Origin of the sequence: Lutimonas halocynthiae, from assembly GCF_030409835.1 — a bacterium.
In the GTDB taxonomy this organism is placed as follows: Bacteria; Bacteroidota; Bacteroidia; order Flavobacteriales; family Flavobacteriaceae; genus Lutimonas; species Lutimonas halocynthiae.
On sequence record NZ_JAUFQO010000016.1, the window covers coordinates 775,934 to 833,604 of the forward strand.

General features: G+C 35.6%; 52 protein-coding genes and 1 other RNA gene (2 of these 53 running past the window's edge). 20 read left to right on the forward strand and 33 right to left on the reverse strand.

From position 1 onward, the window contains the following. The 3 genes in view from QWY87_RS16550 to dnaB are tightly spaced (at most 60 nt apart) and all read right to left on the reverse strand, a layout consistent with a single transcriptional unit that may run on beyond the window. On the reverse strand, positions 1 to 329 hold the start of the coding sequence (locus tag QWY87_RS16550) for a glycosyltransferase family 39 protein (protein WP_290293305.1). Its footprint begins 1,153 nt before the window's first position; only the first 329 of its 1,482 coding nucleotides appear in the window; its start codon is at positions 327 to 329; its stop codon lies beyond the left edge, outside the window. A 60-nt stretch (positions 330 to 389) separates the two neighbouring features. Further along, positions 390 to 1,649 carry an asparagine synthetase B gene (locus tag QWY87_RS16555; protein WP_290293307.1) on the reverse strand — a complete coding sequence of 420 codons (1,260 nt, stop codon included), beginning with the start codon at positions 1,647 to 1,649 and terminating at the stop codon, positions 390 to 392. Between the two features lie 44 nt (positions 1,650 to 1,693). Next, a complete protein-coding gene (dnaB, locus tag QWY87_RS16560; RefSeq protein ID WP_290293310.1) occupies positions 1,694 to 3,214 on the reverse strand; it encodes a replicative DNA helicase in 1,521 nt (506 codons plus the stop codon). Between the two features lie 287 nt (positions 3,215 to 3,501). Between dnaB and QWY87_RS16565 the strand changes: the two genes are divergently transcribed. From QWY87_RS16565 to QWY87_RS16620, 12 genes are all read left to right on the forward strand, one after another. Next, positions 3,502 to 4,584, forward strand: a complete 1,083-nt coding sequence (locus QWY87_RS16565; RefSeq protein ID WP_290293313.1) for a DUF3810 domain-containing protein — start codon at positions 3,502 to 3,504, stop codon at positions 4,582 to 4,584. Positions 4,585 to 4,618: 34 nt separating this feature from the next. Then, positions 4,619 to 7,570, forward strand: coding sequence for an amidohydrolase family protein (locus QWY87_RS16570; RefSeq protein WP_290293315.1), 2,952 nt, complete (start codon positions 4,619 to 4,621; stop codon positions 7,568 to 7,570). Between the two features lie 9 nt (positions 7,571 to 7,579). Next, positions 7,580 to 8,884, forward strand: a complete 1,305-nt coding sequence (locus QWY87_RS16575) for an amidohydrolase family protein (protein WP_290293318.1) — start codon at positions 7,580 to 7,582, stop codon at positions 8,882 to 8,884. Between the two features lie 40 nt (positions 8,885 to 8,924). After that, on the forward strand, positions 8,925 to 9,746 hold the full coding sequence (locus QWY87_RS16580) for a TrmH family RNA methyltransferase (RefSeq protein WP_290293320.1): 822 nt from the start codon (positions 8,925 to 8,927) through the stop codon (positions 9,744 to 9,746). A gap of 29 nt (positions 9,747 to 9,775) precedes the next feature. After that, on the forward strand, positions 9,776 to 11,008 hold the full coding sequence (locus QWY87_RS16585) for a M48 family metallopeptidase (protein ID WP_290293323.1): 1,233 nt from the start codon (positions 9,776 to 9,778) through the stop codon (positions 11,006 to 11,008). A 79-nt stretch (positions 11,009 to 11,087) separates the two neighbouring features. Then, entirely contained in the window at positions 11,088 to 13,304 is a 2,217-nt protein-coding gene (locus QWY87_RS16590) for a RelA/SpoT family protein (protein WP_290293325.1), read from the forward strand. An 83-nt stretch (positions 13,305 to 13,387) separates the two neighbouring features. Beyond that, complete coding sequence (locus QWY87_RS16595) at positions 13,388 to 13,834, forward strand: Fur family transcriptional regulator (protein ID WP_290293741.1); 447 nt, start codon at positions 13,388 to 13,390, stop codon at positions 13,832 to 13,834. A gap of 17 nt (positions 13,835 to 13,851) precedes the next feature. Further along, positions 13,852 to 15,120 (forward strand): adenylosuccinate synthase, encoded by a 1,269-nt coding sequence (locus QWY87_RS16600; protein WP_290293327.1) that lies wholly within the window; start codon positions 13,852 to 13,854, stop codon positions 15,118 to 15,120. Between the two features lie 102 nt (positions 15,121 to 15,222). After that, positions 15,223 to 16,725 (forward strand): OstA-like protein, encoded by a 1,503-nt coding sequence (locus tag QWY87_RS16605; RefSeq protein WP_290293328.1) that lies wholly within the window; start codon positions 15,223 to 15,225, stop codon positions 16,723 to 16,725. After that, positions 16,715 to 17,890 carry an aspartate aminotransferase family protein gene (locus tag QWY87_RS16610; RefSeq protein ID WP_290293329.1) on the forward strand — a complete coding sequence of 392 codons (1,176 nt, stop codon included), beginning with the start codon at positions 16,715 to 16,717 and terminating at the stop codon, positions 17,888 to 17,890. Before QWY87_RS16605 ends, QWY87_RS16610 begins: the two co-directional genes overlap by 11 nt. Positions 17,891 to 18,179: 289 nt before the next feature. After that, positions 18,180 to 18,521 (forward strand): hypothetical protein, encoded by a 342-nt coding sequence (locus tag QWY87_RS16615; RefSeq protein ID WP_290293331.1) that lies wholly within the window; start codon positions 18,180 to 18,182, stop codon positions 18,519 to 18,521. Positions 18,522 to 18,868: 347 nt separating this feature from the next. Next, positions 18,869 to 19,210, forward strand: a complete 342-nt coding sequence (locus QWY87_RS16620) for a hypothetical protein (RefSeq protein ID WP_290293333.1) — start codon at positions 18,869 to 18,871, stop codon at positions 19,208 to 19,210. A gap of 54 nt (positions 19,211 to 19,264) precedes the next feature. Here the strand turns inward: QWY87_RS16620 and QWY87_RS16625 are convergent, their stop codons facing one another. The 11 genes from QWY87_RS16625 to QWY87_RS16675 form a co-directional block, all read right to left on the reverse strand. Beyond that, positions 19,265 to 19,834, reverse strand: a complete 570-nt coding sequence (locus QWY87_RS16625) for a TlpA family protein disulfide reductase (protein WP_290293335.1) — start codon at positions 19,832 to 19,834, stop codon at positions 19,265 to 19,267. 14 nt (positions 19,835 to 19,848) lie between these two features. Further along, a complete protein-coding gene (locus QWY87_RS16630; RefSeq protein ID WP_290293336.1) occupies positions 19,849 to 20,232 on the reverse strand; it encodes a DoxX family protein in 384 nt (127 codons plus the stop codon). Between the two features lie 177 nt (positions 20,233 to 20,409). Then, positions 20,410 to 21,093 (reverse strand): Crp/Fnr family transcriptional regulator, encoded by a 684-nt coding sequence (locus QWY87_RS16635; RefSeq protein ID WP_290293337.1) that lies wholly within the window; start codon positions 21,091 to 21,093, stop codon positions 20,410 to 20,412. Between the two features lie 161 nt (positions 21,094 to 21,254). Next, positions 21,255 to 23,519 (reverse strand): aconitate hydratase, encoded by a 2,265-nt coding sequence (locus QWY87_RS16640; protein ID WP_290293339.1) that lies wholly within the window; start codon positions 23,517 to 23,519, stop codon positions 21,255 to 21,257. Between the two features lie 186 nt (positions 23,520 to 23,705). Next, positions 23,706 to 24,033: RNase P RNA component class A (gene rnpB / locus QWY87_RS16645), an RNA gene on the reverse strand. Positions 24,034 to 24,379: 346 nt separating this feature from the next. Beyond that, a complete protein-coding gene (gene dnaJ / locus QWY87_RS16650) occupies positions 24,380 to 25,507 on the reverse strand; it encodes a molecular chaperone DnaJ (protein ID WP_290293340.1) in 1,128 nt (375 codons plus the stop codon). Positions 25,508 to 25,536: 29 nt separating this feature from the next. Then, positions 25,537 to 26,115 (reverse strand): nucleotide exchange factor GrpE, encoded by a 579-nt coding sequence (locus QWY87_RS16655; protein ID WP_290293343.1) that lies wholly within the window; start codon positions 26,113 to 26,115, stop codon positions 25,537 to 25,539. A 100-nt stretch (positions 26,116 to 26,215) separates the two neighbouring features. After that, entirely contained in the window at positions 26,216 to 27,532 is a 1,317-nt protein-coding gene (gene murA / locus QWY87_RS16660; protein ID WP_290293344.1) for a UDP-N-acetylglucosamine 1-carboxyvinyltransferase, read from the reverse strand. 21 nt (positions 27,533 to 27,553) lie between these two features. Beyond that, positions 27,554 to 28,180 (reverse strand): DUF4290 domain-containing protein, encoded by a 627-nt coding sequence (locus tag QWY87_RS16665; protein WP_290293346.1) that lies wholly within the window; start codon positions 28,178 to 28,180, stop codon positions 27,554 to 27,556. Positions 28,181 to 28,262: 82 nt separating this feature from the next. After that, positions 28,263 to 30,593, reverse strand: coding sequence for an ATP-dependent helicase (locus QWY87_RS16670; protein ID WP_290293742.1), 2,331 nt, complete (start codon positions 30,591 to 30,593; stop codon positions 28,263 to 28,265). 118 nt (positions 30,594 to 30,711) lie between these two features. Next, on the reverse strand, positions 30,712 to 32,928 hold the full coding sequence (locus QWY87_RS16675) for an OmpA family protein (protein ID WP_290293347.1): 2,217 nt from the start codon (positions 32,926 to 32,928) through the stop codon (positions 30,712 to 30,714). Between the two features lie 201 nt (positions 32,929 to 33,129). On the opposite strand from QWY87_RS16675, the gene QWY87_RS16680 reads away from it, so the two are divergent. Both QWY87_RS16680 and QWY87_RS16685 read left to right on the forward strand, forming a co-directional pair. Next, a complete protein-coding gene (locus tag QWY87_RS16680) occupies positions 33,130 to 33,651 on the forward strand; it encodes a DUF7935 family protein (protein ID WP_290293349.1) in 522 nt (173 codons plus the stop codon). Positions 33,652 to 33,673: 22 nt separating this feature from the next. Further along, on the forward strand, positions 33,674 to 34,438 hold the full coding sequence (locus tag QWY87_RS16685; RefSeq protein ID WP_290293351.1) for an MBL fold metallo-hydrolase: 765 nt from the start codon (positions 33,674 to 33,676) through the stop codon (positions 34,436 to 34,438). Positions 34,439 to 34,465: 27 nt separating this feature from the next. Here QWY87_RS16685 and QWY87_RS16690 read toward each other — a convergent pair whose 3' ends face one another. The 11 genes from QWY87_RS16690 to QWY87_RS16740 form a co-directional block, all read right to left on the reverse strand. Then, positions 34,466 to 35,827, reverse strand: coding sequence for a pyridoxal-phosphate dependent enzyme (locus QWY87_RS16690; protein WP_290293353.1), 1,362 nt, complete (start codon positions 35,825 to 35,827; stop codon positions 34,466 to 34,468). Between the two features lie 75 nt (positions 35,828 to 35,902). Continuing rightward, positions 35,903 to 36,895: a glycosyltransferase family 2 protein gene (locus QWY87_RS16695; protein ID WP_290293356.1), complete on the reverse strand. Its 993-nt coding sequence runs from the start codon at positions 36,893 to 36,895 to the stop codon at positions 35,903 to 35,905. A gap of 102 nt (positions 36,896 to 36,997) precedes the next feature. Further along, entirely contained in the window at positions 36,998 to 37,816 is an 819-nt protein-coding gene (locus QWY87_RS16700) for an enoyl-ACP reductase FabI (RefSeq protein WP_290293358.1), read from the reverse strand. 96 nt (positions 37,817 to 37,912) lie between these two features. Then, entirely contained in the window at positions 37,913 to 39,565 is a 1,653-nt protein-coding gene (recN, locus tag QWY87_RS16705; RefSeq protein ID WP_290293359.1) for a DNA repair protein RecN, read from the reverse strand. Between the two features lie 66 nt (positions 39,566 to 39,631). Beyond that, the gene (gene porD / locus QWY87_RS16710; RefSeq protein WP_290293360.1) at positions 39,632 to 40,522 is read right to left on the reverse strand and encodes a type IX secretion system protein PorD; all 891 of its coding nucleotides are present in this window, start codon (positions 40,520 to 40,522) and stop codon (positions 39,632 to 39,634) included. Beyond that, positions 40,515 to 41,726 carry a bifunctional phosphopantothenoylcysteine decarboxylase/phosphopantothenate--cysteine ligase CoaBC gene (gene coaBC, locus QWY87_RS16715; RefSeq protein ID WP_290293362.1) on the reverse strand — a complete coding sequence of 404 codons (1,212 nt, stop codon included), beginning with the start codon at positions 41,724 to 41,726 and terminating at the stop codon, positions 40,515 to 40,517. Before coaBC ends, porD begins: the two co-directional genes overlap by 8 nt. A gap of 2 nt (positions 41,727 to 41,728) precedes the next feature. Further along, complete coding sequence (locus tag QWY87_RS16720) at positions 41,729 to 42,067, reverse strand: DNA-directed RNA polymerase subunit omega (RefSeq protein ID WP_290293364.1); 339 nt, start codon at positions 42,065 to 42,067, stop codon at positions 41,729 to 41,731. Between the two features lie 7 nt (positions 42,068 to 42,074). Next, entirely contained in the window at positions 42,075 to 42,893 is an 819-nt protein-coding gene (locus tag QWY87_RS16725; RefSeq protein WP_290293366.1) for an outer membrane protein assembly factor BamD, read from the reverse strand. 133 nt (positions 42,894 to 43,026) lie between these two features. Beyond that, positions 43,027 to 43,539 carry a ferritin gene (locus tag QWY87_RS16730; RefSeq protein WP_290293368.1) on the reverse strand — a complete coding sequence of 171 codons (513 nt, stop codon included), beginning with the start codon at positions 43,537 to 43,539 and terminating at the stop codon, positions 43,027 to 43,029. A 3-nt stretch (positions 43,540 to 43,542) separates the two neighbouring features. Next, complete coding sequence (gene dapA / locus QWY87_RS16735) at positions 43,543 to 44,424, reverse strand: 4-hydroxy-tetrahydrodipicolinate synthase (RefSeq protein WP_290293370.1); 882 nt, start codon at positions 44,422 to 44,424, stop codon at positions 43,543 to 43,545. A gap of 21 nt (positions 44,425 to 44,445) precedes the next feature. Then, a complete protein-coding gene (locus QWY87_RS16740) occupies positions 44,446 to 44,973 on the reverse strand; it encodes a DUF6913 domain-containing protein (RefSeq protein ID WP_290293373.1) in 528 nt (175 codons plus the stop codon). Positions 44,974 to 45,047: 74 nt separating this feature from the next. Between QWY87_RS16740 and QWY87_RS16745 the strand changes: the two genes are divergently transcribed. Together QWY87_RS16745 and QWY87_RS16750 are read left to right on the forward strand one after the other, a co-directional pair. Next, positions 45,048 to 45,761: a 5'-nucleotidase C-terminal domain-containing protein gene (locus tag QWY87_RS16745; protein WP_290293375.1), complete on the forward strand. Its 714-nt coding sequence runs from the start codon at positions 45,048 to 45,050 to the stop codon at positions 45,759 to 45,761. After that, on the forward strand, positions 45,762 to 46,676 hold the full coding sequence (locus QWY87_RS16750; protein ID WP_290293377.1) for a bifunctional metallophosphatase/5'-nucleotidase: 915 nt from the start codon (positions 45,762 to 45,764) through the stop codon (positions 46,674 to 46,676). A gap of 4 nt (positions 46,677 to 46,680) precedes the next feature. Here QWY87_RS16750 and QWY87_RS16755 read toward each other — a convergent pair whose 3' ends face one another. Together QWY87_RS16755 and QWY87_RS16760 are read right to left on the reverse strand one after the other, a co-directional pair. After that, entirely contained in the window at positions 46,681 to 47,865 is a 1,185-nt protein-coding gene (locus QWY87_RS16755) for a PNGase F N-terminal domain-containing protein (protein ID WP_290293379.1), read from the reverse strand. A gap of 89 nt (positions 47,866 to 47,954) precedes the next feature. Further along, positions 47,955 to 48,662 (reverse strand): copper homeostasis protein CutC, encoded by a 708-nt coding sequence (locus QWY87_RS16760; RefSeq protein ID WP_290293381.1) that lies wholly within the window; start codon positions 48,660 to 48,662, stop codon positions 47,955 to 47,957. Positions 48,663 to 48,783: 121 nt separating this feature from the next. Here QWY87_RS16760 and QWY87_RS16765 point away from each other — a divergent pair, with 121 nt between their 5' ends. Next, positions 48,784 to 50,619, forward strand: coding sequence for a cation:proton antiporter (locus QWY87_RS16765; protein ID WP_290293384.1), 1,836 nt, complete (start codon positions 48,784 to 48,786; stop codon positions 50,617 to 50,619). Here the strand turns inward: QWY87_RS16765 and QWY87_RS16770 are convergent. The 3 genes from QWY87_RS16770 to QWY87_RS16780 all read right to left on the reverse strand — a co-directional run bounded on the left by QWY87_RS16770 (position 50,599) and on the right by QWY87_RS16780 (position 52,824). Continuing rightward, positions 50,599 to 51,453: an endonuclease/exonuclease/phosphatase family protein gene (locus QWY87_RS16770; protein WP_290293387.1), complete on the reverse strand. Its 855-nt coding sequence runs from the start codon at positions 51,451 to 51,453 to the stop codon at positions 50,599 to 50,601. The genes QWY87_RS16765 and QWY87_RS16770 overlap by 21 nt on opposite strands. A gap of 60 nt (positions 51,454 to 51,513) precedes the next feature. Then, positions 51,514 to 52,029 carry a DUF2892 domain-containing protein gene (locus QWY87_RS16775; RefSeq protein ID WP_290293390.1) on the reverse strand — a complete coding sequence of 172 codons (516 nt, stop codon included), beginning with the start codon at positions 52,027 to 52,029 and terminating at the stop codon, positions 51,514 to 51,516. 132 nt (positions 52,030 to 52,161) lie between these two features. Beyond that, positions 52,162 to 52,824, reverse strand: coding sequence for a metal-dependent transcriptional regulator (locus tag QWY87_RS16780; protein ID WP_290293391.1), 663 nt, complete (start codon positions 52,822 to 52,824; stop codon positions 52,162 to 52,164). Positions 52,825 to 52,902: 78 nt separating this feature from the next. Between QWY87_RS16780 and QWY87_RS16785 the strand changes: the two genes are divergently transcribed. Continuing rightward, a complete protein-coding gene (locus tag QWY87_RS16785) occupies positions 52,903 to 55,224 on the forward strand; it encodes a TonB-dependent receptor (RefSeq protein WP_290293394.1) in 2,322 nt (773 codons plus the stop codon). 78 nt (positions 55,225 to 55,302) lie between these two features. Continuing rightward, positions 55,303 to 55,686 (forward strand): hypothetical protein, encoded by a 384-nt coding sequence (locus QWY87_RS16790; RefSeq protein ID WP_290293397.1) that lies wholly within the window; start codon positions 55,303 to 55,305, stop codon positions 55,684 to 55,686. Positions 55,687 to 55,715: 29 nt separating this feature from the next. Here the strand turns inward: QWY87_RS16790 and QWY87_RS16795 are convergent, their stop codons facing one another. From QWY87_RS16795 to udk, 3 genes are read right to left on the reverse strand one after another with little or no spacing between them, the layout of a single operon-like run. Next, positions 55,716 to 56,189 (reverse strand): hypothetical protein, encoded by a 474-nt coding sequence (locus QWY87_RS16795; RefSeq protein WP_290293399.1) that lies wholly within the window; start codon positions 56,187 to 56,189, stop codon positions 55,716 to 55,718. Positions 56,190 to 56,232: 43 nt separating this feature from the next. Further along, positions 56,233 to 56,553 (reverse strand): FtsB family cell division protein, encoded by a 321-nt coding sequence (locus tag QWY87_RS16800; protein WP_290293400.1) that lies wholly within the window; start codon positions 56,551 to 56,553, stop codon positions 56,233 to 56,235. Further along, positions 56,550 to 57,161, reverse strand: a complete 612-nt coding sequence (udk, locus tag QWY87_RS16805) for a uridine kinase (RefSeq protein WP_290293402.1) — start codon at positions 57,159 to 57,161, stop codon at positions 56,550 to 56,552. Before udk ends, QWY87_RS16800 begins: the two co-directional genes overlap by 4 nt. A gap of 120 nt (positions 57,162 to 57,281) precedes the next feature. On the opposite strand from udk, the gene QWY87_RS16810 reads away from it, so the two are divergent. Then, on the forward strand, positions 57,282 to 57,671 hold the 5' portion of the coding sequence (locus QWY87_RS16810) for a SulP family inorganic anion transporter (RefSeq protein ID WP_290293405.1). The gene runs 1,443 nt beyond the window's last position; 390 of the gene's 1,833 nt are visible here — the first part of the coding sequence; the start codon lies at positions 57,282 to 57,284; its stop codon lies beyond the right edge, outside the window.

Sequence of the window (57,671 nt, forward strand, 5' to 3'; positions counted from 1 at the left end):
GACCGAATGGTTCTGTTTTTAGATAAGAAAAAGCTGCTTAAATAATAAAAACCTATAAATGAAAATAAGGTGACAATAAAATCAGTCAGTTTTACTGCAGCAACACTTTTGCCAAAAATAAAACTAAAAGCTTTGAGCATATAAGCCACCATTGGCGGATGATCAAAATAAGATAATGCCAGGTGCTCGCTATAAAAATAATAATAGGCGTCTTGCGGCATCAAACCCATCATTTGATTCACTATAAGCCTAATAACATAGATTGCAATCAAACCCAATAATAAAAACTTACCACCAGATGCATTTACAAACTTATTTATAGAGGTCATATATTCGGAATTTTAGCTTAAAATAAATTTAAAAAAAGATATTTATTAATCAGGACTATTTTATGTTTTTTGCTTTTTCTTTCGTGCTGCCGGAAAAAGAACATTATTTAAAATCAGTCTGTAACCAGGTGAGTTGGGATGCAAATCCAATTCTGTTTTTGGGTCCCCTACTCTGTGTTGGTAATCTTCAGGATCATGTCCTCCAAAAAAAGTAAACATACCCTTTCCTTTCACACCATGGATATATCTTGCTTCCCCATTGGCATTATTCTGACCCAACACCATCACTGTTGGTTTTACCAAAGCTGATTCAAAAGCAGTGGTTTGCCCCATAAAGCCTTTGACTAGTAAAGTGTGATTCTGGCAGAGCATACTCGGAACCATATCCCATTTTGCAGAATACTCCTTCAATTCAAAATAATCTTCTGATTTAAGCACTTTTCTTTTCCTTGTTGTATCAATATTAGAAAACTCATACACAACAGGGTTCCTTTCAAGAATAAAATCTTTAAAAGCAAAAGTTGGTTCATAAACTATCTTATCCTGATAGGCTCTTTCAGACGGATCTCCATCAAACATCACTTCGCAAATATCCACACCTTCTGCCGCCAAAGCGATATCAAAACTATCGGTAGCCGAGCACATGGCAAACATAAAACCTCCCCCAAAAACATAATCTCTGATTTTTAGCGCCACATTTAATTTTTGTTGGGAAACTTTTGCATAACCCATATCAACGGCTCGCTTTTCTGCATTCACCTTTGATTCAATATACCAGGGAGCTGTTCTAAACGCTCCATAAAACTTTCCGTATTGACCTGTAAAATCTTCATGATGTAAATGCAACCATTCATATAATAATAACTTATCAGATAGTACCTCCTCATCGTATACTACTTCATAAGGAATCTCTGCATATTGTAACACCATTGTTACGGCATCATCCCAGGGTTGCTTATCTTTTGGAGAATAAACCGCAATTTTTGGCGCTTTTTCCAAAACAACAGCCTCCATGTTTTGAGATGGGCTGGCGATAAATTCCAATATTTTAACCGCCTCAGTCTCTGAAACTATTTCAAATGAAACACCTCTTATCGTGCATTCTCGCCTAAAATCTTCTTGATTCTCTAATAGAAAAGATCCGCCTCTATAATTTAGAAGCCATTGTACCTTTTTCCCTTGAAGTAATGATTGATACGTAATTCCATAAGCCTTTAAATGATTCTTTTGTGAGGAATCATCCATTGGAATTAACAAATAAGATGCAAAGGAAGGCGTAACAAACAGGAAAAGCAATAAACAGTAAAAAAATTGACGCATTTGAAGTCTATTCCTACTAAACATGGAGATTTTAATTTCTATTATTAAAATGGAACGTCATCATCCTTGTCCATATTACCAAATGCATCATTGGCGCTTGTAAAATTACTTGGTGAAACCTGCCCGGCATTCATTGAAGATTGGAACTCTGTCTCAAAACCTTCATCAAGATTTGCAAACTTGGCAAGTCTGCCAATAAATTTCATCCTGATATTTTCTAAACCACCATTACGGTGTTTTGCAACAATAAATTCTGCCTGGCCGTCGCATGGGGTTCTCTCATCATCATCCCACTCAGTGAGGCCATAATATTCAGGTCTATAAATGAATGATACAATATCAGCATCCTGTTCGATCGCTCCAGATTCCCTAAGGTCAGAAAGCAAAGGTCGTTTACTACCTCCCCTTGTTTCCACAGCCCTCGAAAGTTGAGATAGTGCAATTACAGGAACACTTAATTCCTTTGCTAAAGCTTTTAAATTCCTGGAAATTGTAGAAATCTCTTGTTCACGATTTCCTGAACTCTTTGTTGATGAACCTGCTGTCATGAGCTGAAGGTAGTCAATAATAACACACCTAACGTTGTGTTGAGAAACCAATCTTCTGGCTTTAGCTCTAAGGTCAAATACAGAAAGAGACGGTGTATCATCAATAAAAATTGGAGCGTCAGATAATTTTTTAACCTTCACATTTAATGCCTCCCATTCATAGGTTTCAAGATTTCCTTTTCTTAGCTTTTCAGAAGAAATTCCTGTTTCACTTGAAATCATTCTTGTTATAAGCTGCACCGACGACATCTCCAACGAAAATATGGCAACAGGAATATCAAAATCTATAGCCATATTTTTAGCCATTGACATCACAAAAGCAGTTTTACCCATACCAGGTCTTGCAGCTAAAATCACAAGATCTGAAGGCTGCCAACCTGAAGTGAGCTGATCAAGCTTGCTGAAACCTGTTGCGACGCCACTCATTCCTTCCTGATTAGAAATTTCTTCTATCTTCTTCAATGCCTGCGTTACAAGATTGTGGGCTGCTTCAGAACTTTTTTTCAAATTACCTTGAGTAATATCAAAAAGTTTAGTTTCAGCTTCATCTAATAAATCAAAGACATCAACTGTCTCATCATATGAATTGGTAATGATTTCACTTGAAATCGTTATCAGCCTGCGCTGTATATATTTTTGAAGGATAATTCTTGCATGGAATTCTATATGGGCTGCTGAAGAAACTTTCTGACTTAGGTTAATCAAATAAAAGTCACCACCAACAGCTTCTAGTTTTTCATCTTTTTTTAATTGATTCGAAACTGTGAGTAAATCAATTGGTTCAGAATTTTCAAAAAGACTAAAAATAGCATTATAAATAAACTGGTGTGCAGGTTTATAAAATGCATCTGCGTGTATAATATCAATAACATCATCAACACCTTTCTTATCGATCATCATAGCACCAAGAACAGCCTCTTCAAGATCTAACGCCTGTGGCGGGATCTTGCCTTGTTCAAGGTTTATTATGGTCCCTTTTCCTTTGTTATTATATGATACTGACTTTGCTGATTCCATGTGGCAAATGTAAATGTTTAGCAGTGCAAACCGCTTCTTAAAGCCTATTTAAAGTTAACAATTATTGTTAACAGTAGAATCCTTGTTAATAAAGTCTGTGCAATAACGCGATTCTAAAAATTGGGCGATGAGCTGTTTACTGAACTCCTTGTATTCTCAAAAACTTAATAAATTAGTTTGCAATTCTTTAGCAATTTCTGAATTCAAATTATATTCTCAAACTATACAAAAAGTAAATTGTAATTGTTGTTAATAATTTGTTCTTTTGTTCAGAATAATTGCCTGCAATGTATAAAGAAAAAAGAAATATTCTATTATCCGTTTTCCTTTTTTTCCAGATTGGAATAGTGGCTTTGCTTTCTAATTATCCTGAGTTCATTGACAGGTTCTATGTGAATGGATTATACCCTGTGATTGCAAGTATCTTGAGATTTATTACGGGCTGGGTTCCGTTTTCAATTGGCGATATAATTTATGGAGTTCTGATATTTCTAATATTGCGCTTCCTTTATAAATTGATCATGCCAAAAGGCCAGAAACGAAAAAATCTGTTACTACAGTTTCTTGCGGGCGCCTCTGTTTTTTATTTTTGCTTCTATTTATTTTGGGGCTTAAACTATTCCAGGAGCCCGATATCAAAAAGTTTTTCTCTTGAAGAAGAGTCTTTCGATATTGAACAGCTTGAATTGATTACAGAAAAAATACTCTTTAAAACGAGTAGCTTACAAAAAAGCTTGTCGGGTCATGACACCTTACAAGTAGAAATAAACTATTCTAAGCACAAAATTCTTGAACTTACAAAAATTGGTTATGATGAGCTAAGTCAAGATTTTCCTCAATTAGCTTATAACAGGCCATCTATTAAAAAATCGCTATTTAGTCTTCCGCTTACCTATATGGGTTTTTCCGGATATTTTAATCCCTTATCAGGAGAGGCTCAGGTAGATCATTTAATTCCAAAAATTAATTTACCCTTTACCTGCTCACATGAAGTGGCGCATCAGCTTGGAATTGCATCTGAAAGTGAAGCCAATTTTCTTGGATTCTTAGCAGGCACCTACCATAAAGATCCTTATTTTCAATATGCTGCTTATCTTCTGGTCTTGCGATATGCCTTACTGGATATCCGAAGATATAATAAAGAATTGTTTGATACTTATCTGAAAAGAATACCTAAAGGTGTTTTGAAAAATATGCGTGAGTCAGACATATTCTGGAAGCAATATGAAAATCCGTTTGAACCGCTTTTCAAAATTTTTTATGACAACTACCTTAAATATAACCAACATAAAGATGGATTAGAAAGCTATAATCAAATTATGGGCCTGGTCATTTCTTTTGACAAATCTTATCCATTAAATTTTAATTGATACATTTGGTTGTACAATTCCATATTCTATTTATATGAAAAACCTTTACATGCTTATCTTTTTGATGTGCACCATGGGGCTCACGGCCCAAGAATATTTTCCAAAAAACGATGGTGTTAAAACAGATAATCAAAACCATATCGTTTTTACAAATGCCACAATTTATTTAGACCCTGATAATATTATTGAAAAGGGGAGTCTGTTAATCCAAAAAGGTAAAGTAGTTAACTCAGGTCAAAATATTAGTATTCCTAAGAATGCCGTAATTATTGACCTAAAAGGTAAAAGTATATACCCTTCTTTTATTGATGTATACACAGACTTCGGTATAACATCACCAAAAGCGGATTCAAATAAATCAAGCGCTGTTCAATATGACAGCAAGCGACAAGGGTATTATTGGAACGAACACATAATGCCTGAAAAAGCAGCTATCAACGCATTTGAATTTGATGATAAAAAAGCAGCTGAATTATTAAAGGAAGGATTTGGTGTGGTGAACACGCATGACCTACAGGGAATTATTAGAGGAACTGGCGTTCTGGTAGCTTTGAACACGAAGAGAACCAATAATGAACGAATTCTATCTTCGAAATCTGTGCAATACCTTTCTTTTGATAAAAGTAAGTTTTCAAAACAGTCTTACCCGAATTCATTAATGGGCAGTATGGCACTGCTAAGACAGACTTATCTCGATGCGTCCTGGTATGCGCAAGGATCTGTAAGCACAACAGATTTGTCTTTAGAAGCGCTTAATAATAACAAATCACAAAGGCAAATATTCTATGCCGGTAAAAAAAGAAATGCTCTTAGAGCACATCAAATAGCGCAGGAATTCGGATTAGAATATGTACTATTTGGCGGTGGTAATGAATATGAATTAATCGACAATATTAAAGCCACAAATGCGACCTATATTCTTCCGCTAAATTTCCCTAAACCATTCGATGTTGAAAATCCGTTTGAGACCGAATACATAAATCTTAGTGATATGCGAGATTGGAACCAGGCACCTGCCAACCCCGGCGTTATGGCCAGCAATGGTGTTTCTTTTGCCTTCTCATCTTATGGTTTAAAATCAGTGTCAGATTTCAAAAAACATATTTTAAAGAGTATTAAATATGGCTTGGATAAAAAAACCGCTCTAGCTGCATTAACAACTGTACCCGCAAAGATTCTGAATAAGACTGATAAATTGGGGCATTTGAACAAAGGCGCTTATGCTAATTTTATCATTACTTCGGGTGATCTCTTTAATGAAAAAACCATTATTTATGAAAATTGGGTGCAAGGAGAACCCTTTGTAATCAACTCATTGGATCAACTCAATATTGATGGTAAGTACACTTTTAAATTAGATCAAAAGGAATATGAATTGAGCATTGAAAACTCAGTTTCAAAACCTAAGATTACCATAAAATCAGATGACAAAGCTATCAGCAATAAATCAAGTTTCAAAAATAACTGGTTAAGTATCCATCTTGAAACAAATAAGGATCCAAAAGAATTCAACAGACTCCTGGCTTTAATTGAAGCCCCTGAAACCATTCAAGGAACAGCTGTGAATAGTAATGGAATTAAAAATGTCTGGACAGTCTCTGAGAAAAAAGCGGATACGCTAAAAAAGAAAACTGAAGAACCTAAAGCTCCTTATTTGTCTCCTGTTACCTTTCCGAATAATGCTTATGGATTTGACACGCCTCCGGAACAGCAATCAATTTTATTTAAAAACGTAACTGTTTGGACAAATGAAAACGAAGGCATTCTTGACAATACAGATGTCTTGGTTAAGGATGGTAAAATAAGTAAGATTGGTAAAAACCTTAAACCTGGAAAAGCAGAAGAAATAGATGGAACCGGAAAACACCTGACCTCAGGGATCATAGATGAGCATTCTCATATCGCCACTATTTCGACCAATGAATCAGGTCAGAATTCTACTGCTGAAGTAAGCATGAGCGATGCCCTCAATTTTGAAGACATTAACATTTACAGAAATTTAGCTGGTGGCGTTACCCAGGCACAAATTCTTCATGGTTCTGCAAATCCTATAGGAGGAAGATCAGCAATCATCAAATTAAAATGGGGTGAGACTACTGAAGGATTGATTGATCAAGAAGCGCCAAAATTCATCAAATTCGCCTTGGGCGAAAACGTCAAACAATCTAATTGGGGCAGCTATTCAAGATTTCCCCAGACACGAATGGGAGTTGAACAGTTGTATGTAGATTATTTTCAAAGGGCCAAAGAGTATGATAAAATCAAAAAATCAGGGATAGCATATAGAAAAGATATCGAAATGGAAGTGCTTGCTGAAATACTCAATCGAGAGCGTTTTATTTCTTGTCATTCATACGTACAAAGTGAGATCAACATGTTGATGAAAGTTGCTGAACAATTTAACTTTAATGTAAATACTTTCACGCATATCTTAGAGGGTTATAAGGTTGCCGACAAAATGAAATTACACGGTGCCGGTGGTTCTACTTTTAGTGATTGGTGGGCTTATAAATATGAAGTCAATGATGCCATTCCTTACAATGCGGCTATCATGCACAGTCAAGGAGTTATAACTGCGATCAATTCTGATGATGCTGAGATGAGCAGAAGGTTAAATCAAGAAGCGGCTAAATCGATGAAATATGGAGGTGTTAGCGAAGAAGATGCCTGGAAATTTATCACACTTAACCCTGCCAAGCTCCTTCATATTGAAGATAGAGTTGGAAGTATTAAAGTGGGGAAAGATGCAGATCTTGTACTCTGGACAGGCCATCCCTTATCAATTACGTCAAAAGCTGAGAAAACTTTAATTGAAGGGCGTGTTTATTTTGATCTTCAAAATGACTTAGAAATGCGTAAAAAGATGAAGGTAGAAAAAAACAAATTAATCAGTTTGATGCTAACAGAAAAAAAAGAAGGCAGCGACACGCAAAAGGCTAAGAAAAAAGAAAGTAGAATCAATCACTGCGACACAGTTGATTTTTAAAAAGCAATTATGAAAAATAGTTATATAAAATCAATAATGATTCTTGTTTTTTGCTCATTTACAGCAAACGCTCAACAGACCCCAGCCGGCGCCCAAAAAGAACTTATAAGTATCGTAGGCGCTACAGCGCATATTGGTAATGGCAATCTTATTAAAGAAGCAACTCTCATTTTTGAAAACGGGCTGATCAAAGAAATAGGAGCCGCTTCGGAAATTACACCGCAGGGCATCGTTATAGATGCGAAAGGCAAACATCTCTACCCAGGATTTATCATTCCTAATTCGACTTTAGGCTTAGGGGAAATTGATGCTGTAAGAGCAACAATAGATGCTGATGAGATTGGAAGTATGTTACCTCATATTAGAAGTCTCATTGCGTATAATGCAGAATCTAAGGTGGTAGAAAGTATGCGGCCCAATGGGGTGTTATTAGCTCAGATAACACCAAGAGGTGGTCGTATTTCGGGAACCTCCTCTTTGGTTCAGTTAGATGCGTGGAACTGGGAAGACGCAGCCATCAAAGTAGATGATGGAATTCACATCAATTGGCCACAAACCTATAAAAGTAAATATGAGTCATTTGGTCAGGTTGTAATCTCAGAGGCAAACGAGGATTACCTTAAACAGGTAAATGAGTTAAAGCACTTCTTGTTAAATGCTAAAGCCTACACTAAGAATGAGTCGAGTAAAGAACACCTTCCTTTTCAAGCCTCTAAAGGTATTTTTGACGGTATACAAAAAGTTTATGTTCATGTCAAAAGACAAAAAGGAATAATTGATGCCATAACCCTTATGAAATCGTTGGGGCTTGATCAAATTGTTTTGGTAGGTGCGGATGAAGCATACAAAACAATTGATCTGATCAAAAAGGAAAATGTTGCTGTACTTCTCAGACGAACACAGTCTCTCCCTCTTAATGAAGATGATGATTATGACCTTCCCTATAAAAATGCAGTGACCTTAGTTGAAAACGATATCTTAGTAGGACTTGAAAACAGTGGGCAAATGGAAAGAATGAATTCCCGCAACCTTCCGTTTTATGCGGGCATAACCACAGGATACGGGCTTACGTTTGAGGAGGCATTACAGCTTATAACTTTAAATACGGCAAGCATTCTAGGAATAGGGCAGCAATATGGTTCTCTTGAAAAAGGAAAGAGTGCGACATTGTTTATCAGTGAAGGTAATGCACTTGAAATGAATGGCAATATCATCGTCAAAGCTTATATAGATGGTCGTGACATCAGTTTAGAAACGCATCAAACTAAACTTTGGAAGCGATATATGGACAAATATTCTCAAGCCTCAGAATAAGCAATAAGAATTGATTCATTTCAATTAGATACTATTATATATGATCAAAGAAATCTCAAGCCTGCAAAATGACCTCGTAAAGGAGATTGTTCAATTACAGGAAAAATCCAGAACAAGAAAAAAGCTGGGTTTGTTCGTTATTGAAGGTCAGCGTGAGATTAAATTAGCAATTGAAGGTGCTTATAAATTGAAACAAATATTATTTTGTGAAGACATCATTTCAAAAAATGAAATTGATCAATTAATCATCGCTACTGACCAAAAGGAACCGCCTGTATTAATAAGAATATCTATTCAAGTCTACCAGAAGATCGCACATCGAAAAACCACTGAAGGTGTCGTAGCTGTGGCTGAATCAAAAGAATTATCTCTTAGGGGTTTAGAACTTAAGAATGATTGTTTGGTGCTCATTGCCGAAGCTTCGGAAAAACCTGGCAATATTGGCGCCTTATTGAGAACGGCAGATGCAGCAAACTTAGATGCCGTTATCATTGCGAATCCTAAAACGGATTTTTATAATCCAAATATTATTCGCTCAAGTGTAGGCTGCGTCTTTACGAATCAAATCGCCCAAGGCAGTACAGATGAAATACTCGACCTATTGAAGGAAAAAAAGATCAATATTTATGCCGCTGCACTTGACAAAAGGAGTTTACCATATCATCAAATGGATTATACCAAAGCCTCAGCTATAGTTGTTGGTACAGAAGCTACCGGGCTAAGCGAACAATGGATGGTAAACGCAAAGAAAAACATCATCATTCCTATGCAAGGAAAAATAGATTCACTTAATGTATCGGTTTCCGCTGCAATTGTTATTTTTGAAGCCAAAAGACAAAGAAATTTCGGTCTGTCGAAATAATGCAGTATGAATTAATCCCACAGGATAAAATGAACCCACAATTTTTATTTTATATTATTATCGCAATTCTCGTTATAGATTTTGCTATCGACAAGATTATCAGCTATTTGAATGCTAAACATTTTGACGATAAAATTCCGAATGAACTAACCGATGTTTATAATGAGAAGGAATACCTTAAATCGCAGGCCTATAAAAAAGAAAACTACCGCTTCTCTCTTTTAAAAAGTGGTTTCACCATGATCCTGACCCTGTTCTTCTTTATTTTGGAAGGCTTTGCCTGGGTCGATAATTTTTCAAGAAGCTATAGTTCCAATGAAATAACTGTAGCCCTTATTTTTTTTGGTATTATCATGATTGGAAGCGAAATATTAAGTATCCCATTTACCTATTATCACACTTTTGTTATAGAAGAAAAATATGGCTTTAACAAAACCTCTAAACGCCTCTTTATTACTGACAAATTAAAAGGTTTGTTACTTAGCGCCACTATCGGCGGCGGTGTTTTAGCAATTATAATCTGGTTCTATCAAATGACCGGCGATGACTTTTGGGTCTATACCTGGATGTTTATTGGTGCTTTTACCATATTTATCACTATGTTTTATTCGTCTTTGATCGTGCCTCTTTTCAACAAACAAAGCCCACTTGAGGAAGGTGAATTAAAAGATGCCATCTTTGCGTTTTCCAAAAAGACAGGTTTTACGTTGAACAATATTTATGTTATTGATGGATCTAAGAGATCAACAAAGGCAAATGCCTATTTTTCAGGTTTTGGAGCAAAAAAGAGAATAGTTCTTTATGACACTTTAATAAACGATCTTAATACGGACGAAATCGTTGCCGTTCTGGCACATGAAATTGGTCATTATAAAAAGAAACATGTACTAATTAATATGGTGCTTTCCTTATTGGTAACAGGAATCACACTTTACATTTTTTCTTTATTGATAAATAATGCTTTGTTATCAAGTGCACTTTCTGTTGATATCCCAAGCTTTCATATTGGTCTTATCACATTTGGAATTCTCTATAGTCCTATTTCAGAGATTACTGGAATATTCATGAATATGATCTCGAGAAAATTTGAATACCAGGCAGATGATTTTGCCAAGAATCAATTTAATGGATCTTCCCTTGTCTCATCGCTTAAAAAACTATCGAAAAATAGTTTGAGTAATTTAACGCCTCATAAGGCTAGCGTGTTTATCCACTACTCACACCCTACTCTTCTTCAGAGAGTTAGAAACCTTACTGCTTAATTTTCAAGCTTTACTTAAGAGCCTGTATTTGCTGTTTAAAAAACTTGTTAGTTACTTTCCTTTATAGTATTTTTAAACTATGGCGTATACAGCAACCATAGACCAAGAAAAAAAAGAAATAGCGAGTCGTTACAAAGACATGCTGAAGGATACATACCAAACCTTGTCTAACGAAGACAAGCTCCTAATTCGCAAAGCTTTTGATATTTCCGCTGATGCTCACAAGGATCAACGAAGAAAGACTGGCGAACCTTATATATATCACCCTATAGCTGTAGCAAAGATTGTAGCTAATGAAATTGGATTGGGCGCCTATTCAATTGCTTCTGCTCTTTTACATGATGTGGTTGAGGATACTGACTATACTTTTGCCGACATCGAACAGCTTTTTGGGAAGACCATTTCAAGGATTGTAAATGGTTTAACTAAAATATCCAGATTGCAGAAAGATCAGGATGTATCGATTCAAGCCGAAAACTTCAGAAAAATGTTACTCACCCTTAATGATGACGTTAGGGTAATTCTGATAAAGATCGCAGACAGGCTGCATAACATGCAGACACTGGACTCAATGAGAGAAGATAAACAAGTGAAAATTGCTTCCGAAACGCTGTTCATCTATGCACCTTTAGCCCATCGATTAGGCTTATATAATATTAAAACACAACTTGAAGACCTAGGGCTTAAGTATACTGAAAATGAAGTTTATACAGATATAAGAAATAAAATTTCAGAAAGCAAAGAGGAACAAAAGATCTATATTAATAGTTTTACAAAGACGATCAAAGATTCTTTGGATAAAGAAGGCTTCAATTATACCATCAAGGGACGCACTAAATCTATCTATTCTATAAGAAGAAAAATGGTAAATCAAGGGGTGTCTTTCGATGAAGTCTATGATAAATTTGCAATACGAATCGTATATAAGTCAATTCTAAAAGATGAGAAATTTGATGCCTGGAAAATTTATTCAATCGTTACAGATCATTTTAGCCCTAATCCGAACAGGCTGCGTGACTGGATAACCCAGCCCAAAACTACCGGTTATGAATCTTTGCACACCACTGTTATGGGCCCAAAAGGTAAGTGGGTTGAAATTCAAATAAGATCGAGTCGAATGGACGAGATTGCTGAGAAGGGATATGCAGCTCATTTCAGATACAAACATGGCTCACAAAAGGAAAGCGGACTTGAAGAGTGGCTTAACAAATTAAGAGAATCACTTGAAAATCCGGATGTAAATGCTGTCGATTTTGTAGAACAATTCAAACTAAATTTATACGCAAAAGAGATTTATGTATTTACACCTAACGGTGATATAAAATCATTGCCTAAAGGCGCAACAGCCCTTGATTTTGCCTTTGCTATTCACACCGAGGTTGGTATGCGATGCAGGGCTGCAAAAGTGAATAGCAGGTTAACACAAATCAGTAAGGAGCTTCACAGTGGTGATCAAGTAGAGATTATCACCTCTAAAAATCAAAAACCTAAACTGGCCTGGCTTGATATAGTAAAAACAGCAAGGGCCAAATCTCGTATCAAAAGTATTCTAAAAGATGAGCATAAACTTATTGCCAAGGAAGGAAGAGAAACGCTAGAAAGGAAATTACGTCATTTAAAGATTAAGTTAAATGAGAAAACCATTAATGAATTGGTGAATTTCTTTAAACTTAAAACAAGTTTTGATTTATTTTACAAAATTGGAAACGGGAGTATTGACAACCAACAACTGAAAAAATATGCCAGTCAGCGGTCAAATGTTTTGATGCATTTTTTGAAGAGCCGGATGAACCGCTCTACTGCGTCAAAGGATGACAAGATAAAAGAAGAGGTCACTGCCGACTATGATATGCTTGTTTTTGGGAGGGAAGAGGAGAAACTTAAATACAGTCTTTCAAAATGTTGTAATCCAATACCAGGTGACTCTGTATTTGGCTTTGTTACCATAAAAGAAGGGATAAAAGTGCATAAACACAATTGTCCAAATGCCCTTAGTATGCAATCTCAATATGCTTACAGAGTAATTTCAGCTAAATGGATTGACTCATCTCATCAAGGATTCAAAGCTACATTGGAGATAACAGGGGTTGACAATTTAGGATTGGTAAATGAAGTGACAAAGGTGATCTCAGGGATTCTGAACGTAAATATTCACAGTATAAATATCTCAGGGGATGAAGGCTTCTTTCACGGGATGATTACTGTACACATAAATAACAACAAACAATTAAACAATCTGATTCAAAAACTTTTAAAGATTGACGGCATTGAAAAAGTAACAAGAAATACCAATTAAAATCTTACTTTTTTTGTATTTATTTCGCTTTAATGTGGGGATAAAATGTAACTTTGCAAAGCAAGAACCAGGATTCTATTTACATGGATAATAGTCAAAATCAGGAAACAGTTAAAAACTTCTTTACCAAGTTTTTAGAGGATAATAATCACAGGAAAACTCCCGAAAGATTCGCTATACTTCAAGAAATATATGATAACGATGATCACTTTGATATCGAGACATTATATATTGAAATGAAAAATAAGAATTACCGCGTGAGTAGGGCTACCTTATACAATACGATAGAATTGCTTCTGGAATGCAGACTCGTAAGACGTCATCAATTTGGCCAAAATCAGGCTCATTATGAGAAATCTTATTTTAACAAACAACATGATCATGTCATCTTGACTGATACCGGTGAAGTAATTGAATTTTGTGATCCTAGAATTGAAAACATCAAAAAATCTATTGAAGAAGTATTTGATGTTAAAATCGATAGTCACTCTCTTTACTTTTATGGGGAAAAGAACAAAACAGCTAAATAACTTATAAATATTATTAAATGATTGATTTACTACTAGGCCTGCAATGGGGTGATGAAGGAAAAGGAAAAATCGTTGACGTACTCACAAAAAACTATGATATTATTGCCAGATTTCAAGGAGGGCCTAATGCGGGACACACCTTAATTTTTGATGGCAATAAGCACGTTCTTCATACAATTCCGTCTGGAATATTTCATAAAAGAGCTATTAATATTGTTGGGAACGGAGTAGTGATCGATCCAGTTATATTTAAAAAAGAGTTGGATAACTTAAGTAGTTATAATATTGACTTCAAAACTAAATTACTGATTTCAAGAAAAGCGCATATCATTCTTCCTACGCATCGTCTCTTAGATGCCGCTTCTGAAAAAATGAAGGGGAAGCTTAAAATTGGCTCAACACTTAAAGGAATTGGCCCAACTTATATGGATAAGACTGGGAGAAATGGTCTTAGGATAGGAGATCTTGAAATGAGCAATTGGAATGAGCGCTACAAAGCTCTTACTAAAAAGCATTTAAATATGCTCAAGTTTTACGAAGTAGAACTAGATTTTGATCTTGAGGCTTTAGAGAAAGAATTTTCTCATACAGTTGAAATACTTAAAGAGCTTACATTTATTGATAGTGAAGAATATATTAACCAGGCGCTGTCTAATGGAAAGTCTATTCTTGCCGAAGGTGCACAAGGATCTTTATTAGATGTAGATTTTGGAACTTATCCATTTGTGACTTCTTCAAATACAACAGCAGCCGGAGCATGTACTGGCTTAGGTGTTGCGCCTAATAAAATTGGAGATGTATTTGGAATTTTCAAAGCTTACACAACAAGAGTTGGCTCAGGCCCCTTCCCTACTGAGTTGTTTGATGCAGATGGAGCAGAAATGGCAAAAGTAGGTCATGAATTCGGAGCAACTACCGGAAGACCTAGACGTTGTGGCTGGCTTGATCTAATTGCCCTTAAATATGCAGTTCAAATAAATGGAGTGACCCAATTGATGATGATGAAAGGTGATGTACTTTCAGGATTTGACACATTAAAAGCGTGTACTTCTTATAATTACAAGGGTGATGACATTTTTCATTTCCCTTATAACATTGAAGAAGATAATGTAAAAGTTAATTATACTGAATTTGAAGGCTGGCAGGAAGATTTAACCGCTATGACTGAGGCTGGGCAATTACCTAAGAATCTCAATGATTATATTGCATTTATAGAAGATTTTGTAGGTGTAAAAGTGAGTATAGTTTCGGTTGGTCCGGATAGAAAACAAACCATAATGGTTTAATTACAATACAAAAAAGTTAAAAAAAAGGTAAAGAATCTACATTAGAACTTTGCCTTTTTTCATTTAGTTTATATTTGTAACACCCTATAAAACTGATCCCGTTTGAAATCAATTGCGATTCTTCTATTTTGTTGCTTATTTTCCTTTTTGGGCCTGGCTCAAGGAAAAAGGATTCAAATTATTCATTCTGATAATTCAAGTATTGATGAAGTAAGACTCCCAGGGGCTACTATTCTACTCGGAAATGTGGTAATCAGGCATGAAGGAATCAAGTTAAACTGTAAAAAAGCGGTCCATTATAAAAACCAGAATTTCATAAAAGCTTTTGGTGATGTCATTTTGAATCAAGGTGACAGTATTATTCAAACAAGCCAATACACTGAATATAACGGAAACAATCAAAAAGCTTTATCGTGGGGTAATGTAGTGATTAAAGACTCTAAAATGACTTTAAGCACAGATACATTAAATTTTGATAGAAATCGTCAGATACTTTATTATAAGTACGGTGCAACCATAAAAGACAGTGCCAACGTATTGACAAGTAATACGGGTAATTATTATTTAGAGAACAATAAGTTTCAGGCGGTTTCAGATGTACTGCTAACAAACCCTGATTATATTCTTGAATCAAATCATTTAGATTATTACACTGATAGCGGCAGGGCATTTTTATACGGTCCTTCGACTATAACAAGTGATGAGAATCTAATTTATTGCGAAAAAGGGTTTTATGACACAAAGCAAAATATCTCCCATTTTACAAGAAATGCCAGGATTGAATTTGACGAAAAAGAAATCAAAGCTGATAGCCTTTTCTACAATCGAAACCAGGGATTCGCCTCAGCAACGAATAATATCGTAATGATTGATACTGTAAATCATGTTGTTCTCAAAGGTAATTATGCTGAGTTTTTTGAACAAGTCGATTCTGCATTTGTCATCAAAAAAGCCTTAGCCATAACAAACACAAACAAAGATTCCTTATTTATACATGGTGACACCATCTTGGCAACGGGCACGCCAGAAAACAGGATTATCAGGGCATACCATGCTGTGAAATTCTTTAAAAGTGATCTCAGCGGAAAATGTGATTCAATTCATTCTAATCAAGGGTCTGGTTTAACACAAATGTTTAGAGCACCAGTTTTATGGTCAAATAAGAGTCAAATAACAGGTGATACAATACAGTTATTGAACAATACAGCTACTAATACCCTAGACAGTCTAAAAGTCTTGAGAAATGCCTTTATAATTGATAAGGACTCCATTGGATTCAATCAAATTAAAGGCCGTGACTTATACGGGAAGTTTGAGGAAAATGACCTTAGGTTCATCAATATTATTGGTAATGCTGAAGTGATCCATTTTGTTAGAGATGAAGAACAGGCCTTAATCGGTATAGAAAAAACATCTTGCAGTGAAATTCAGTTTGTTCTTAGAGAGAGTAAAATAGAATCTTCAAAGTTTATAAACCAACCTGATGGACAAACTTATCCGCCATCCAAGCTTCCTGTTAATGCGAGAAAGTTAAGGGGGTTTATATGGAGAGACAGTGAAAAACCCTTGTCAAAATCAGATATCTTTATAAAAGATGAAAAATGATTTTCTAAAATACCAGGCTCAAACGTCGGGCCATCCTTTATTATTGGAAATTAAAAAAGCCAAAGGGACCTATGTGTTTGACATCAATGATAAAAAATACCTCGATTTTATTGCCGGAGTTTCTGCCAACACGCTAGGACACCAACCTAAACCGGTTGTGGATGCCATTAAACAGCAAATTGACAAATATATGCATGTGATGGTGTATGGTGAGTTTGTTCAAGGACCTCAAGCTGCTTTGGCAAAAATGCTTGCACAGCATTTACCGGAAACTTTAAATTGTACTTATTTAACCAATTCAGGTACCGAAGCAACCGAAGGTGCTCTCAAACTCGCAAAAAGAGCAACTGGTCGTTTTGAAATAATAGCCGCTAAGAATTCGTATCACGGAAATACTCAGGGTGCCATGAGTGTCTGTGGCAATGAAAAACAAAATAGTGCCTTTAGACCTCTGATACCAGGAGTTTCTTTCATAGAGTTCAATAATGAAGAAGATTTACTTAAAATCAATCACAATACAGCCGGAGTAATTTTAGAAACTATTCAGGGAGGTGCCGGGTTTATCATGCCTAAAAACGACTACTTAAGAAAAGTACTTGATCGCTGCAATGAGGTTGGTGCTTTACTGATTTTGGATGAAATCCAAACTGGTATTGGAAGGACCGGAAGTTTTTATTGTTTCCAGCAATACAATATGATCCCTCATATCTTGATAACCGGAAAAGGTCTCGCAGGTGGGATGCCAATCGGAGCTTTTATATCGTCTCGAGATCTAATGAGTCAATTTACAGAGAATCCAAAGCTTGGTCATATTACAACCTTTGGCGGACATCCAGTTATTGCTGCTGCAGCCTTAGCTACACTTAAAACACTATTTAATTCATCCTTGATAAAGCTTACCGAGAAAAAAGAAGCATTGATTCGGAAATTATTAGTGCATGAGGAGATCGTCGAAATTAGAGGCAAAGGATTAATGCTAGCTTTATTAATGAAAAATACTGAGCTAGCAGATCACTTAATACTTATGGGCATGAAACATGGTATCCTCTTATTCTGGCTATTATACGAACCAAGAGCAGTGAGAATAACACCACCATTGACAATTTCAGAAAAAGAAATCACCACAGGTTGCCATCTTATTCTTGAAATTCTGAATAAGGCCTAAACCCAGTACTTAGCTTTTACATTTTGTTTTCAATCTAGCGTATATAAATTATTGAATGTGTAAATATTACACACTATGTTGAATAATCAATAATTAACAACATGCATCATTAAGTATTTGTTAAAAATGTTAAGTAACTCTTAATGTATTTCCACTTTTAACGATTTAAAAGTTAAATGTTTCTTAATTGAGGAAAATTTAACGGTATCCAATGTAACAATTACGACAAAAGTTACGTCCTTTAATAGTATAAATGTCTAATCTATTTGTCTAATCTAAATTATATATCATGAAAAGCTTAAAATTATTTATTCTTGCCCTTGGTCTTTTTACCATTAATGTATCTGCCGCAAATTTAAACCCTGTCAAACCAACTGATGAACTTAGAATCGAAATTGTTGAATTGATTGGAACTAACTATATGAATGAAATGAAAGCCGATGAGCATGGAGCTGCAGTTTTATTTACTGTTAATAATAACAAAGAAATTATCATTCTATCTGTAGATTCAGATGATGATTTACTTGAGAGTTATTTGAAAAGAAAATTAAACTATAAAAAAGTTAACCATAGACCTAGCAAACATGGTGAAATCTATTTATTACCAGTAAAGATGGTTAAACAATTATAATAACCATCTTTAATATATGAATTTAAAAGCTGTCAATTGACAGCTTTTTTTTTGCTTGATTATCAAATACCCATCGATGAAAATTTGTTGTACGTTTTATAATTAGGTTGCGTTTTATGTTCTAATAGAAAATGCATTACATTCCTTCCAATTCAAATTCAAATATTCAAATAGCATTTTTTCTTGAGAATTATGAATACGTTAAAACCTTCTTAATAGAATAGCACCATTTCAACTAGAAGCGTTAAAAATATCTTAAATCATCTAGATTTAACATATTCATATGTAACATTTACTGCACATGCTTCGTCTGTAAGAGTATAAATGTCTAATCTAAATTATATATTATGAAAAATGTAAAACTATTTATTCTTGCTCTAGGGTTATTTACTCTTAATTTATCTGCTGCAAACTTAAACCCAATTAAACCAACTGACGATCTTCGTTATGAGATGGTTGATTTAATAGGATCTAATTTTATGGACGATATGCTGCAAGATGAATATGCCGCTGATGTGTTATTCACAGTAAACGCTAATAGAGAATTAATCGTTCTATCTGTCGATTCAGAAAACGCAGAATTGGAAACCTATTTAAAAAGAAAATTGAATTACAAAAAGGTAAATCACAAACCAAGCAAACGAGGTGAGATTTATTTGTTACCAGTGAAAATGGTTAAAAAACTTTAATCTACATTATTATTTTATTTGAAATGTAAGGTTGGCCTCTGGGCCAACCTTTTTTTATTCAATTAATTTGTCTAATAACTTTCTGACTTTATTACTATTCCAATCTGCAGCTCCTACTTTACTGGCTACAATATGTCCGGTAGCATCTACAATATAGGTTGTAGGCAGAGAATTTGAATTCATTTCATCTGGCACCTTTGTTTCCTGATAATAAACAGGTAATTCATAATTTTTGTCAGTTAAAAAATTACGAACCCGATCGGGCTCATCATTCGCCACAAAAAGAAAAACAACTTTATCGCCATAGGCGTCATACAATTTTTGAAAACTTGGCATTTCCGCCACACACGGAGGACACCAGGTAGCCCAGAAATTCACCACAATTGTTTGCCCCTTAAAATCTGAAAAGTTTATTTTAGCTCCATCAAGACTCCTAAGTTGCCAATTATAATCTTCAATCACTAACTGCTCTTTCTCTTCAATTTCCATGGAAAAAATTCTTGTAGTAATCAAACTGACTCCTTTAATTAAGGTTGCTCTAACAGGAAGGCCATAAGGTGTAAACAGAAAGATAATAAAGCCAATAAATATAATGTTTGATAGGTTTTTCTTAATAAAATCCATAGCTGTCGATAGTGTTATTTTTTTAAACGAGGCAGCAGACTAAGTAATTTATCTTTTTGCATAAAAATTGTCACAAGACATAAAATAAAAACCAGTAGTGCCAATCCGAATAATAGTCCTCCATCATTCTGAACCTCAATTCCAAGAACAAAGATATGAGAAAAAATTGCACCTGTGATGACTCCTAAACCAAGAATAGCTCCGATTAATGAAGATTTTTTGAACAGTAATAATATGGCGATAATCAATTCGAGAATTCCAGAGCCTATTCTTCCGTAAGGTTCTATACCCAACTCGCTAAAAATATAAACACTTTCAGGAGCAGCCGTAAACTTAAAGTAAAGCGTTTGTAATAAAATTAAGGCGGCAACCACTGAACTAATCCTTTCTATTTTCATCTGTAGGTATTTAAAATTTTCATTTAGGTCGATGGAGTTTCAACAAACTTACATTAAAATAATAAATATTTTTATGAAATATAATAAACTGATATTAAGCACTTAAAGATTCATTAAGTACATAAAAACATTAAAAAAATAAATGCTTTGTTCGTATCTAAAAATGAATTGATTTACCTAAATGGAAGGTAATAAACTATCATGTAACAGGAGAATTTCATTACGTCTGAAGTCTATCACTTTATGCTCCTTCAGTTTATTCATTATCAGGTTCAAGGTAGGCCTGGATGTTCCGATTAAACTGGCTATGTCCTTTTGTGTATAAGGGTGCTTGATTTTCATCTTGCCTGTTTCCTCACAACAAAACCCATAATCTTCACACAACTCGGATAAAAATTCCCGTAATCTGGTTTCAGTATCTTTAAACATGAGAATCTGAAGACGACGTTCCAATCGTTGAATTCTAAAACTCATGAACTTGTATACTTTTAACGTAAACTTTTGGTTATCCCTCATTAAATCATGAAGAACTGGCACTGCAATAGGGCAAATACTTGTTGCATCGGAGATTGAAACTGCAAACTCGTTTCTCTTGTTCTCACTTAGAATTGCTTTTTCTCCAAATACTTCTCCTTTGGTCAAGATTGATTTAACCACCTCTCTTCCATCTTCAGTATAATATCCAATTTTCACCTTACCCTTATCAATCAGATACACTTTACGGGCTGCATCATCCTCAAAATAGATATAGTCTTTATTCTTATATAAATTATAGGAATGATCATCCTTATACCTGCCATACTTATGCGGACATAAAATTTTAAATAAGTTAATATTTTCCAGGTACCATATTCGGCTCATTACATCAATATTTTACAATTTGTCGTAAAACATTACGATAATTACAAGGATTTTGAAATTATCTTAATAATTAAGTAATATGGTAAATAAAAACATGGGAATAAAATAAAAAAAGCTCCAATTAAATTGGAGCTTTATACTTTATGTAAACAAATTATAGCTTATTGAGCATTTTGTTTTTTTATTAGATTCAAGGCTGAACCTTCTTCGTACCATTCAATCTGATTATCATTATATGTATGATTCAGCATGATGACATCTTTAGTTCCATTATCGTGAACAACTTCCAATGACAATTGTTTACCTGGAGTGAATTGATCAAGATCAGTAAAATTAAAAGTATCATTCTCCTGAATTAAATCATAATCCTTCTCGTTTGCAAAAGTCAAGCCTAACATGCCCTGCTTTTTCAAGTTTGTCTCGTGAATTCTGGCAAATGATTTTACGATCACTGCAGCTACACCAAGATGCCTTGGCTCCATTGCAGCGTGTTCTCTTGAAGATCCTTCTCCATAGTTATGATCTCCAACAACCACAGAATATACGCCGGCTGCCTTATAGGCTCTCGCCGTTGTAGGAACTGGTCCATACTCACCGGTCAATTGATTCTTTACAGAATTTGTTTCCTGCGTAAATGCGTTTACTGCTCCGATAAGCATATTCTCTGAAATATTATCCAAATGACCTCTAAACCTCAACCATGGACCAGCCATAGAAATATGGTCAGTAGTACATTTACCAAATGCTTTGATCAATAATTTTGCTCCTGAAATACTGTCTCCAATAGGTTCAAAAGGGGTTAATAACTGGAGTCTTTTTGAATCATCGTTCACAACAATATTAACTCCAGAACCGTCTTCCATTGGTGCTGCAAAACCTGGATCATCTACATCAAATCCTTTTGGAGGCAGTTCAAATCCAGTTGGTTCATCAAACTTTATTTGCTCTCCATCTTTATTTGTCAAGGTATCTGTCAAAGGATTAAAATCTAATTTACCTGATATTGCAATGGCAGCAACCATTTCAGGTGACCCTACAAAAGCGTGGGTGTTTGGATTCCCATCTGCTCTTTTTGAAAAGTTTCTATTAAAAGAATGTACAATCGTATTCTTTTTTTGCTTATCAGCATCTTTCCTTGCCCATTGCCCAATACAAGGTCCACATGCATTTGTGAATATTTTTGCGTCAAGATCTTCAAAAATCTGCAACAGCCCATCTCTTTCCGCGGTATATCTTACCTGCTCTGAGCCTGGATTGATTCCAAATTCTGCTTTTGAAACAATATTTTTATCTACTGCCTGTTTCGCGATAGAGGCAGCTCTTGAAAGATCTTCATAAGATGAGTTGGTACAAGAACCTATTAGTCCCCATTCAACATCAATAGGCCATTCGTTTTTCTTAGCCTTTTCACTCATTTCTCCTACCACAGTGGCAAGATCAGGCGTAAAAGGACCGTTTAAATGCGGCTTTAAAGTAGACAAGTCAATCTCTATAACCTGGTCAAAATATTGCTCTGGGTTTGCATATACTTCATCATCTCCTGTTAAATAAGGTGCAACCTTATTTGCAGCATCTGCTATTTCATCTCTCCCAGTTGCTCTAAGGTATCTTTCGATTGAAGCGTCATAACCAAAGGTTGATGTGGTTGCGCCAATTTCAGCACCCATATTACAAATCGTTCCTTTTCCTGTTGCTGAAAGCGATGTTGCTCCTTCTCCAAAATATTCAACTATAGCACCAGTTCCACCCTTAACTGTAAGGATTCCTGCTACTTTCAAAATAACATCCTTTGGTGCGGTCCATCCACTTAATTTTCCAGTCAATTTTACACCAATTAATTTAGGGAATTTTAATTCCCATGGCATATCCGCCATAACATCTACTGCGTCAGCACCACCAACTCCAATGGCTATCATTCCTAATCCTCCTGCATTAACAGTATGAGAATCAGTACCTATCATCATTCCTCCTGGAAATGCATAATTTTCAAGTACCACTTGATGTATGATCCCAGCTCCAGGTTTCCAAAAACCAATGCCGTATTTATTTGATACTGAAGCCAAAAAATTAAAGACCTCACTCGATGAATTCAGCGCTTCTTGCAAATCTTTATCAGCACCAATCTTAGCCTGGATTAAATGATCACAATGAACTGTTGTTGGCACAGCTACTTTCTTTTTCCCTGCCTGCATAAACTGCAACAGAGCCATTTGAGCAGTGGCGTCCTGACATGCTATTCTGTCTGGAGCAAAATCAACATAGTCTTCACCTCTTTTAAAGGATTCCTTCGGGAGGCCATCCCATAAATGATTGTATAATATTTTTTCAGATAAGGTAAGTGGTCTTCCAACCAGGCTTCTTGCGCTATCAACACGTTCAGCCATTCTCTCGTAAACCTTTTTTATCATATCAACATCAAATGCCATAATCTTAAATAAATTTATTCTGGTTAAAAATTTTTCGTCCCCAAAAATACAAAATATAAAGATGATTTTATAAAATATTCAATGAAAATAGCATCCTATTTATCAATCAATAATTACAGGGTCAAATCCTTGCAATTCATCAATTAAAGCCATGGAATTAAAGTGATTATTACGAAATCTTCAAAAGAAAAAAGTAAGCCAATAAGCCGGATTCTGTTATCCGTTAACTAACGGACTCCTATCATTTATCTGGGCTGCAAATTACTTTGCAACTCTAGCTGCTCACCCCTTGAAATCGAACGAGTAGTTCTCTCCCGACAAAATCGGATCTCCAATGTACATAGCATTGCACCGCATAGAGTTTACCTGGTTTCACTACAGCCGAACTGTACATACTTTCTGTTGCACTGGTCCTCTCCGTCAAAGACGGATGACGGATGTTATCCGCTATGCTACCCTATGGTGTCCGGACTTTCCTCCACGCTAAAAGCGCAGCGATAAGATGGCTTACTTTAATTTTTGCAAAAGTAGCTTATATCTGATTCAAAAAAAAATCCCACTCTTGTAAACAAAAGTGGGAAAATTGCTATGAAAAAGAATATTACTATTAAAAGTAATATAAATAAGACTGTAAAAATACAATATTTAGGATAATATCCTAATCTATTCGTTAATTTATTTTTAAAAAAATAATATACTCATATCAAAAAAAAACCCACTCTTAAAAGAGTGGGAAAATTGCTATGAAAAAGAAAAAGTTACTGAATTCTAAAATCCAGCAAAACAAATATAATGAAATTATTCCTAAAAAATTTCATTAATTGTAATTTCTTCCTTTTAATAAATTGATTATTGCGAAGTTATGAAAACATATCCTTTACCTTTTCAAAAAATGACTTTTCCGAAATTGATGGGTTTGGTATAAAATTTTCATGATTTTTCACACTTTCAAAAAATGCTTTTTGGTCTTTCGATAACTTTTTAGGTGTCCAAACATTAAGATGTACCAAAATATCTCCATTTCCGTATCGATCTAAACTGGGCAATCCTTTACCTCTCAAACGCAGAATTTTTCCGCTCTGTGTACCATCTTCTATTTTGATCCGAACTTTTCCTGTTAAGGTGTCAATTTCTTCACTGGTTCCTAAGGCTGCTTCAGCAAAACTAATATATAGGTCATAGTGAAGGTTCGTACCTTCTCTTTTTAGACGTTCGTGTTGTATTTCCTGAACCACAACAAGAATATCACCTGGGATGCCGTCTCCTGGAGCGTCATTCCCCTTGCCTGCAACCTTAAGCTGCACGCCATCTGTTACCCCTGGTGGAATCTCAATCTCAACAGTTTCTTCTTTTGTGATCAAACCATTCGCATCAGCTCCTTTAGGTCTGTGGTCTACCATCTTCCCAGATCCTTTACAAGTAGGACATGTTGTCGCAGTTTGCATTCTACCCAAAATAGTATTGGTCACTCTCATGACGCTTCCCTGACCATTACAAGCCGTACAAGTATTATAGGTAACACCTTCAGCTTTAACCTGACGTCTTACTTTTACCTTTTTGCTAACTCCATTTAATATGTCCTTCAGCTCAAGCTTAACACGAATTCTCAAGTTACTTCCTTTGACCCTTGCTTGTCTGGATCCACCGCCGAAACCGCCGCCAAATCCACCGCCACCACCAAAGTGACCGCCAAAAATATCTCCAAATTGACTGAAGATATCATCCATATTCATTCCGCCAAATCCTCCTCCTCCGGCACCTCCGTTCTCAAACGCAGCATGTCCAAATTGGTCGTATTTTGATTTTTTATCAGCGCTACTTAATATTTCATAAGCTTCTGCAGCTTCTTTAAATCTTTCTTCAGCGGCTTTGTCTCCCGGATTTTTATCTGGGTGATTTTGTACCGCCTTTTTACGATAGGCCTTTTTTATCTCATTAGCAGTAGCATTCTTGCCAACCCCTAATATTTCATAATAATCTTGCTTCACAAGTAATCGTTTTTAATTATTCAATACTATTAATTACCTAATACAACTTTAGGAAATCGAATTATCGTTTCTCCTAATTTATATCCCTTTTCAACGGTATCAATAATTTTCCCTTTTAGCTTTTTTGAAGGTGCAGGAATTTGAGTAATCGCTTCATGAATTTCAGCGTCAAATACATCTCCTTGTTTCACTTCCATTTCTTTCAAGCCTTTTTGGCTTAATGTATTCTTGAACTTGTTATATATCAACTGAGTTCCTTCCAATAGGGCTTCATCTGAAGATTTCCCTATTTCTTTTAACCCTCTTTCAAAATCGTCCAAGATTGGCAAAAGAGCTGTCATAAGTTCCTTATTGGCTGTACTGAACAATTCTATTCTCTCTCGTGATGTACGCTTCTTATAATTCTCAAACTCAGCAAAGAGTCTTAAGAAATTATCCTTTTCTTTACGTACCTCAAGTTCAAGAGCTTCTGTTTCAGACACAACCGGCTCACTATCAGACCCTACATCTTCATTATTTCCAGCTTCTCCAGCTACATTTTCGTTTTCAACTTCCTGATTTGGAATGTCTTTTTCCATTTCCTGTTCTTTATGTTCTTGATTGCTCATTTTAATTCAGTTTTATCCTCTTACACCTTGGTACGCAAATTACTTGCCAAGTGTTTAATTGTGTCATATTGTCACAAAAAATTAATTGTAAAATTTTAGTCTAGAATGTGTTTTCGATTCTTTCGATCTTAGCGCCCAATAATCTCAATCGTTCGTCAATATTTTCATAACCGCGATCAATCTGATCAATATTATGAATAATACTTGTTCCTTTCGCTGACAAGGCAGCAATAAGTAATGAAATTCCAGCCCTTATATCTGGTGAGCTCATTGTAGTTGCCTTTAAACTAGATTCATGGTTCATACCGATTACAGTTGCACGATGCGGATCACACAAGATCACTTTTGCTCCCATATCAATCAGTTTATCTACAAAAAACAACCTGCTTTCAAACATTTTCTGATGAATTAGTACACTCCCTTTAGCTTGCGTTGCAACAACCAAAACAATGCTTAATAAGTCTGGCGTAAAACCAGGCCAAGGTGCATCAGACACTGTCATAATTGAACCATCCAAATAACCCTGGATCTCATAACTGTCTTGAGCCGGAATAAAAATATCATCATTCACTTTCTGAAGATCAATACCTAATTTTCTAAATACATTTGGTATTTGGCCAAGGTCTTTCCAACTCACATCTTTAATAGTCAACTCAGAACGTGTCATGGCTGCCATTCCAATCCAGCTTCCTATTTCAATCATATCAGGTAAGACACGATGCTCACAACCACCAAGTTCGTTTACGCCTTGAATGATCAACCTGTTAGATCCAATACCAGATATTTCGGCACCCATACTAACAAGCATTTTACACAATTGCTGTATATAGGGTTCACAAGCGGCGTTATAAATTATTGTTTCTCCTTTCGCTAAAACGGCCGCCATTAAAATATTAGCAGTTCCTGTTACAGAAGCTTCATCTAAAAGCATTTCCGTTCCATGAAGTTGCTCAGCTTCTACACCATAGAAATACTCTTCTCTATTGTATCTGAAATTTGCACCAAGTTTGATGAATCCTTCAAAGTGTGTATCCAATCTTCTCCTGCCTATCTTATCTCCACCTGGTCTTGGAATATAACCTTTCCCAAATCTGGTAAGCAAAGGACCTACAATCATTATTGAACCTCTTAAAGAACTTCCATCCTTTTTAAACTGAAGAGATTCGAGGTATTTAAGATTTATTTCATCAGCCTGAAAGGTATAAGTATTTCGATCTAACTTCTCAACCTTCACGCCTAGTTCGCCAAGAATATAGATTAGTTTATTTACATCTCTAATGTCAGGGATATTACTTATGGTAACTTTAGATGCAGTTAATAGCGTTGCGCAAACAATCTGAAGTGCCTCATTTTTAGCACCTTGAGGAGTTATTTCACCTTGTAAACGATGTCCTCCTTCAATTTTAAATATTGACATTAGCCGAAATTATTTTTGTAATTATCTTTTTCTATAATTCTTTTTACCTTGTTTTTGATTGCTTTTCTGGTAGTTTTTTGCTGGCTTTTTTCTCAACAAATCTTTTGAATCTGAAAGTGTTTCTTTATCATTAAGAACCAACTCCCCACCTGATAATTCACTCAAATGACTAAAGATAACCTCATCGTCAACCGTATCTTTGTTCCAGTTTAAATAACACTTTTTCATGTGATTGGCAATGGTAAAAACCAACGCATCCTTCATCTCTCCATCATCCCATGAAAGTGCCGTATCGATCATGGTTTGGATATTATTCCCATAAAATCTGTATTTAGAAGCAGATTTAGGATAGTCCATCTTATCTGGTTTTGCCTGTAACACTTCTTTTTCAGGTTTAGGATAAGGAGTTTCAACGTCTAATTCATAATTAGACATGATAAACAATTGATCCCATAATTTATGTTGAAAGTCTGGCACGTCTCTTAAATGAGGTTGCATATTTCCCATCACATTCACAATGGCCTTAGCCATCGTATTTCTCACTTCTATATCTTCCAGATTGATGCAATGATTTACCAATTTTTGAATATGTCTGCCATATTCTGGAATGATTAAATGCTCTCTGTCAGAATTATATTCTAAATCCATCCTTTCGGTTCTTTAATTCAAGTATTAATTAATTTTTAACTAGCTGCAAAGTAACAATTATTTTGATGACCTAGACAAGTAATTAGCCAATAATCTTCAACTTAGCAAATTGCAATAACAACTTCTTCGTGTCGCCAGATTGAAATCTAATTTCGGCCTTTTTACTTGTTCCTGCTCCCTCTACCGTGAGCACTTCTCCTTGACCAAATTTGGCATGTTCAACAACATTTCCTTGTACGAGGTTATTGTCAAATAAATTTTGAGATCCTCCCATATCACTAACCTTTTTAAGGTTCTTTGGAGGAGTCACTTTCACAGATTTCATAGGAGGTTTTTTGACATTCCTTTCTACAGTTCTGCTCACAGGTTTCTTAAACCTTATTTTTTGTTTATCAGGTGTTCCAAAAATGTCTTTATTAATAAAAACGTTAGGGGATTTCACTTCCTTCTTAGGCGTTATATAATCAACGAACTTATCATCTACTTCTTCTAAAAACCTGCTTGGTTCGCAATCTATCAGTTTTCCCCACCTATAACGCGATTGGGCATAAGATAGATAAACCTGCTTTTCTGCTCTGGTAAGTGCTACATAAAATAACCTTCTCTCCTCCTCGATCTCACTTCGGGTATTCATACTCATGGCTGACGGAAACAAGTTTTCTTCAAGCCCAACAATATAAACATAAGGAAATTCCAATCCTTTGGCAAGATGAATTGTCATCAAGGAAACTCTCGGGACATTGTCTTTTTCTTTGTCAAAATCTGTAGCAAGTGCAACATCTTCTAGAAAAAAGGCCAAGGAAGCATCTTCATCCTTTTCCTTTTGTTCTTCAATAAAATCTTTAACACCATTCATTAACTCCTGAACATTCTCTACCCTGCTAACCGCCTCAGGCGTACCTTCGGCTTCAATATCTCTGATCAACCGGGCTTTCTTCACAACCAATTCGACCATCTCAAAGGCATTCTTTGACTGTGACTCGATTTGAAAACTCCTGATCATATCTCTAAAATTCGTGAGTTTTGTTTTGATACCAGAATTGATTCCAACAGGCAAAGTTTCTAGTTGGCTCAATAACTCAAAAATAGTTATGTTATGCTCATTAGCGGCAATGACCAATCTATCAATAGTAGTCTGACCAATTCCTCTGGCAGGATAATTAACAACCCTTTTAAGCGCCTCTTCATCACTTGGATTAACCAACAATCTCAGATAAGCCAAGGTGTCTTTTATTTCCTTTCTTTGGTAAAATGACAGGCCTCCATAAATTCTATATTTGATATTTTTTTTTCGAAGCGCATCCTCAATAGCTCTTGATTGGGCATTGGTTCGATATAATACCGTAAAACTATCATTGGGTAACTGATGCTGCATTTTATTTTCAAAAATCGAACTCGCTACAAAACGCCCCTCATCTCCTTCTGAAAATGTGCGCATTACTTTAATAGGCTCTCCCTCTTGATTAGAGGTCCATATTTCTTTGTCTAATTTCGTTTTATTCTTGTCAATAACACTGTTTGCAGCTTGAACTATAGTACTCGATGACCTGTAATTTTGTTCCAGTTTAAAAATTTTGACATCATCATAATCTTTCTGAAAATTTAGAATGTTTTGGATATTAGCACCCCTAAACGCATAAATGCTTTGACTGTCATCACCTACCACGCAGATATTTTGAAACCTGTCAGCCAATGCTCTTACAATCAAGTACTGTGAATGATTCGTATCTTGGTACTCATCAACAAGTATATACTTGAATCTTTCCTGATACTTGGCAAGTACTTCTGGGAATCGGGTCAACAATTCATTGGTTCTCAATAATAAATCGTCAAAATCCATAGCTCCTGCCTTGAAACACCGGTCTACATATTCCTTATAAATCGACCCCATTTTAGGCCTTCCTGAAACTTTATCGGCTTCCATGACCTCAGGATTCTGATAATAGGCGCGAACAGTGATCAAGCTATTCTTAAACTGAGAGATCCTTCCAAGCACTTGCTTTGGCTTATACTTGTCTTTTTCTAGCTGTAATTCTTTAATTATGGAAGAAATTAAGCGAACAGAATCTTGTGTATCGTATATGGTGAAATTAGAAGGGTAACCTAATTTATCAGCCTCACTCCTAAGGATTCTGGCAAAAACACTGTGGAATGTGCCCATCCATAAATTTTTGGCCTCACTTGGCCCCACAACACTAGCGATTCTGGATTTCATTTCACGAGCAGCCTTATTCGTAAATGTCAGCGACAAAATATTAAAGGGATCAACTCCGTTTTGCATCAAATGTGCAATTCTATAGGTAAGAACTCTGGTTTTACCAGAGCCTGCACCTGCTATGATGATCATTGGTCCTTCTCTTTGAAGAACTGCTTCTTTTTGCGCCTCGTTTAATTCGTCCAGATAACTACTCACTATATCTACGGTTTTGTTCAAAAATACAATGGATATTGAACAAGAACAATAAAAGTTATTGACATTTTGTCAAAAAAAAACCGCTTCGAAAAGCGGTTTTTAAAAGATTAAAAATATTCTAATTATCTAGGAAAATCTCAACCCTTCTATTGGCCTGACGTCCTTTATTAGTATTGTTATCACCTATAGGTTTTGAAGAACCATAACCTTTAGCCTTAATGTTCTCAGCAGGAAAACCATTTTCAATTAGATAATCTCTTACAGCATCAGCTCTTTTTTGAGACAATTCTGTATTGATCTTATCGCTACCTGTACTGTCAGTATGACCTTCAACCACAAAATTCGATGTAGAATATTCGGCTAAAATCTTGTCAATACCTTCTAAACGAATTTGAGTTTCATCTGTAAAACTATTCGACCCGGTTGTGAAATAAATAGCTCTTGCTAAATCTGTAATTTCTTTTTGAACCTCAGCTGTCACTACAGGGCAACCAGAATTTTCAGCTCCACCCGCTACATTCGGACAATTATCCTGGTCATCAGGAACACCGTCACCATCAGTATCTATTACAGGACAACCTTTATTTTCAATAGGGCCTGCTTCATTTGGACATGCATCTTTAGAATCCATTACACCGTCTCCGTCTGTATCAGGACAACCGTTAAACTGCTCTAAACCTGCTTCATTAGGACACATATCTTCTTTATCAGGAAAACCATCTCCATCAGTATCAGGGCAGCCATTAAACTTCGCTAAACCTGCCTCATTCGGGCATTTATCTTCTGAATCTTGTATACCATCTCCGTCACTATCAGGACAGCCGTTGAATTGCTCAAGACCGGCTACTTCAGGACACATATCATCTTTGTCTTTTACGCCGTCACCATCTGTATCTTTACCTTTTAAATTCATATTAAATCCTAACATAAACATTTGAGTCGTCATGTCATAAGCAACTTCTGATCCAGGAATTTTCCCAAGCGGATTAAGTGTTGCATCCCATGGTCCATCAGGCATACCATCACCATTAAAATCAATTGCAGGAGTTGGGTTCAACAGGTTTCCACTTGTTTTACCATCGCTCATACCATAATGATATACAGCATCAATTCTGAAATTATCTGAAACTTCATAACTCAATCCAAATTGGAAGGCATGTGCAATAATAGCTGTTGCCGGAGTTGAAAAGAAAGCTAACTCATCCTGAATAGGATTAGAACTATATGTATAACCAAATCTTAATGGTAATTTTTTAATGGCTTTTAATTGAAGTCCAGCTGAAACAACTGACATGTTTTGCCATCCAAATCCATTAACTGCTCCAGTAGGTATTTCTTGTCTCAAAATTGGGTTCAATTGAGTTTCCCAACCAGAATCTGCAAATCCTTCTGTATTTTCATAATCCACATAGCGATAATCTAAAGCAAAATCAATAATTCCTTTAGAATAACCGATACCGATAGAGTAAATGGCAGGATAATTCATATTAAATAACACATTTGGTGCAGAAGAACCGTCCAGATACGTATTTTCAAAATCAAAATCACTAAAGTATTGCTTGCTCTTATAAGAAGCACCAATTTTAAATCCTTTTAAAGAATCATAGAACAAACCTATTTGCCCACCAAATCCAGTAGTTGAAGCTGATTCACTTAAAGGATAGCCCAAAGTTTGACTCGGTGCAGATAACGGGTTAGGTTCTAATAATAAAGAAGCATAATTAAAAGTGGGTTGTAAACCAATAGAGAATTTTTCAGAAAAACGATAAGCCCATGTAAACCCAACCTGTAATAACATGTATTCAGAATGCAAATTCCCAAAGCCCATCAAATTTTGAGGGTATAGGATAGCGTTTGAACTGTTTGGATCCCAATTGGGATTCGGATTACCATCAGCACCAACAGGCAAGTTGGTTTCTTGAGGGAAATCTACTCCAAAACCACTAATTCCAAATGCAGAAACACCAAAAGTATGTTTGGAGTCAGCTTTACCCCATGCAAAACTAATAGCCGGCATAGGCATAAATCCTAATTCAGATTTAGTCTCCCCATAAGTAGCTGGCGCTCCTTCACCTAACATTCCAGCTGGAAGCGATGATGATAATTCAGGAACACCTTCAAAAGCTCCAATATCAAATTTTAAAATAGACCCGTCAAAAACAGAAAGTGACGCAGGATTCCATTGCATGGCTCCACTAATATCAAGAGGCTGCCCTGTTGCAGCACCCCCCATTGACATGTTTACCGCACCTACGCCTTGCATGAGGTGTCCGGTTTGAGCCATGGCCATACTGCTCAATAGTATTAAAAATAGTTTAATTGCTTTGTGTATCATAATGATTAAATTTGCGATGCAATCTCTAATTTAAACGAAATGTCTTAATAAATTGATAAAAACACTTACTTTAGATTTTTTGCCCTTGTTAATTTAAAACAAATTTAGTATCATCAGTCACCAATTAATGTGACAATTGTCATCTAACTTGGCTTTGTAATTATTGTTACATAAGCTATATTTGAAACCAAATATCTGAAAATGGATCTTACAAGTATTATAGAATTACTTTTCTACACCTTACCTGCAGTTGTAACTGGCTTAATAGCCGCTTATTTCTTCAAAACTCACGTTGAAAATGAAAATAAAAGGCGAAATTTTCTTCTCAGAAGAGAAACGAATAAGCAGGCGCTCCCGCTAAGACTTCAGGCTTTTGAAAGACTAACTCTTTTTCTGGAAAGAATATCATTGAATAAATTACTCATCAGAATAAAACCAACTGGAAAAGATCCTGAAAAGTATAGTCACAAACTAATAGGAATAGTAGAACAAGAATTTGAACATAATTTGGCCCAGCAAATTTATGTGTCAGAAACAGCATGGAAAGCTGTAGTCACGTCAAAAAATCTTATTGTCAAAATTATTCGAACTACTGCTGCCAAAGAGGAAATTGAAACTGCTGAACAATTAAGAGCAGACATCTTAACCAATTTAGGTAAAAATGATGGTCCAACTAATGCAGCCATTTCGTATTTGAAGATCGAAGTAAAAAAAATATTTTAATCCCACCATTAAAACCCTAACCATGTCGAAAAAGCCAATCCTCACCTTATTATGTATACTTTCAACTCTTTTTGTGTTTTCTCAAAGACCTGAAGCAGATACATTCAAAACTAAAAAAGGAGACCTTACTATACAGCCGATTCTTCACGGAACCTTGGTGATGCAATTCAATGGTAAAATAATCTATGTTGATCCTTATGGAGGAGCCAGCGCTTTTACCGGTATGGCAAAACCTGACCTTATTTTAATCACTGATATCCATGGAGATCATTTAAATGAAGACACCCTAGATGCCTTAGAAATTAAAAACACACCAATCATAGTTCCTCAGGCTGTTGCCGATAAAATGTCAGAAAAGTACCAGAATCAGTTACATATACTCGCCAATGACGATCACAAAAAGCTATTTGGGATTGATATCAAAGCCCTGCCAATGTATAACCTGCCCGAATCTGACGATGCCAAGCATGTTAAAGGAAGAGGCAATGGCTATCTTTTGGTAATGGGAAAGAAAAAAGTATATATTTCAGGTGATACAGCGGGTATTGAAGAAATGAGAAACCTGCAGCATGTTGATATAGCTTTTGTCTGCATGAACCTACCCTACACTATGGATGTACAGGAAGCTTCGAGCGCCGTATTAGACTTCAAACCTGGCATTGTTTATCCTTATCACTACAGGGGCAATCCTGACATGAGTGACACAGAAGTTTTTAAAACCCTTGTTAATGAAGGAAATCCTGAAATAGAAGTAAGATTAAGAAATTGGTATCCAGACTATAATTAATCCTTTTAATTTTTCGGGTCGCACATTTTAGTGTATTACTCTAATGATATCATGCTTGGTAATCATATGATATTTACCTGCTCCCATATCTACAATAACAGCCTGATTATCTTTATTAATTAAGGCTGATATTTTTTCAAGCGCCGCATTTTTCTTTACAATTGGATAAGGTTTGCTCATCACTTCCTTTATGGGCTTATCAGCAATATCCTTGTCTTCAAAATACAATCTAAACAACTGACTTTCATCTAGTGAGCCGACAAATCCATCAGCATCCATTACCGGTAATTGAGATATTTCATACTTTCTCATCCGCTCAATGGCGTGAGAGACCAATTCTTCAGTCTTGACAGAAATTAGTTCCCTATCACTTTGCCCTTTAACAAGATCGGCGGCAATCCTTATTTTTTCATCGAGAAATCCTCTTTCTCTCATCCAATCATCATTAAACATTTTACCCACATACCTACTTCCATGGTCGTGAAATAAAACAACCACAACATCATCAGGTTTAAAATGCTTCTTCAATTGAATCAAACCTTTGATCGCTGACCCGGCTGAGTTGCCAACAAAAATCCCTTCTTCCCTGGCTAGTTTTCTAGTGTATACAGCACCATCTTTATCTGTAACTTTTTCAAAACCATCAATAATATCAAAATTTACATTCTTAGGTAAAATATCCTCACCGATGCCCTCTGTGATATAAGAGTATATCTCATTTTGATCAAAAATACCTGTTTCATGGTATTTTTTAAACACTGATCCATAAGTATCTATTCCCCATATTTTAATATTCGGATTCTTTTCCTTCAGATACTTACCAACTCCTGAGATGGTTCCACCCGTGCCAACTCCAACAACAAAATGAGTTACTTTTCCGTCAGTCTGCTCCCATATTTCTGGCCCGGTACTCTCATAATGAGCAGCTGTATTCGATAGGTTATCGTATTGAAGCGCATACCATGAATTCGGAGTTTCCTCCGACAATCGCTTGGAAACAGAATAATAAGATCTGGGATCATTTGGTTCCACATGAGTAGGGCAAACTACAACTTCGGCCCCTAAGGCCCTCAAAATATCTATTTTCTCTTTTGATTGTTTATCAGCAATAACGAATATGCATTTATAGCCTTTGATATTGGCTGCAATGGCAAGGCCCATCCCTGTATTCCCTGAAGTACCTTCGATGATTGTTCCTCCTGGTTTCAATAAACCGGCAGCTTCCGCGTCCTCTATCATTTTAAGCGCCATACGGTCTTTAACTGAGTTCCCAGGGTTAAAGGTTTCCACCTTTGCAAGTACCAAGGCATTTACATCTTTAACAATTTCATTAAGTTTCACTAAAGGAGTATTTCCGATGGTCTCCAATATATTTTTTGCATATTCCATAAGGTGAATTTGTATTGTGTAAATTTAAGGAAAATAGAAGCTGTATGTACGAGGCTTATCACAAAGGCAAAAATTCTAAGCAAACATTCCGGGAAAAGCCTCTTTAATACCCTTGCGTTGAAAATAAAGTCTGTAAACTGATCTTAAAAACCCAGTTCCATAGCCTAAAAACTGAATAAATGCAGCCATTACGCTTGACAAAGCAATCGCGATTTTCTTATTCTTGACAAAAGAATCAATTAATATGGCCAAAAAATACAGGGCATAAATCAGAAACCCTATTGGTGAAAAAAAGTACCAGATGACCATAGATGACAATAAACCCAAGACAAAAAAAGAGGGTAACCAATAATTCAATTTTGCAGATCCCGGATGCATCTTATTCAGTATTGGCCTTGCTGCTCCAAAATTGCGGGTTTGTTTATAAAATTGTCCCAATGAAGTTCTTCGTTTATGATAAACAAATGCATCTTTAATCAATCGTGTTTTACAGCCTTTTTCTAAAAGCTTAAAATTTAGATCTATATCTTCTCCTATTCTTTGTTTTGAGAATCCTCCTGTTAAGGCAAAAGCTTTTTTGGAAATACCCATATTAAAACTTCTAAGCTGGAATTTCTTAGTGGGTGATTCTTCACTTCGCAATCCTCCTGTTGTCAGGAATGAGGTCATACTATAATTAATTGCCTTCTGCCAATTTGTAAAAGACGAATGCGCAGCATCCGGGCCTCCATATGCATCAACATATTCTTTTTCTAACGCGTTATTAACTATAGACAGGTAATTATCGGGCAGGATACAATCAGAGTCGAGCAAGATGAAATAATCACCCGATGCCCTTTTCATGCCGTAATTTCTGCTGTCTCCAGGTCCAGAATTTTTCTTGAAGCAGTACTTTATATTCAATAAATTCTCATAAGCTGAAACAACTGAACTACTCTGTTTCTCAGAACCATCCTCCACCACGACAATTTCAGTTTTACGCTCCTTATCCTGAACGTAAATACTTTGCAGTAATTCGTCTAGCTCTTCTGGCCTATTATAAACTGGAATGATGATTGAAAAACGCAATACAGGATAATTTCTAGTTCTAAATTAAAACAAAATCGGGAAAGTTAAGATTTGCTCAAAATTTTCCCGATTCTCAATTGTTACTCAATATGTCTCAGTATTCTATTCGTCGCCGTCCATAAAACCATCCATGATCACATCGCTAATTCCCATGTTTGAGAATCCTCCATCATGAAATAAATTTTGCAAGGTAACCTTCTTTGTAAGGTCTGAAAAAAGTGTTAAAGTATAATCTGCACATTCCAATGCTGTAGCGTTACCTAAAGGTGACATTTTTTCTGCATAACTTAAAAACCCGCCAAATCCTTTAACGCCGCTTCCTGCGGTAGTTGGTGTTGGAGATTGAGATATTGTATTCACTCTAACCTTATGATCACGTCCGAAGAAATAACCAAAGCTTCGTGCTATTGATTCTAAATAAGCCTTATTGTCAGCCATATCATTATAATCAGGGAATACTCTTTGGGCGGCCATGTAAGTTAAGGCAACTATTGATCCCCACTCATTCATAGCGTTCTTTTTATACAATACATTCATGACTCTGTGAAAAGACAATGCTGAAACATCAAATCCTTTATGAGTAAATTCATAATTAGACTCAGTATAATGCTTACCTTTTCTCACATTGATAGACATACCTATGGAATGAAGTACAAAATCTATTTTTCCGCCTAGAATTTCCATTGATTTATCAACCAAGGCTTCAAGGTCTTCCATAGAAGTGGCATCCGCAGGAACAATCTCAGAACCAGTATCTTTTGCCAACTGATTAATAGCGCCCATTCTCATTGCGATAGGTGCATTTGTCAATACAAATGTAGCGCCTTCTTCATGAGCTCTCTCAGCAACCTTCCATGCAATAGAGTCTTCATTTAAAGCTCCAAAAATGATTCCTTTTTTTCCTTTTAATAGATTGTACATATGTTCGTGTTTAATTAATTGTATTTTTATTAAAAGCCATCCATTAATTCTGGAATAGGCCTCGGCAAAGTTAATAGATTATTTTAATATTTAGTATCAGGATAATAGCTGTTTCGCATGAGCCATAGCAGAGTCTGTAATAGCACTGCCCCCAAGCATTTGGGCCAGCTCAACCAATCGCTCGTCTGAGTTCATTAACTTAATATTAGATGAAATACCATCCTTATTATCCTCTTTAAAAACTTTGTAATGATGGTGTCCTTTTGCCGCAACCTGGGGCAAATGTGTAATTGTTATCACCTGCATATTCTGGCTCATCGCCAGCATCACATCTGCAATTCTATTTGAAACTTCCCCGGAAACACCCGTATCAATTTCATCAAAAATAATGGCTGGCAGACTTGAATACTTAGACAAAATCCATTTTACGGCTAACATCATTCTAGACATCTCACCGCCAGATGCCACTTTTTTCATGGTCTCAAAAGATTTTCCCTTATCAGATGACATCAAAAACTGAAGTTTATCCTTTCCATTTAATAGAAAATCTTCGCTTTCTGTCAATGCAACCTTAAATCTGGTATTCTTCATCTCAAGAGCACCTAATGCAGATTCTATTTGAGATTTGAATTCAGGTATAGCATTTAGCCTCCTCTTGCGAATTTTCAACGCAATCTTGTTTAGAGACAATTCAGCCTTTTGAATTTTTTGAGAGGCATTAGAAATTGTTTCTTCTGCATTATCAACATCAGTAATCTTCGAATGATATGCCTCTTTAATAACTAGCAATTCTTCAATACTTTTTGTAGCATGCTTCTTTTGCAGATCATACAAGGTTTGCAGTCTATCTTCAACATTTTCCAAAGCTGCCGGGTCATAGACCAAGTTATCATTTTCATCTGCAATTTCTGCTAGCAGATCTTTGAATTCTATTAAAACACTTTTCATTCTTTCTGACATCGAACCATATAAATCGGCATAACCTTCAATTTTTGATAATTGTTGGTCAATAGCAGACATTTGATTTAAAGCTCCTAAAGGTTCTTGTTCCGAAATATCAAGTATAGCCGCTAAACTCAACTTGATTTCCTCTACATGAGATAATTTTTCTAAATCCTTTTCTAAGTCCTCTTGCTCACCGACTTTCAAATCGGCTTTTTCCAATTCCTCCCAGAGAAATAAATTATAATCATATTCCTTTTTGGCCTGAAGCTGCAGTTCCTCAAAGGCCTGTAATTCTTTTATTAAAGCTTTATACTTTTGAAAAGCCAAATTATAATCATTGAGATATGATGCATTATTTGATAGTGCATCTATGATATGAAACTGGAACGATGGATCGGATAACTGCAAGGTTTCGTGTTGTGAATGAATATCAATCAATTGACTAGTCAATTCATTCAGTATAGATAAGTTTGTTGGGGTATCATTTACAAACGCACGTGATTTACCGTTGGGTAAAATTTCTCTTCTAATTATGACCCAAGGATCATAATCAAGATCATTCGCTTCGAAAAAAGATTCTAAATGATATGACGATACTTGAAACTCTGCTTCAATAACACATTTTTTCACCTTGTCATAAACCAAACTACTATCAGCTCTTTTCCCTAAAACCAAAGCCAGACCTCCCATCAAAATAGATTTTCCAGCACCTGTTTCACCAGTTATGATAGACAAGCGATCCTTAAAGTCAACTTTTAGGTTCTCAATTAAAGCATAATTTTTTATAGATAAGGATACAAGCATAAATTCTTCTAAGAATAAAGATATTGAACTATTACAAACTTAAATACACCAATAGGTAATGGTTGGCTATATTTTAATTTCCTTCCATTTCTCATCAAAAGAAGGATAAATTCTAGAGAGCACATCTCGAAGTCGAGAGGTATCTATTCTCGGACCATCGGCAAAAACATCTACAATTTCATCTCCTTTTGTATCAAAGAAAACCCTGATTAAAAATGTGTTGGGTCGTTCATTATACAAACCTTGGAGACCTTCTATTGACCTGGCCATTACTTCTTTAGCATCTCTTGAATTGTCAACCATTCTATCAAGTCCTAATATATGATACTCATACATGGTCTTTCTGTACTGTTCATAAACCGGAGATAATAAATTTTCATTTAACTGATAACGGGTGTAATTTCCATCAATACGATTCCAGCCAATTCCACCACCTTGCTGTGCAACAATTACAACATTCTCAGCAAGTTTAAAGAAATTTTCACCTCCCTTATAACCAAAAGTATCTGCCTGATACCCTAATATGGTATAGGCATAGAAAGTTAAAATTGATACCAGATTAGAGTCAAAATTATTCTCATTGTATACCAAGGGTTGAAACTCTTCATAGTTAAATGAAATATTATTATCGTTAAAATTTAATATTGAAGTTGTATAGGTCGAATTATAAACGGGTCTGGATATCTGCAGTTGTAAGCTACCTCTAAAGCTATTTGCTGATACTGCTTCTAAAATATTAATGGTTATCGAGCAGTTAATTTTTTCATGATTTTTATATGCAGAACTGGTCCATTTGGTATTGTTCATATACTCAAAAATATCATTCTGCATAGTGTCAAAAATCTTTTTATTTGAAACACCAATTTCCGCATCGTTTATATAAACAACACAATTCAACTCCTGAGCAGAGAGTTTCAATCCAAAAATAAGTACGAATAGAATTAAAAACTTACGCATGAACACTTTTTAAAATCTCATTAAAAATATCTGAAGCCACTTCCTGTTTTGTCTTGAGTTCAAAACTCAGTATCTGACCTTCTTTATCAATTAAAGTAACTTTGTTGGTATCTGATTTAAAACCAGCTCCTTTATCTCGAAGAGAATTCAAAACAATTAGATCAAGATTCTTCTTTTGAATTTTTTCCTTGGCATTTTCCAGCTCATTCTCAGTTTCTAAAGCAAAACCAACCAAGAACTGGCTCTTTTTAATGAGGCCAACAGAAGCTAAAATATCTTTTGTAGGAACTAGAGCAACTTCCATGTTACTTTTTTTCTTTTTTATTTTCTGAGAAGATACAACTTTTGGTGTAAAATCTGAAACCGCTGCGGAGAAGATAGCAATATGGCTGTCATTAATATAGCTGTGGGTAGCCTCATACATTTGTTCAGCACTCACCACATCAATTCTCTTTACATTACTATGCGATACTTCTTCATTACTCGGTCCTGATATCAACTTCACATCAGCACCTAAATCAGCAGCTACTTTAGCAAGAGCAAAACCCATCTTACCTGATGAATGGTTTCCGATAAATCTTACAGGATCAATAGCTTCATAGGTTGGCCCGGCTGTTATAAGCACTTGCTTTCCGTATAAAGGTGATTTTGCTATAATATGATTCTCAATAAAATTTACAATCTCTTCGGGCTCTGCCATCCGGCCTTCACCTTCAAGTCCGCTTGCCAACTCCCCAAAAGAAGGAGCTATAAATACGTTTTCGCGGGCTTCAAGCGTGTCAATATTAGCGGAAGTAGTTGCATGCTGGTACATATCTAAATCCATTGCAGGAGCAAAATAGACAGTTGACTTAGCGGATAAATAGGTAGCGAGTAACAAGTTGTCACAGATTCCATCGGCCATTTTAGCCAAGGTATTGGCAGTCAGTGGCGCTATAACCATGAGGTCAGCCCAAAGTGCCAGATCAACATGGTTATTCCACAATTCATTCTCTTCACTTTTATCGTAAAAGGTAGATTGAACCGGGTTCTTTGATAAGGTCGATAATGTCAATGGGGTAACGAAATCTTTAGCCGCAGGGGTCATAACAACCTTCACTTCTGCCCCAGCCTTAATAAAATACCTTACCAGATAAGTAGTTTTATACGCAGCAATCCCCGCAGTAATTCCAAGAAGGACTTTCTTACCGCTTAAAACAGACATAACTAGTCTAATTTATCGTTATCAATTTCTGGAGTTCTATAGAAAATTTCATCATCTAACCACTCCTGAACAGCAATTGCAGTTGGCTTAGGAAGACGTTCGTAAAAACGAGACACTTCAATTTGTTCCTTATTCTCGAATACTTCTTCCAGACTATCATTAAAAGTTGCAAATTCTTCTAATTTGTCAATCAATTCACTTTTTAAATCTTCATTAACCTGAGAGGCTCTTTTTGACATGATCGCAATTGCCTTATATATATTCTCAGTTGGCGCTTCGATTTTAACTTTGTCAAAAGTAATAGTACTTTCTGGAGCTCCAGTGTTTTTGTAATCTTTCATCAGTTAATTATTTTTGTGATATTGTTGATAATGATTCTCTTAATTCATTTAATTCTTCTTGCAGTTTTAAGCCCATACCATCAACCTCCTTCGAATAATCCGAATCAGGATATGTCTTTTTAAATTTATTATAGGATAAAATTGCTTCAGATAATCTTTCTTGCTTCTTTGCTAGAACACTATTCATTCCCAATTCATAGGCTGATTTAAAACTGTAATAAAAAGAATCTTCCTTAAATTCAGATCCTAAATGGTCTTCGTTAAAAGTTTCAAATGCCTGAATTGATGCAGCGTACTTTTCAGTATGGTAATAAAGTCTCGCCACTTCAAAATCTTTGAATTGTAATTTCCTGTTTAATTCTGCATAATCTTTATTCGCCTCTTCAATCAAATCAGAATTAGGGTATTTATCAATGAAACCCTGATAAGCTGTCAAAGCCTGGTAGGTATCCTCTTGATCTCTACTATAAACCGGTGCCGCTAAATAATAACTTTTAGCACTCAAATACGCGCCTTCCTGAACCTTAGAGCTTTCTGGATAATTTGTAATGAATTTCGTAAAGTAATATGAGGCCATTGAATAATTCTCTGTTTGAAAATAACTATCCGAAATCATAAACTGAATTCTCTCCATCTGGGGCTTATTGGCATAAGGACCCATAATTTTTTCAAATAAGGAAATCGCCTTTTTGTACTCCCCTTCCTCATACATCTTCACGGCCAACTGATACCTTTCAGCGTTCTTCCCTTTGTTGAGAACATTCTGATATTCCCCACATGAACCAAGTAGAAAGAATATGGCTAGAACAAACGTTAACTTCTTCATTTTTCGCATCTGGCAAAATTACTCTTTTAAAACGGAATTAGAAAAAATATTTTAGGCATTATTGAACAACTACAGAGAAGCCATAAACAATTGACTTCTAGTAGTGTAAAACAAATCTAATTGTAGTTATACCTTATTGTGGTGCAGCTGCCTGATTACCCACTAGCAATTTTACATCGTTATCAAACAGATATAAACCACCTTTATCATCCCCAATAAGGTTTATTTTATCAAGAATATTTCTCGCAAGAGCCTCTTCTTCAATCTGTTCAGCTACATACCATTGAAGAAAGTTATGCGTTGCATAATCTTTTTCTTTAAGTGTTATATCAACAAGGTCATTGATTTTTTGAGATACCATCACTTCATGGTCAAAAAGGCTTTGAAACATCTCTTTAAACGATCCAAATGATACTGGTGGTTTTTCCAACGCTGTAACCTGGGCATGGCCACCTCTTTCATTAATAAATTTTACCAATTTGAGCATATGCATTCTTTCTTCATCTGAATGCGCATACATAAATGAAGCCACTCCTTCAAAACCTTGATTTTCAGCCCATGAGGCCATTGCTAAATATATCTGTGAAGATTCAGCTTCAATTTGAATCTGAAGATTTAGTGCTTTTTCAATAATGCTTGAAACCATTTTTTAATTTTTATAATCAGTTACAAAGGTATTAATTTTTTGTTGTAAATCAGTTGATACATCCACTAATGGCAATCTCACAAATGATTCTGATATCTTTAAGGATTTTAGCATGCTTTTTATACCAGACGGGTTTCCTTCAGAAAAGATCAAATCAATACTTTCTGTCAATCCATAAAATATTGAAAACGCCTTTTGACAGTCACCTTTCAGCCCCAATCTAATCATCTCGCTAAACGCTTTTGGCAGACCCTGGCCAATCACTGAGATCACACCAGAACCTCCTGCTAAAACCAAAGGTAAAGCCAACTTGTCTTCCCCTGAAATTACAAGAAAATCATCTGGTTTGTTTTTCAACAATTCCAGTACTTGTTCAAAATCTCCAGCTGCTTCTTTAATCCCTATGATGCTCTTACAATCTTTTGCCAGTCGAAAAACAGTTTCAGGTAATACATTAGATCCGGTTCTAGGTGGAACATTATATAAAATTACCGGCAAGGGGCTTTGTTCGGCAATCATTTTATAATGCTGATAAATTCCTTCTTGAGAAGGTTTATTATAATATGGCGAAACAGATAAAACAGCCGAAAAACCATTTAAATTTCCTTCTTTCAATTCTTTTATAATTGCAAGCGTATTGTTTCCTCCTATTCCAATAACTAACGGAAGTCTTCCTTTATTAAATTCTATGACTTTGGATTTCACTAATTCCTTTTCATCAGAATCAAGTGTAGCAGTTTCTCCCGTAGTTCCAAGAACTACTAAATAATCAACCCCATTATCAACCTGATAGTCTACCAGACGTTGTAAGGCATTTAAGTCAATCTCTCCGTTTGAAGTAAAAGGTGTAATTAGCGCTACACCTGTTCCCTTAAATTGTTCCATTCGTTTATTAATCTTTATAAATTAATCAATAAGTTTTAGTATCTGTAAATATTTTACAAGTTCAGCGTTAAAAGTGTCAATGTCATTTCCTGGTGTTTTTACTGAAATATCATTAAAAAAATTAGCCTCTGCTTCAAATCCTGCCTTTAATTGCGCCTTTGACTTTAACATAATTACTCTTGGGAAAAGCAGTTCAGGGTTACAATAGTTAATTAAAAGATCAAATTTTATATCCACAAACTTACTAAGCGCCTCTGATTTTATTTTTGCATTAAAACCAAAATTTTTCTCGTCACACATTCCATAAAAACCAGGTGCTTCACTTTTTCCTACAACATCAAAAAGAAATACTTTCATATCTTCTTGACGTAAACCAAGGGACTCACTTAGCCTTTTTGTAAAATCATAGGTTTGAATCAAAGACAACTCTGACAACACCCCAACACGGTTAATTGATATTACATCAAATTCCTTGTTTAAAGCAATTGCCTTACGCTGTTTTTTTATAAATTTATGCGCAGTTTTATTCTTTAGATTCAATAGTCCCATTCACCAGAATTATGCACACAAAACTATATAAAATAATAGTATTAATATTGATTTCATCATTATTAAACAAAATCATGGTTTCCTGTAAAGAAAAAAACAGTGAGCTAAAAATGATTCGCGGCAAACAGATCGAAATAGGCCCTGATCTCAAAGCGGATGCGAATTTTTTAAAAGAGATTCAACCTTATCATGATTCTTTACAAACAAAAATTAATGAGATTCTGTGTTATAATCCACGAGTCTTGTCAAGACAGGAAGCTTTTTTAGAAAGTTCTTTGGGTAATTTTTACGCAGACGCCTGTTTTCAGGCTGCCGATAGTATTTTTTACAAAGAAAAAAAAGAACATATAGATTTTGCCTTATTTAACTATGGTGGAATTAGAACTGCTATCCCTGAAGGGGATGTTAAAGTTGAGGATATTTTCAAACTGATGCCATTTGAAAACAAACTAGTCGTTGTAGAATTATCTGGATCAATGGTTGAGGATCTTTTTAATTATTTACTCAAAAGAAAACAGGCTCATCCCATTTCAGGAATGAGAATAAGCCTGGATAATGACAAGATAGCGGCCATAAATATCCAAGGTAAAAACTTTGATCCTGAAAAAAACTATCGGGTGTTAACCCATGATTATTTACAACATGGTGGAGACAATATGTCATTTTTTACCAAGCCACTTTCATTATATGTCACAGAATATAAGGTTCGTGATGCCTTAATCGATAATTTAAGGCAACTCGACACATTAAAAAGTTCACTAGATAACAGGTTTATACAAATTAACTAGATGCAAAGGAGAAAGTTTTTACAAAATACAATCGCAACAGGATCTCTTATTGGTTTAGGAGGTTTACAATTGACTTCATGCGATGCCAATAAAGAAACAACGATTAGCATACTTCACACGAATGATGTGCATAGTCATATCGAAGTTTTCTCGGATAAGCACGCAAAATATCCAAATATTGGTGGTGTCGCAAGAAGGGCTTCTCTTATTGAATCTGTCCGATTTGAAAATCCAAACACCTTGTTATTTGACGCTGGCGATATTTTTCAGGGAACACCCTATTTTAATTATTTTGGAGGAGAACTTGAATTTAAGATGATGAGTAAGTTAGGTTATGACGCTGCCACTATAGGCAACCATGATTTCGATAATGGTGTAAGCGGATTACATAAACAGCTTCCGCATGCCAGTTTCGATTTTCTTATCGCCAATTATGATTTTAAGAACACCATTATGGATGGCAGAACCAAACCCTATAAAATCTTTTATAAAGACGGTATTAAAATTGGAGTCTTTGGTATTGGTATCAAATTAGATGGTTTGGTTGACCCCCAATTATACAAGGAAACTAACTATCTCGATCCGATTGAAATTGCGCAGGACATGAGTAATTTACTCAAAACAGAAGAAAAATGTGACTTGGTGATTTGTCTTTCTCATTTAGGGTATTATTATAAAAGTAATCCGGATTATATCAGTGATATGGTTTTGGCAAAACAAACTAAAAACATTGACCTTATTATTGGTGGGCATACACATACTTTCTTAAAAAAGCCAACGGTAACAAGGAATGCAGACGACAAGAATATGCTTGTCAATCAGGTAGGATGTTGGGGTGTAAATATGGGGAGAATTGATTTTATATTTGATGAGAGCAAAAATATTTCCAGCAAAGGTACCAGTATCATCGTTTAATAATTCATTCTTCATAAGTGAGATAGGCTGATACCAACCAGTGATTATATTTGTCCTTTTCAGCTGCTGAGGCATCAATTTCTAACGTAAGCTTATGACCGCCTGCGCTCATATCTCCTAATTCGACAATCACAGGCTCAACTATAGATCCAGGACACCAATTTGATCTTGAAAGATCTGATGAGGCAATGCGTTCTTCAATTTCTTTTACCCGATATTTTTTGGCTTCAAAATCAATATACGATGCCGAATCTTTTTTTAACCAAACTCCTGAGCTAGGGTTAAATCTCCTAAAAGATGCACAGTCATCTCGCCAGGGAATAAAATCCAAAACAGTGCGCTTGTCAATTTTCAAACGATTGGAGCGTTTGCTAAATTCATCACCTCCACTATGTCCACCATGTCCGGAAGTAATATAGTACAGTTTCACATTTTTGACTGCTGTATCAAAACTAAAATCCTGTTCTAACATGCCGTCAGCAAAGAAATCTGGTAAAGATTGCCCTTCTATATAACTAACCGTGTTTAGTAAAGTTTTGACATGAACCAACTTATCAGGTCTGTTTGAATAATGTAGACTCAAATCAATACGATAGCCTTCTTTAGTCCAAGAATCTATCCAAACTCCAATATAAAAATGATTTGTAACCACTTTTAATAAATGAGAAATATCTGTCTCCCAGACTACCTCTTTTTCCCATTCGGGAATATATACTGGCTTTCTATGGGAGTTTTGCTCTTTACTATAATGACCAACACCAAATGGTGTAATAAACCTCACTAATTCAATAACTGGTTCATAATCATTTGTTTTTCTCACGCCAAGAAATGCCCCATCAATTCCTGATTCCATTGGAAATTTCTTGTTGCCTTCAGCAATATCCAAGATTGAAATTAATTTTGGGTCAGCGACAACAAAACAAGAGCCCGTTTTATCCCAACGATCTCCTTCCGATCTAAGAGACAGTCTGATTTTGACATCAGTGCCATCAGGGAAATTCGGAACTTCAACCTTTTTATAAACCAATCTTCCTTTTTGTAAACTAACTACTGCTGAATCTGCACTGATAGTCCCTTCATAATTAACAGGCTGATTCTTAAACACAACTTGATCGAGCCCATTTTGTGAATAGGCGGTACTGCTAAAAAAGGAAATGCTAAAAATAAAAACTATTATTACGTATCTCATATGAATTTATAAACTCTTACATTACAACGACAGCAATTCTATATATATTCTCTCAGAAAACAAAATGGATAACTGTTCGTCCAAAATGCTTAGTTGATATAGTTAAAAGGCAGGTTAATTATCAATTGGATTTTCTCATGATCTGTATCCATTGACTGCCCCATGCCCAACCTTAATTCTTCTTTAGTTGGTTTTCTGGAAGTGAAGTGTAAATAATTGATATTCGATCCCGAAAACTTTAAAGCATTCTCTTTACTAATGCCGCTTCCTGCTATGACTTGAATTTGATCTCCGTAATTTTGCTGAATTTCAGAAATAACTGCTATACCTTTTTCTGCTTGCTCTTGAAGGCCAGATGTAAGCAATCTATCAAACCCAAAACCTACCACCTTTTCAATTGCAATTCTAAAATCGGGGACAAAATCAAATGCTCTGTGAAAGGTAGTCTTTAATCCCAGAGCTTGAGCTAATTCAACCAATTCAGCATTCTCGTCAGCAACCGTGTTATCTTTATTTAATATCCCAAATACAACGCCAAATGCTCCAGCTACTTTAACAGCTTCAATATCCATCTTCATGGTTTGAAGATCATCCTGTGTGATTTGAAATCCACCTTCGCGATGCCGAATCATCACATGGATTTCGGCTTCTGATCTATCAACACATTTTTTGATCAATCCATAATTAGGAGTTAAGCCTCCCACCGATAGTGCAGAACAGAGTTCAACACTTTTAAAGCCATAAGTACCTGCCGCAGCAGCGCCTTCAACAGAATCTGTACAAAGTTCAAAATTCATAATATATGTATTAAAAAAAAGAAGCGATCAAGCTAAATGTCTGTTTCAAAACATCCAGAATAATTAAGATGGTTTTGAATCATATAAAAATAGTATTTTTAGGCTATCAATAAAATATTATATGCTCGAACTTGCAAGTATCATTATTTTAGGAATTATGGCCCAATTGGTAGCTTGGAAATTTAAAATTCCAGCCATCCTCCCACTCATCTTAACTGGATTATTTGTTGGCCCGTTTTCTACCATGTTTTCTGCCGATGGGAACAAATGGATTGAACCGGTTTGGAATGGTCAATTTGGCCTGTTTCCTGGTGAAAGTCTATTCAATTTTGTGTCTTTATCTATTGCCTTGATCCTTTTTGAAGGGGGTCTTACATTAAAAAAAGATGAAATTAAAAGTGTAGGCCCGGTTATCTATAAACTAATTACAGTAGGAGCTTTAATCACAATGATTACAGCCGGTATAGCAGCACATTTTATAATCGGTCTGAATTGGCCTTTATCGTTTTTGTTTTCTTCATTGATTATTGTTACCGGACCAACGGTAATTACACCCATTCTTAGAAACCTACCCTTAAAGAAAGATATCTCAACCGTTTTAAAATGGGAAGGAATTCTTATTGATCCTGTCGGAGCTTTAGTTGCAGTACTTGTATTTGAATTTATAAGCATTGGTGGTGATCATGGCACTGAATATACCAAAGAAACTTTAGTGGAATTTGGAAAAATTATCATTATTGGGTTTTCTATCGGTTTTACTTCTGCCTATGTTTTTGCGACTGCACTTAAACAGCGTTGGATTCCTCATTACCTGCTCAATGTAGTGGCCTTAGCCCTTGTGTTAGGTGTATTTGTACTTTCTGATCTGTTTGCGCATGAGAGTGGCTTATTAGCTGTTGTGATTATGGGGATGGTACTTGGTAATATGAATATAGCTGCCTTAAAGGATGTGCTTTATTTTAAAGAAACCATAAGTATCTTGCTGATATCTATCCTTTTTATACTGCTCTCGGCCAATATTAACCTCACAGATCTAGAACTCATTTACAATTGGAATTCACTCATCCTTTTTGGTATTGTCGTATTAATTGTAAGGCCTATTGGCGTCTTTTTCAGCAGTAGAAAAAGTGCACTTACCCGAAATGAAAAAATATTCATCAGTTGGGTCGGACCCAGAGGGATCGTGGCAGCTGGTATTGCCTCGTTATTTGGACTTAAACTCACCATGCAGGGTGTTGAAAATGCCAACTATATCACCCCTCTTGTATTCATGATTGTTTTAGGTACCGTATTGTTAAATGCAACGACTGCTAAAATAGTTGCAAGAATTACAGGGGTATTGCTGAAAAAATCTGAGGGCATTTTAATTGTTGGGGCTTCAGATCCATCAAGACTTATTGCCAGCTACTTAAAAAACAATAATAGAAGGGTTGTTTTAATAGATAGCAATCGGGCAAATATTTCAAAAGCCAAAGAGGAAGGTCTCGAGGCCTTTGAGAGTGATATTTATGCCGATGAAATTTTTGAAAATATTGAATTAAACGATATTGGGTTTTTACTCGCCCTGACTGGTAGCCCTGCGATTAACGAATATGCCCTTGCAAAGTTACGAGGGGTATTTGGTGAAGAAGGTGCCTTTAGACTTATTAGTGGCGAGGAAATGCAAGACCCTAATAATAATCCTGAAGAAGGTCTTTTTTCACAAACTGATGATTTCATCAATATTTCTGAGGTTGTAAGAGATTTCCCCATTATTAATGAGGTAAAAATAGATTCATATGAGCATTATCTGGAAATTATGGAAGCTACTATGAAGGAAGTTAAAACAATCCCGGTATTTGTCAAAGACGTTGAAAATAAAATCCATATCATTCCAGCAGATTATAGTAAATTAAAAGTGGAAGCTGACTTTAAACTGATGTATATAGGGAAAAAACTAGTTATTAATGGAATTTAAATTCATATTGATCTTTACCACTACCGGAAAATGATCGGAAGGATATTTACCGTCTTTAGAATCAGTTAAAATCCCGTATTTGTTTACGCTAATATTATCCTTAGAGCAGAATATATAATCAATCCTGTCTTTTACCGGTTCATGAAATTCAAATCCGGTAAATGTGCCATGCGGTCCGAAGGGCTTGGCTTTTGAAGCGATTCTGGAATCGTTAAATACTGAAGACAAATAAGTTATAGCTTTGCTATTCTCATTCAAATTGAAATCACCCATTATGATAACCGGAACATTATCCTTATTGATTTCGTTTACTTTTTTAACAATCAACTCAGCACTTTTTTCACGAGCCACTTCCCCTATATGATCGAAGTGCGTATTGAACACCAAAAATATTTTACCACTTACCTTATCTTTAAACTTAGCATAGGTGCATATTCGCTCTAAGGCAGCATCCCAGCCTTTAGACACCTTTTCAGGAGTAGGCGAAAGCCAAAAAGTATCCTCATCAACGACTTCCAGTTTTTTTGTATTAAAGAAAATGGCGCAGTATTCACCTTTTTTGTTGCCATCATCCCTTCCAACACCAATATAGGCATAACTTGAAAGTGATTCATTAATAAAAGCTAATTGTGAATGCAGGCCTTCTTGAATCCCAAAGACATCCGGTGAATAAAAATCAATTTGCTGGGTGAGGTATTCTTTTCTCTTTTCCCATTGATTCTCCTGATCATTTACTGTAGCGTAACGAATATTATAAGTCATCAGGCTCAGTTCCTGGGACCAAGCAATACAGCTAAAAAAAATACATATAAAAGTAATGTGACTTCTTTTCATAAGCTTTGGGTTCGTATTTTTCTGACAGAAACAACAAACTGATGCAAGGAATATCTTTATCTAGATCTTTTTCATTTGCTGTTTCACCATTACGATCTGGTCTTTCAACATCCCGTGTTTGTCTAGCTTTTTTGCTTCAGCAATTAAAGTAGTAGCTTCTCTTTTCCTTCTCTTGGTCAAGGCAATTCCAGCTAATTGCAATTTCGCCATGGCTTTGTCATGGTCCATAGCCAAGCCCATCTTTAATGCCTTCTTAAAGAAAATTCCTGCCTGTGTTAAATTAGTTTGAGAAACCATAATACCTCTCAAAAAATTATAATAGGCCTCCTGTTTTTTTGTAAGCGCAGCTGAAGGGTTCTTAATTTTATCAAGCAATTTATTTCCTCCTTCAAAATCCTGTTTTCTCAATTTGAAAAAAGTCAACAAGAGAATCTCATTCTTAAAATAAAAAAAGACAAATATTCCCGCAAGTAAAACAATGGATATCCCATTCATGATATGACCTTGTGAGAATTCAAACCCGGCCCATACAAGAATAATTGCGGCCAAAACCAATTTTATATATTTGTTGAACATAGACTGTTTTAATTTTTGAGCAAATTTACATTTTTATAGGATTAATCATCATATTATTCATATTAAAATGAACAAACCCCCATCGTAATAATTCTTAACATATTCAAATTGATCCCAAATTATCACATTCTTTTAAAGTTTCTCAACATAAATACTTTCTGCAAATTTCTTAGAGACATTTTCCTTTTTACCATCATAAGATATGAGCATAGATGCGTCAAATTCTCTTATTTCCAGAATCTCAATTTCACTACTCAAAGCCAAGCCTAATTGGGTGACGTATTTAAGAAACACAGCCGAATTATCATTGACAGATACTAAACGACAAAAGTCACCAGCCATAAGACCTGATAAGGGTATTTTAGTTTCAACGATAAACTCACCCTTCTCATCAGGAATTGGATCACCATGAGGATCTCTTTTTGGATTTCCCAGAAAATTATCTAGCTCTTTAATCAATTTTGGAGAGTGAATATGCTCTAATTGATGCGCCACTTCATGAACCTCATCCCAACTAAAATTCATATGCTGATGTAAAAAAGTTTCCCACAAACGATGCTTTCTAATCAATTTGAGGGCAATATCATGTCCTGATTTGGTTAACTCTATCTTTCCATACTTTTCGTATACTACCAATTGTTTGTCTTTCATCTTTTTGATCATCACACTGACCGAAGCTGGCGTAAGACCCATAAAATCCGCTAATTGATTGGTTCCTAATTTTTTAACATTCTCTTCATAGGTTAAATTATAGATAGCCTTAAGGTAATCCTCTATATTCTTTGTTATATTCATAAAATAATATTTGTTAGTTATATCTAACTTTATTAGTTTTGTATTCCAAAATATAAAGTTAAGTTGATTTATAACAATATGCAATTTCGATCATTATTTTTATTCTGCAGCTTACTTTTCACCCTTACAATTACTGCCCAGGATGCTATCATATCTGGACGTATCAGCAGTGATGATTCCTATTTACCATTTGCCGCCATACATATTAAAAATTCGAGCAAAGGCAGTACGGCTGACGAAAACGGGCAATACACGATCAATAATTTGGCCCCAGGTTCCTATACTTTAATTGCATCATTTCTTGGTTTCATATCAGAAAAGAAGCAGGTTGATATCAAAAAAGGTGAAATTATTATGGTAAACTTCAAACTCACCGCCAATGCTACTTTGGATGAAATCGTTGTTACCGGAACCATGAAGGAGACCTATGTCTCTGCCTCCCCAATTAAAATAGATGTGGTTACCTCTAAACAATTAGACACCTACCTCCCATCGGCTGCAAGTTCTGTTATCGAAAGTGCCCAATTGGTCAATGGTGTTCAAGAAGTAGTTGCATGTGGCGTTTGTTATACTAACAGTATTAGCGTTAATGGTTTACCTGGGTCCTATACAGCCATTTTAATGGATGGTACGCCCATTTATGGAAGTCTTGCCTCGGTTTACGGTCTCAATGGAATTCCTAATATGATAATAGACCGATTTGAAGTTATTAAAGGCCCAAGCAGCACTTTATATGGCTCAGAAGCAGTAGCTGGTGTCATTAATATTATCACGAAAAATCCTGAAAATCAACCCATAATATCCGCAGATCTCATGACCAGCACCCATGAAGAAGTATTCGGTAATTTTGCCTTTGCTCCTGCTATTGGTAAATCAAATAGCTATATCGGTGTTAATTTTGGCTACGCCAATCATTATGCTGACAACAACCTAGATGGTTTTGGCGATGGCGTAAATTCAGATCATATCTCCTTATTCTCAAAATTTAATATTTATAGACCCAGCGATAAGAAATTTACTATCGCAGCAAAATACTATTATGAAGACAGAAGAAATGGCGTTGAATCTTTTGTTAAAGACCGGGCTTATAAAACTTTAAGAGGAAGTGATGAAATTTATGGAGAAAGTATATACACTAATAGAATGGAACTTTTCGGAACCTATGCTTTGGATACCAAAGCCAACTTAAAAATTGACTATTCTTTTTCTAATCATGATCAAGACAGCTATTATGGAGCTGATTTCTATGAAGCATCCCAGCAAATTGCCTTTGGTAATTTTATCTGGAGTTTTGCACATAAAAACCATGATGTTTTGCTTGGGTCAACACTGCGTTATGATGCCTATGATGACAATACACTTGCCACTGAAGAAGAGATTGACGAAGAGCTCGTGAACAAACCAAATAATCAATTTGTGCCAGGCATCTTTGTTCAGGACGAATATTACTTTTCTGAAAAATTTACCCTTTTAGGAGGTATTCGACTTGATCATCATCAAGAGCATGGTTTCATTTATTCACCACGCCTGAATGCGAAATATAAAACGTCAGATTGGACAACCTTTAGATTTAATTTTGGTACGGGCTTTAAAGTAGTAAACTTATTCACAGAGGATCACGCTTTTGTAACCGGACAAAGAGAAGTTATCATTGCAGAAGATTTGGAACCAGAAAGCTCTTATAATTTTTCAATAAATTACAATCATATTTATACTGGTTTAGGAGGTAGCGGTTCAATAGATCTGGAGGGGTTTTTCACACATTTTACTAATAAAATAATTCCTGATTACGACAACGCTGGTCTTATCATATACGAAAACTCGAATGGCTATGCCCGATCAATGGGCCTCGGCATGAACATAAATCACAAGTTTAGTTTCCCTTTATCTATGAATATTGGTTTAAACTTATTAGAATCTACTGAAACTGATACGGATGAAAACGAGATTCAAATCACTTCTGATATTCTTTTTGCTCCCAAATGGAGCGGCGTTCTTGCAGCTAATTATCAGTTTGTAAAATCCAGAATTACCCTGGCATATTCTGCTCAATTCACAGGGCCAATGGCCTTGCCTGAAGTTTATGATCTGGATGAATTTGGAGTGCCCCTAAATGAGCCCAGACCCACAACCAGCATCCCTTTTTCATTACACCAAATTCAAGTTACCAAACTGATCAAGAACAATTACAACCTCTATTTCGGCATCAACAACCTCTTCAATTATATCCAGACTGAATCTCCATTAGTTGGCTATGACGATCCTAACTACGCAACAGGTTTTAGCCCATACTTTGACACAGCCTATGCCTATGCTCCTAACCACGGAATTGAATTTTATCTAGGTTTTAAGTGGGATTTGTTGAGAAAAACCGATCCAATTTTGATTTCTGAAAAGTAAAATTAAAAAAATAGGCTAAGCTTCTGAATTTTTAACTTTTTTCGGTATTTTTAGTATCCTAATCAAATAAGATCCATTATGAAAAAATACAACCGATTATTGAGCTTTTTAGTTTTTGTATTATTAAGTGTCAATTCACTGGCCCAGAAAGAAGAAGTCTCTAAGGACCTGCTTTTGAGCACACTTAATAGTGTTGCCCATCTTAAACTCGATGCCGGGCAGGAGACCCAGTTGATGGATTACAACAAAGGCTTTGTGGATAAGGTTTATTCAATTCTTGATGGTGATCAGGAAGATAAAGACAAGAAAAAAGCACTCAAAGACCTAAACTCCGTCCGAGTAAAAGACTTGCGTGGTATGATAGGAAAACACAAAACAAACAAATATTTAAAATTAATGGAGGATGAGTTAAAACCTTTGGCAAAAAGAGATCATCGTCTCAAGGAAATCGCCAAAAGCTGATTTGAACAACTCAAGTAGAGGCGGCAGAATTATCCGGGAATCTGCAATAATTTACTTAACAATTTCAATACTATTGAAATTAAATCTGAGCTTTGATCGAGCAAAATCCATTGGTTTAATGAAGTTTCTGATGCAGTCCATAAATCTGAATCATCTTGGCAAAGAGACAAAATGACACTGGGATGCTGCTCAAATATGATCTCTTCAAATTTTTTCAATTCGCGCTTTTTGACTTTTGTATTTGCTATAATCAATACGATATCCACATCGTTTTCAATGCTTTGCTTGGCTAACTGAGCTAAGTCACTATGGAGCGGTGCTATATCTACATTACAACCCAAATCGGCAAATGTGTTGCCCAAGGCTACACTGTTATTAAGGACTTCGGTATGCTCCCCGCCGATTAGAATTCGAGGCCGCCTTCCTTCATTTGTAGCGAATAGATCGCTTAAAATCTTGGCTTTTTTTTGCAGCAAATAATGCTCCGTATTTTCAGATTCCAATATTTTTCTTCTAGGTGAAATTAATTATGAACTGCAGAAGGCATCAATCTTCCTCAATGGTATCGTATTCAATGATAAAAATATCCTCATTATCTCTTTTCATTTTATACTCCTCTCGGGCATATCTCTCCAAAGAATCAGGATCATTTAAATTGTCGATGATTTTCTGATCAGCATCAATCTGCTTTTTATAATATTCGTTGGCATTTTCCAGCTTGTCTATTTCCTCGTCTAACTCCCGTTGGTTCAAAAACGAATTTTCGTCAAAAAAGCCCATCCAAACAATAAACAGCACCAGCACAATAACATATTTATTACTTAAAAATCGAAAGACCTTATTTTCTCTTAATTGCTTTAAATTCATCTTTCTAAACTTTCATTAATGACAGTTCTTACAATATCAATGGCAACAGTGTTATAGGTATCGTTAGGTATGATTAAATCAGCATAACTTTTAGTTGGTTCTATAAACTCCTCATGCATGGGTTTCAATGTAGATTGATACCTTTCCAAGACCTCATTGATGTCTCTTCCCCTTTCTTGAATGTCTCTTTTCAATCTTCGAATTAATCTTTCATCAGAATCAGCATGCACAAAAACCTTGATATCCATTAAATCTCTTAACTCCTTCTTAGTTAATATCAATATACCTTCTACAATCACTACTTTTTTTGGATGCGTAATTAATGTATCCTGAACACGGTTATGGGTTACAAAAGAATAAATAGGTTGCTCGATCACATTGCCTTTTTTCAATTCCTTAATGTGTTCAATCAAAAGGTCAAAGTCAATAGCATTAGGGTGATCAAAATTAATATTACATCTTTCTTTATAACTTAAATGATCATTTTTACTATAATAAGAGTCCTGAGAAATCACTGTTACTTCTGCATCAGGAAGCTCATTCAAAATTTGTTTTACAACAGTAGTTTTTCCGCTTCCAGTTCCTCCGGCAATACCTAGAATTAACATTTTCCTGTGAATTAAATGACACTTTACAGCTTCATGTATGAAAACCCAAAACTATAAAAAAAGCATTGAACTTAGTAGAAAATTAATTATTTTCACATAATTAGAAAATCAAAACCAGTTATGAAGACATTATTTACGAATTTAAAAGGAGATGCTTTTGGAGGAATCACGGCGGGTATTGTTGCCTTACCACTAGCACTTGCTTTCGGTGTTTCGTCAGGTCTAGGACCGAGCGCTGGTTTGTACGGCGCCATATTTCTTGGTTTTTTTGCTGCTTTATTGGGCGGCACTTCAACGCAGATATCAGGTCCAACTGCACCGATGACTGCAGTAAGTATGATCTTGATAGCAGGGATTTTACAATCACATGATGGAAATATCGACAAAGCCTTGCCCATTATTCTTTCGGTATTTATCATCGCAGGTCTATTTCAAGTGCTTATCGGGGCTATAGGTCTCGGGAAATATATCAAATACATACCTTATCCTGTGGTATCGGGTTTTATGACG

Excerpts from the sequence above, each read along its gene's own strand:
- QWY87_RS16635 (WP_290293337.1), bottom strand. The coding sequence starts at position 21,093 with ATGAGCCGAATATGGTACCTGGAAAATATTAACTTATTTAAAATTTTA.
- QWY87_RS16610 (WP_290293329.1), top strand. The coding sequence starts at position 16,715 with ATGAAAAATGATTTTCTAAAATACCAGGCTCAAACGTCGGGCCATCCT.
- QWY87_RS16630 (WP_290293336.1), bottom strand. The coding sequence starts at position 20,232 with ATGAAAATAGAAAGGATTAGTTCAGTGGTTGCCGCCTTAATTTTATTA.
- QWY87_RS16565 (WP_290293313.1), top strand. The coding sequence starts at position 3,502 with ATGTATAAAGAAAAAAGAAATATTCTATTATCCGTTTTCCTTTTTTTC.
- QWY87_RS16745 (WP_290293375.1), top strand. The coding sequence starts at position 45,048 with ATGGTTTCCTGTAAAGAAAAAAACAGTGAGCTAAAAATGATTCGCGGC.
- QWY87_RS16755 (WP_290293379.1), bottom strand. The coding sequence starts at position 47,865 with ATGAGATACGTAATAATAGTTTTTATTTTTAGCATTTCCTTTTTTAGC.
- dapA (WP_290293370.1), bottom strand. The coding sequence starts at position 44,424 with ATGGAACAATTTAAGGGAACAGGTGTAGCGCTAATTACACCTTTTACT.
- QWY87_RS16765 (WP_290293384.1), top strand. The coding sequence starts at position 48,784 with ATGCTCGAACTTGCAAGTATCATTATTTTAGGAATTATGGCCCAATTG.
- QWY87_RS16625 (WP_290293335.1), bottom strand. The coding sequence starts at position 19,834 with ATGGATTTTATTAAGAAAAACCTATCAAACATTATATTTATTGGCTTT.
- murA (WP_290293344.1), bottom strand. The coding sequence starts at position 27,532 with ATGTCAATATTTAAAATTGAAGGAGGACATCGTTTACAAGGTGAAATA.
- porD (WP_290293360.1), bottom strand. The coding sequence starts at position 40,522 with ATGCGTAAGTTTTTAATTCTATTCGTACTTATTTTTGGATTGAAACTC.
- QWY87_RS16780 (WP_290293391.1), bottom strand. The coding sequence starts at position 52,824 with ATGAATATAACAAAGAATATAGAGGATTACCTTAAGGCTATCTATAAT.
- QWY87_RS16785 (WP_290293394.1), top strand. The coding sequence starts at position 52,903 with ATGCAATTTCGATCATTATTTTTATTCTGCAGCTTACTTTTCACCCTT.
- QWY87_RS16775 (WP_290293390.1), bottom strand. The coding sequence starts at position 52,029 with ATGTTCAACAAATATATAAAATTGGTTTTGGCCGCAATTATTCTTGTA.
- QWY87_RS16760 (WP_290293381.1), bottom strand. The coding sequence starts at position 48,662 with ATGAATTTTGAACTTTGTACAGATTCTGTTGAAGGCGCTGCTGCGGCA.
- QWY87_RS16730 (WP_290293368.1), bottom strand. The coding sequence starts at position 43,539 with ATGGTTTCAAGCATTATTGAAAAAGCACTAAATCTTCAGATTCAAATT.
- coaBC (WP_290293362.1), bottom strand. The coding sequence starts at position 41,726 with ATGTCTGTTTTAAGCGGTAAGAAAGTCCTTCTTGGAATTACTGCGGGG.
- QWY87_RS16700 (WP_290293358.1), bottom strand. The coding sequence starts at position 37,816 with ATGTACAATCTATTAAAAGGAAAAAAAGGAATCATTTTTGGAGCTTTA.
- QWY87_RS16740 (WP_290293373.1), bottom strand. The coding sequence starts at position 44,973 with ATGGGACTATTGAATCTAAAGAATAAAACTGCGCATAAATTTATAAAA.
- QWY87_RS16675 (WP_290293347.1), bottom strand. The coding sequence starts at position 32,928 with ATGATACACAAAGCAATTAAACTATTTTTAATACTATTGAGCAGTATG.
- QWY87_RS16665 (WP_290293346.1), bottom strand. The coding sequence starts at position 28,180 with ATGGATTTAGAATATAATTCTGACAGAGAGCATTTAATCATTCCAGAA.
- QWY87_RS16680 (WP_290293349.1), top strand. The coding sequence starts at position 33,130 with ATGGATCTTACAAGTATTATAGAATTACTTTTCTACACCTTACCTGCA.
- QWY87_RS16595 (WP_290293741.1), top strand. The coding sequence starts at position 13,388 with ATGGATAATAGTCAAAATCAGGAAACAGTTAAAAACTTCTTTACCAAG.
- QWY87_RS16720 (WP_290293364.1), bottom strand. The coding sequence starts at position 42,067 with ATGAAAGATTACAAAAACACTGGAGCTCCAGAAAGTACTATTACTTTT.
- QWY87_RS16570 (WP_290293315.1), top strand. The coding sequence starts at position 4,619 with ATGAAAAACCTTTACATGCTTATCTTTTTGATGTGCACCATGGGGCTC.
- dnaB (WP_290293310.1), bottom strand. The coding sequence starts at position 3,214 with ATGGAATCAGCAAAGTCAGTATCATATAATAACAAAGGAAAAGGGACC.
- QWY87_RS16685 (WP_290293351.1), top strand. The coding sequence starts at position 33,674 with ATGTCGAAAAAGCCAATCCTCACCTTATTATGTATACTTTCAACTCTT.
- QWY87_RS16640 (WP_290293339.1), bottom strand. The coding sequence starts at position 23,519 with ATGGCATTTGATGTTGATATGATAAAAAAGGTTTACGAGAGAATGGCT.
- udk (WP_290293402.1), bottom strand. The coding sequence starts at position 57,161 with ATGTTAATTCTAGGTATTGCCGGAGGAACTGGAAGCGGAAAAACTACT.
- recN (WP_290293359.1), bottom strand. The coding sequence starts at position 39,565 with ATGCTTGTATCCTTATCTATAAAAAATTATGCTTTAATTGAGAACCTA.
- QWY87_RS16770 (WP_290293387.1), bottom strand. The coding sequence starts at position 51,453 with ATGAAAAGAAGTCACATTACTTTTATATGTATTTTTTTTAGCTGTATT.
- QWY87_RS16590 (WP_290293325.1), top strand. The coding sequence starts at position 11,088 with ATGGCGTATACAGCAACCATAGACCAAGAAAAAAAAGAAATAGCGAGT.
- QWY87_RS16620 (WP_290293333.1), top strand. The coding sequence starts at position 18,869 with ATGAAAAATGTAAAACTATTTATTCTTGCTCTAGGGTTATTTACTCTT.
- QWY87_RS16585 (WP_290293323.1), top strand. The coding sequence starts at position 9,776 with ATGAACCCACAATTTTTATTTTATATTATTATCGCAATTCTCGTTATA.
- QWY87_RS16615 (WP_290293331.1), top strand. The coding sequence starts at position 18,180 with ATGAAAAGCTTAAAATTATTTATTCTTGCCCTTGGTCTTTTTACCATT.
- QWY87_RS16750 (WP_290293377.1), top strand. The coding sequence starts at position 45,762 with ATGCAAAGGAGAAAGTTTTTACAAAATACAATCGCAACAGGATCTCTT.
- QWY87_RS16790 (WP_290293397.1), top strand. The coding sequence starts at position 55,303 with ATGAAAAAATACAACCGATTATTGAGCTTTTTAGTTTTTGTATTATTA.
- QWY87_RS16580 (WP_290293320.1), top strand. The coding sequence starts at position 8,925 with ATGATCAAAGAAATCTCAAGCCTGCAAAATGACCTCGTAAAGGAGATT.
- QWY87_RS16800 (WP_290293400.1), bottom strand. The coding sequence starts at position 56,553 with ATGAATTTAAAGCAATTAAGAGAAAATAAGGTCTTTCGATTTTTAAGT.
- QWY87_RS16725 (WP_290293366.1), bottom strand. The coding sequence starts at position 42,893 with ATGAAGAAGTTAACGTTTGTTCTAGCCATATTCTTTCTACTTGGTTCA.
- QWY87_RS16600 (WP_290293327.1), top strand. The coding sequence starts at position 13,852 with ATGATTGATTTACTACTAGGCCTGCAATGGGGTGATGAAGGAAAAGGA.
- QWY87_RS16575 (WP_290293318.1), top strand. The coding sequence starts at position 7,580 with ATGAAAAATAGTTATATAAAATCAATAATGATTCTTGTTTTTTGCTCA.
- QWY87_RS16690 (WP_290293353.1), bottom strand. The coding sequence starts at position 35,827 with ATGGAATATGCAAAAAATATATTGGAGACCATCGGAAATACTCCTTTA.
- QWY87_RS16555 (WP_290293307.1), bottom strand. The coding sequence starts at position 1,649 with ATGCGTCAATTTTTTTACTGTTTATTGCTTTTCCTGTTTGTTACGCCT.
- QWY87_RS16655 (WP_290293343.1), bottom strand. The coding sequence starts at position 26,115 with ATGAGCAATCAAGAACATAAAGAACAGGAAATGGAAAAAGACATTCCA.